The following is a 55,841-nucleotide window of genomic DNA, read 5'->3' as shown; positions in this document are numbered from 1 at the left end:
GCTTTGATGGAAGGCGTACGCAAGGAGGCGCGTCTGCGCCACTGGATGGCCAGGGATATTCTTGCGGGGAGGTACAGCGGCACTGGAGACGGCCTGCATGTATGGCTCGAGTTGCCAGGGTATTGGAACTCCTCACAGCTTGCGCGTGCGGCCGACAACGAGGGCATCGCCGTCACGCCGGCGGAGGCATTCGCAACCAGCGCCACCGGCAGCGGCTCCGTCAATGCCATTCGCATCTCGCTGGGCAGCATCAAGGACCGTGGACGCTTGCAGACGGGCCTTCAAAGGCTGTCGCATCTGCTTGCACGAAGGCCAGAGCCGTTCAGCGCTGCGGTGGTTTAAGTACCCGGGAAAGACGGCGCACCATTCAGGAGCACCCTCAATGCGTTCGCATCCAGGCCGGCTCAACCCTCGACTGCGCCGGCTTTTTTCGCAAAGGGCTCATACGGCCGCGACATATGGTCGTTCTAGGTTGAGCGGATGGACTGCAGCTTTCCGTTTGTAACAAGCACTCTGGCAATCCGGTGCTGCCGACATTGCCCTATTACACCATCATCACAAGGCCGGCCAGCCTTGATCAGACTGGGAAGGAGAGCCATGCACGACAGGCGCTGCATGTGATGAGTTCGCGATTCTGCACATTTGCTTTGCAAGTGCACGCCGCCGACTTCGCCCGACCCGCGTTGACGGAAATCCCTCATTGCCACAGGTTTCTTGCCGCCGCATTGTTGTGCCCTCCGCAAACTACCCAAGAGGTGCCCCATGGCTGAACCATCGACTTCCACCAAGCAACCGCAACCCGATCCGGCCGAACTCAATGCGTTCTTCCCCTCCCCCTACTCGCTCAGTCAGTTCACGTCGCCCAAGTCCGACCTGAGCGGGGCCGACTACGCGAAAACCTATCAAGGCAGCAAGAAGATCCTGATGATCGGCGCAGACGAGCGCTACCTGCTGACCGATAACGGCAGCTTTTTCTCCACCGGCAACCACCCGGTCGAGACGCTTCTGCCCATGTACCACCTGGACAAGGCGGGCTTCGCATTCGATGTGGCAACGGTGTCGGGAAATCCCGTCAAGTTCGAGTTCTGGGCAATGCCTTCCGAAGACGAGACGGTCAAGGGCTTCTTCAACAAGTACCACTCGCAATTCAAGGAGCCGCTGCGCCTGTCGACGGTGCTTGAGCAGGGGCTGGAGCAGTACGCCGCCATCTTCGTTCCCGGCGGGCATGGCGCGCTGATCGGCATCCCCGACAGCCGTGACGTAGGTGCGGTACTGGAATGGGCTGCGGCCAACAACCGGTTCGTCATCTCCCTGTGCCACGGACCTGCTGCCTTCCTAGCGGTTGGCGACAGCGACATCTACCGAGGCTACAAGATCTGCGCCTTCCCCGACGCACTTGATGCGCAGACCCCGGCCATCGGCTACATGCCGGGTCACCTGACCTGGAAGTTCGGCGAAAGGCTCAAGACCCTGGGTTTCGAGATCGTCAACGACGGCATCTCGGGTGCCGTGCACCGGGACCGCCAGCTGATCACCGGCGACAGCCCTCTGGCTGGCAATGCGCTTGGCAAGCTCGCGGCCGAAACCTTGCTCAAGGAAGTCACGGCCTGAGATGAGCACTGCAATCGCGCAGGCGGCATTGCACGGAGCCCTCGCCATCGAGGGCGCCCGCAGCCTTGCCGCAATCCAGGATACGGTGCGTGCTGTCGGCGCGCCGCTGGGGTACGACCGTTTTGTGCTGTTTTCGGCTTCCAGCGCTCGGGACAATGCGGTGGAGCGCATCTACTGGATCGAAGGCGACTGGTTCGGCACGGGCGCGCCTGTCGATGCTGAAACCTACGTGCGGCACTGCCCGGTGACGCGCCATATCCTGGAGACGAACCAGCCCTTCTTCTGGACCAAGACGAACGGCGCTCAGGGCGAGCGTTACAGCGTCGTCCGCGCGCCGCAGGGCCCGGGTATCCACGGTCTGCAAGTGCCTGTATTCGGCCTCCTGGGGCTGGAAGGCGCGATGAGCCTGGGCGGCGAGCGCATCGATGCCTCGCCGCAGGCCCGGCTGGCGCTGGAGCTGATCGCCCAAACCGCATTCCGCACGGCGCGCAGGCTGCTGGAGTTGCCCGCGCAAGAAGAGCTCGGCCCCCTATCCGATCGCGAACGTGAGGTGCTCGCATGGACTGCCGCCGGCCGGCGGCAGACGGAGATTGCCGCAACCCTCGGCCTGTCCGAACGCACTGTGGAAAACCACCTGCGCCGCATCCGCAAGCGCCTGGGCGTTGCCACGACGGCGCAGGCCATTCGCGTGGCGATCCGCAACGGAGAGATCGTCGCCTGACTATCCATGTCGGCTCACATCTCAAGTATCCCTTTGGAGCATGTAAACGGGGGGCAGGAACCGGCCGCAGGAGCTCTTCAAGACATGGCTCTGCCGGCTTCTGCTCCCGGTTCAGGTCTATGCTGAAGTGGGTAGCGCTTTAATGGAGCGCAGAACATTGCGTGTGATGCTTTGCCGTTTGGCAAGGTCGGCAAGTCTGTTGGGCGTGTCCATGTTCAAGGCGAAGAAGACGGGGCCGCTGGGCCACTCTACCCAGCCCACCCACCAGCCGATTTTTCCGGTCCAGCCCGTTTTTGCACGCAGTATCCAGTCAGGCCCTGCTTCATTGACCATCACGTCCTTCACAAGCCGCTGGTGCTCGACCTGGAAAGGCAGTTGATTGCGGTAAAGCCGTTGCAAGAAAGCAATCTGCTCGAAGGATGAGATGGCGAGGTCGCCCTCAACCCAGAATGGCTTGTCGCCAGTGGCGACCGCATTGCCATACCCAATCTTTCGCATATAGGCGCTCTCGCGTGCATCGCCGAGTTCCTTGGCAAAGCGCTCATACACCCAGACGGTGGAGTTCCTCATCGCGGAGCGCAGATTCTGGTCCACGTTCCAGGCCTGCACAGGTCGTTTCACACCATCCCATTGAATAAGCTGAAATTCGTCACGCAGCAGCCCTGCATCAAGCGCAAACAGGCTGTGCGGAATCTTGAAGGTAGAGGCTGGCGAGTAACGCCGAGCGGAACGCGACACGTTGTAGACGTGGGTAGTTTCAGAGCTATCGCGTGCATCGAGAACAACGATGCTGCCTTGCGCATCGGCTTCTGTGAAAAACCGAGACCACTCGGCCATTTCTTGAGGCTGGGGGCCTGCCGCCGTCACTTGAGCAAACCCTGCGGCCAGGGCGGATAAGACCAGACTACGTCGATTCATGCGGCTAGTTTAAGAGTCAAACGAACCCGTCCTGAGTTGACAGGGACAGGAGCGGTGACACCTTGCCGCGATGGGCAGCGTCTCTTGCGGGCCGGACGGCGACAGCCGCAATCGCTTGAATCCACAGCCAGAGGCTGTCTTTCGAGCAACCAGGTCGGGCATAGCGAGCACTCCAGGGGTACGGACAGCCGCATGAGTTGTCAATCGGCGCTCGCGGGCCCTTTAAGTTCAAGCTGATTGCCGTCCGGGTCTTTGCAGTAGATGGACAGGCCCATGCCGTCAGCACCAAAGCGCCGCACCGCCCCATCCGCCTCAAGACCATGGCCAGCCAAATGGGCGAGGATGGCTTGCTCATCAAAAGGCTCGATACGCAGGCAGAAATGATCGACATTTCTGCGCTCGCTTGAAGCCGCAGGTCCGCCCGCACGGCCTAAGGGGCCCTCAACATCCACCAGGTCAATCATGGATGCACCAGCTCGCAGGTGAACCATACCCAAATCCTCACGACGCTTCACCAAGGTACAGCCCAGGACCGTTTGGTAGAAGCGGATGCTGCGCTCCAGGTCAGTGACGCGCAACACGATGTGATCAATGTGCTGAATACTGAATTTGCTCATGGCGATCTCCTGCTCCAGGCATGCACACTCCTAATCGTATGCACTTGGTGTGACGGAACCCCAGACGTTCGACGAGCGTCAGGGACATTCTTCTTGATCGGAAGGCCTGTGGTTGCTTGATCTTGTCAAACGCAGTTACGGCATGAGGCCGTCAATGTCCAACCAAAGGCTCGCATTGAGTATTTCGGCGTGAGGCGCTGATGTCCATTTCCTTTCGAGAAGTGTTCAGCGCACTGGCGCCGCGCCAGTGGGGCCGTCACTATTTTTGTGCTCAAGCCAAGCCCACGCTGGAGGTGGCGGGGATCGCAGCGGCGGCAGGCCTGGCTGCTCCCGCTCCCTGGATCAGGAACACCCCGCCAAGAATCAGGAGCACACCCAGCACACGCATGACGTTGATGGGCTTGGGCTCCAGCCCCATGACACCGAAGTGATCGATCAATACCGCCACGACCATCTGTCCTGCGACCACGGCAACCAGAAATCCGCCAGCACCCAGTTTGGGTATCAGGGCTGCAGCACTGGCGACGTAAACAGCCCCCAGGACACCGCCGATCCACAACCACCAGGGTCCTTGAAACGCATTGCTGAAATTCGGCATGGGGGCTTTGACCAGAATCAGCATGGGCACCATCACGGCCAGGCTGATCACCAGCGATGTGGCAGCCCCCCAGAAAGGGTGACCAAGAGCACGGCCTACGTTGGCATTTGCAGCGGCCTGAAAAGGCAGGATGGCCCCCGCCAGCAAGGCCATGCCCAGTGAGGCGACCGTCATCAATGCCATCTTGCTGTTCATATCTGCCACTCCTTCAAACGTCTAAGCAATGTCTGAATGGTCTCGCATACGGATTAATTATGGAAATCGTTTATACGCACGTGTACTATTCTTCGCATGGATGATCTGCGCCGTATCGACCTCAATCTGCTGCTGGCACTTCACGCGTTGCTGACCGAGAAGCACGTGACCAGGGCTGCCATGCGCCTGCACAAGAGCCAACCGGCAGTGAGTCATTCGCTAGCTCAGCTGCGCGAGCATTTCAATGACCCATTGCTGGTGCGCAAGCAGGGAAAGCTGGAGCTGACGGCCCGAGGCAATGCGCTGCTGCAACCACTCTCGGAGGCTTTGGGCAGCCTCAATACTCTGCTGGGAACACCTCAGTTCGATCCACTGCAGGCACAACGACGATTCAGGCTGTCACTGTCCGACTATGCGGCTCGTCTGGTACTTCCGGACTTGATGCGATATGTCCGCAAACATGCGCCCGGCTTTGACTTCGCCATCAGTCAGGCCAGCCGGGATGCCATGCTGGTACAGCTAGCCGATGGTGAACTGGATCTGGCTCTGGGGATCTTTCCCGATCTTGCACAAGACATCCAGGTCGAAACACTGTTTGAAGAGGATTTCATCTGTCTCGCAGACAAGGCCGTCAGTCCGGAAAAAGGAGGACTGTCGCTAGAGGAATGGCTGACGCGCCCTCATGTCATGCTGGCATTGAGGCCGGATGCGAACGACGAGATCGAGCGCGCACTCGCCGCCAAGGGACTCAAAAGGAGGATTGCGGTGGCCTTGCCACACTGGAGCGCTGCGGTTGAATTGCTGCCAGGTACCGATCTGGTTCTGACGATTGCCCGTCGTGCTGTCGGACCGCTACGCTCATTCAAGAATCTGCGGCAGTTTGCGCCTCCACGCCAATTGCAACTACCGAAAATGGCATACCAACAGGCCTGGCATGCGCGAAAGCACAATGATCCTGCGCTGGCCTGGCTCAGGCTTGCTGTGATGAACAGCTGCAAACCGAATGCTGGCCAGCAGTGAGTTGCCACAAGTCGCGACTTTTGCGGTAATTTTTCTTCAGTCTCCAGGACTCTGCCGATGACTGCGCATGTAACGATGAACGCCAAACAATTTGTTGAAAACTGGGTCAAGCTCAGGTCAGAACTTCTTTTGTCTTTCATGAATGCTCATGAGGAGTCGGAGGTCGCAACGCGGATCGCAGCCCTAGAGCTCACGCCCAAGCAGCACGAGCAACTTCGAGCGATTCTGGATTCGGTACTGAGAGACACCATGTATACCTTGCTGCTGGGACTTGATGGCGCCGCGAGCATTGGAGGTGAGCAACAAACGTATACGCTTCATGACGAGAGCGGCAATCTCATCTCTGATTGCGGTGAGCTGGAAGCAGCTGCATGGGAAGCCTTTCACGGGCAGGATCAGGCACCTGAGGGCGATTGACAAACCATGCCCAGCAGCTGGTCTGCGTCGTTTGCAGTCCTGAATTCATTAGGGAAGTAGGCGTAACTACGCGCTCTTGGTGCTTGCATCTCTTCAATGCGCTCGACTATGCTGGTTACATTGAGTCACGCAGCGCTAGGAGGGAACTTTGCCAAGCATTGAAGTTTTTGAAAAGCTCACTGGTCGCAAATTTTCGGATGCAGAGCTCTTGCATACAAAGGTGCTCGCCTTCCCCGAAGAGGGAAAAAAGAGAGTTGTCTATGGACTGCTGGCCGAGGCTATCGACATTGACTACTCTCAAAAGTCACTTTCTGAGCTTGGCGAGCAAATAAGGCTGGCCCTGTCCCACATTGAGCGCCTTGCACCCAAAGCCTTCGTTGGTCAGAACATTCGTCTGTACGAGGGCGGCAACCACCTGGACATCATCAATGATGGGGTTGGGAGCATGGGCTGGTTGATTGTGGAAGACCACCTGACTTGATTGGACCTCAACGCCCCGGAATTCAGAAGCGCAGCAATCCCTTGTCCGGCTTCTGATGCCTGTTGGCTGTCTGCGCAAACATCGCCGTGCTATCCGCTGCGCCGGTCTGGAGGTCGTTGCTTGCGAAAGAAGCTTTTAACTTAGCGCATCCAACTGATCTGAACTGGCTGAATCAGAAAGGCTCCTCCGGGAGCCTCCTTGCTTAGACAGAAGAGCTGTTTAATCCACAGCGACCATTACCGACGACGCTTTAATGACGGCATATGCGTTGTCGCCCTCTTTCAACCCCAGGGACTGGGCCGACGTCGAGGTGATAGAGGACGTGACTCTCACACCAGGGGCAACTTCCAGTGTCAATTCCGTGCTGACTGGGCCCGTGACAATCGAGATAACCTTGCCTTGCAAGACATTGCGAGCACTGATTTTCATAGTATCTGTATCTGAAGAAATGACGACGGACAAGAGCATATATTCAGCGACTTGATGGCTGTAGAATCTCTGCCATATAGAGGTCCTATCAGCCGCTGTATGACTGCAATGGGCCGAGCAACGACGGCCGCAATCGCTTGTCGGCTGCGGACATTCGCCAGCATGGTGTGAATAAAGGAATGTGGTCGGTCAAACAGCTTGTCGATCTCGTGCAAAGTATCGCCAGCTTTCCAGCAATCACACATCAGGACCTTCTGAAATTCCGTGTAGTAAATCCGCGATCTTTGCACTCCTTGCACCAGAGGCCGTCATTGTGTTGAATTGACCAGTTGAACCACAACCTAAAGTCGACATTGGAACAGGCGACAGAATCCAGTCATCAGTCGTCTCAACGTTACGTCTGGGTTCCGAGCGAAGCTCGCCCGAAACGGGTTTATGCCACAGCATCTATATTTTCCGTATCTACTTTCTAAGTTCTTGCAGTCTTGAAATAGTGCTACTCTGAATCAAGTTCCAGCTACGAAGAAATTCCTTTTTATAGTTAAGAGTGATTCTTGATTGGAATTGTTCTATCTCAAAGAAATGCGTGCATATAGCTTGGTCACCGCGAGAATTTCCACAACGGATAAGTGCACTAACCTTACCATCTTTATCATTTTTAACGTAAATATCAAAATCTCGCATCAGCGATTTTTTTACCACAGAAGAATCAATAGTCAATGAGAAGTGCCGCAGTTCATAGATGGAATCAACCTCCCTATAAGAATAATTAGGATCTCTATTAATTTCCTGAAAGCTTCTCTTAAGAAAATGGCCATCTCCATAATATTCACCAGCTGTTAACGTAACTCTAATTACAGAATTTAGTGACTCTGAATTTTTCAATAAAGTAAAATTAGGATGGCTTATCCCAAAGCCGAGACTACGAAAATTCGAGCCCCAACTCCTAACCCTCTCTCCTTTTTTTCCATAGCCCCAACCAGGATCACCGTTATACTCAACATTCCTTACATAATTATGGGGAAACTCAAATTTCACATTATTTAAGCTACCAATAAAATTCTTTGAATTTTCATTTTTATCTAACGCAAAAGTCAGCCCATGTGACGTCAATATTAGAAATATAGTGGCAGCAGTACATATAAGTATATTATTCATAAGTAAATATTTATGATGCAACTCATCAAGCAGAAGACCTAAACATCATTTCAAAATGATGAGCGCATTGATGATGATTTCCAATATGCAACCATATATTAATATTGGTCTCATATAACGATCTTGAAATCGTCTAGGCGCGGCCAATACTGCAAAGAATGCGGCGATCAATGCAAACATGCTAATCAAAATAGCGCCAAGAAAATCCTGAAGTGTTGCAAACGAGCGCAGAGCGTTAATCATCAAAGCAGCGGAGACTGCACTTACTACTAGGAAAATGATTCGCATCCACCATTGATGTTCTTTCGCGACGATTCGATCGTCATCAGCCATGGCAGATCGCGCTCGTTCTACAGGTGCAGGAGGAATTCTGGGCATGACTCGCGGTCTTCACATCTCGGAGCTGTGTGAACTCTGGTGCTCCCACAAAAGGCCTACTACTCCCGATAGAAACACGACCAGCACAGCTGGCCATAACGGAGGCTCACTTGGCAATGCGAATAGGTAGATCAACGCGACGCTACAAAATCCGCCGATTACGCTGACATACATGCGCCCATGGCTCCAATCGTTGAGGAAAACGAAGGCAGCAGCGAGCATCGTTTGCAAGAATTTCCACATTTGGTCATGCTAACAGCGAAGGCCTCTTCTTGGCCAACTCCAAAGACTCTGCTCGATTCACCGCTGCCGCTCAAGGCCATACCCTTTGCCTGTCTCTCAGCACCAAGTAGCCCACTAAAGCCAAGCATGAGCCTACTAGCAAGTAAATCGCTCCCGCAGCCAAGGCCCCAAATGCCGGGGTAAAAAGCTCGGCAAGCAAGAGTGAGATTCCACATATTGCCTTGCAGCTGGCTCCTTCGACATGGATCGCACTGCGAATCAAAATGGCGCTTCCATTCGCAATACCGAACACACCAAGAATCAAGATAAACCAACCAAAGACCATAGCCTCACGACGCATTTCTGACCTTCAAAGAGTGTGCTGGATGACCTATCGCGTCCAAGTGTAACTGCTCAGCCTGATTGAAAGAATTCTGACCGACAACTGTGGCAGCGCACGATCCCAAAGGGGCACTGGCCAGTTAAAGTAGAGCCCACTTATTGAGAGCTCTGCCCAATTTCGTAGGGATTGAGGCAATAATTACGCTACCGCTATAACAACTGAGGCTTCGGATGTCGCCATTCTGGCTCTTTGCGCTCGCCGTGTTTTTTGGCTACTTGGCCTACGACGCATTTCAGTTTCACCGTTCGGCGAATCATCGGGTTTGGGCAGCTCCTCCAGCGTCAGGCAGAGCTGTTGGCGCCGACCCTTTGTCGGTACGAGAACAAGGGACTTCGCGCTCTCATAAGTACACCGGGACTGAAGGCATTCCAGGATTGCACTGGGTGTTCCTGGCGATGGCTTTGGCATGTGCCGCAGCGGGCGTATATTTTTTGATATTCAATTAAGTCCATTGCATTTCTTGACCGAAAATTTAAATTGGTCGATTTAAATATGCGTACAGTGCGTAGGTCGCCATTAACAAAAACAACAGCATCAATGCCTCCAATGCAATTATCCCCACCCAAAATCGTACAGGCTCATCTGCTCTGTAGGTGGTAGACGTCCGCGTCCGTATAACGCCGTTCCTAATCGAAAAAATCGGATAAATGATTGCAATGGCCAAAAAACATATCCAGCCAAGCGCAGCGACACAAGTCGCAAGGGTTCCTCGGCCAAGGAAACCAACGAAGACAGGTGAAAGCAGTCCAAACGTAAGACACGCTGCGAGTGGAGTAAAGTTTTTTTTGAACGTCAGTGCGCATACACCTCACCAGATTTGGACGAAAAATCAAACGCGCTTGTCACCCGAATCGAAAGACTCTAGCAATGGCAATGATAGCGAACGAACATGCAAAAGCTGCACTGTTTATCCAAACAACGATCATGGCGATGAATTCAACTCGCAACCCCGCCCATATTGCCGCTGACACCACGTTGCGTTAGCCTGCGGGCTCCACTATTGCTCAGGAGCCTGCCATGTCCCGTCGTTTGGTTCTTTCTGCCAGCACCGCCCTTGCGGCTGCCGCACTGATTGTTGGTTGCGGCGCCATGGGGTCGTCGGGCGGCAACCCCATGAGCTTCTTCATCACCAGCACCAACCCCGGCAAGGGCGGCGACCTGGGCGGGCTGGCCGGGGCCGACCGCTACTGCCAGTCGCTGGCCGCAAACGTGGGCGCAGGCAACAAGGCCTGGCGCGCCTACCTGAGCAATGTAGCGCTGAACGGACAACCGGCCGTCAATGCGCGCGACCGCATCGGCAACGGCCCGTGGCGCAACGCCAAGGGCGTGGTCATTGCCACCAGCGTGGCCGACCTCCACAGTGCCAATGCCAAGGTTGGCAAGGAAACCTCGCTGACCGAGAAGGGCGAAGTCGTCTCGGGCTTTGGCGACGAGGTCAACCGCCACGACATCCTCACCGGCTCGCGCCCTGACGGCACCCTGGCCGTGCCCGAGCCCGGCAAGGACACCACCTGCGGCAACTGGACCAAGAGCGACGGCGGCTCTGCCATCGTGGGCCACCACGACCACAAGGGCACCAATCCCGACCCTGTGGCCAATGCCTCGTGGAACTCGTCGCACGGCACGCGCGGCTGCAGCGTCGAGCAGCTCCAACAAAGCGGCAGCGCCGGTCTGATGTACTGCTTTGCCACCAACTAACCCGGATGAAAGTGCGGGCTTCGTCGGCCCGCGCCAGTTGATGACAAGCAAGCGCTGCCCCTGAACGGCCCTGACGGTTCAATACCCTACTCTGCTTGGCCATTGAATCGGCGCTCAGCTAGGCCAAGATCTGCAATCGACAAGCCGGCATCTGATGAGCTGGTGCTCGGTCCACTATTCATGAAGTGATCTTGCTCATATAATTAGCCACCATATTATATTTTGGCTAACTAATGAAGCTTGAACAGAAGTACCAGGCGCTAATAGAAGAAGCACAACGACGCAAACTTCCCGATGTGGATGGCATCCAGCTGTGCTTTCAAGTGCTGTCGATGGCTGCAAACATCGACCGCGACTGCGCTGCTTTGCTGGCCCCTCATGGTTTGTCTGAGGGGCGCTTTGTGCTGTTGTTCCTTCTCGATGTGGCGCCTGACGGACTCGCACCCAACGCGCTGGCCGAACAGGCTGGCGTGACCCGCGCCACGGTGACCGGCCTCTTAGACGGACTGGAGCGTGAAGGTCTGATTGAACGACACGCCAACGCCGAAGACCGCCGTGCTCTTTGCATTCGACTGACATCAAAAGGAAAACAACTAGCCGGTACCGTTATCGACCAGCATGGTCGGTGGATTGCAGGCTTGTTTGGCAACCTGTCTGTAGATGAGCGAAAGCAGTTGGCAGCGTTGCTGGAGAAAGTACGAGGCCCTGAATCGGACGTTGAATCATGAGTGATCAAGTCCGCAAGGGTGCGACGCGCACCGCTGACATTCCTCGGGACGTTCTTCATGCGCTATCGCGCGGGGAGTTGCAATGTGCGACGCTGGCTGAGTGCCTAGCAGTCGACCAGGCCGTACTGGCACGAACACTCTTTCCGGCACTTACGGCTCACGCACTGAGCACGATCGATGAAGCCTGCCAACTGGGTGTGCTCAAACGCATGGCCCGTATCGGCGCAGTCTTGCTGGAGGACCTGGGTACAAAGGGCATCGCACAGTGCCAAACGCACCGCGCCGATATGGCACGAGGCTGGGCGTGTTTCATGATCGGTGCTCAGCCTAACCTGGATCTCAGTGCACGGCTGGTCGCAATGCGCCCGTTGGCAGACGATGCCCATTTTGGTGTGCGTGAATGGGCTTGGATGGCGATGCGGCCGCACCTGGTGCAAGACCTGGCTGCGGCTATCGCTCAGCTGATGCCATGGACACAAGATCCTTCCGAACGTGTCCGACGATTCGCGTGCGAGGTTTTGCGTCCCCGCGGTGTGTGGAGCACGCATATCTCACAGCTCAAACGCTCGCCCGAGCAAGCACTGCCTTTGCTCTCAGCTCTGAGTAACGACCCTTCGGTCTACGTGCAGGACTCGGTCGCCAATTGGCTCAATGATGCCGCCAAGGACCAGCCAAACTGGGTGCGTGACATCTGTGCCCAATGGCTTCAAAGCACCCAAGCCGCCGCCACACAACGTATATGTCAACGCGCACTGCGCAATCTCAAGTGAAAGTGGAACCATGTCTCATTACCTTGTAGAGCTCTACACCCCCAATTCGGCTTGGCTCGCACTGTCCGCCGAACAAAGGCAACACTTTCTTGGCGGCATCGGACTCGCATTGAATCAACTCTCCAGCCTCGGTGTCGAAGTCCTCTCCCTGGCAGAAACGGACTCCAGCATTGACCAGGGAACCGCGCATACATTCCTTGGTATTTGGCGCTTTCCTGATCAGGCCGCTCGTGACGCTCTGCTGGCAGGCATCAAAGCCAGCGGCTGGTACGACTACTTTGACCATGTGAATGCGGCCAGCACTCAAGGGGCCGCGGATATTCACTTGGCTGCTCTAGCTGCCGCGTAGCGCAGTAATTCCGGTAATGCCGTTATGCATCTGCAATGCATGCGGCTAGTCATTTTCCAGCCCGCTAATGCCCGCTTAATGGCCACCCGCCACAGTCGCCACTGCGGGCTGGCCAGCTTTCGGCATAGCATATGCAACTCAACATGGATCCCCGGATTCGCACAGAACCGGGTGCAAGATCGAGTGGAAAGCATGCGACATCAGCGTGGGTTCACAACACCTGAGTTGCATCAACCGCTACACTGTACATATGCACAGTCATCGTCTCATGAGTGGTATGCCCGTTCAACTGATCGCGTCCCCGGTTACTTTGCCGCTGGCTGATCGCAGCGCACGCGCAGGCTCGCCCGCCAATGACTTCGCTGGCAAGCGGCTGGATATTACTGACCTGCTGGTCACGCACCCCAAAGCCACGTTCCTGCTGCGCGTGGCAGGCCCATCCATGCAGGAACACGGCATCGATGACGGCGATATCGTCGTGGTGGACAGGGAGCTGCGCGCCCGCGATGGGAGCATCGTCGTGGCAGTTGTCGAGCGCGAGCTCGTCATCAGAGTGCTGGAGAGCGATGGCAACACCTGCAAGCTCAAGGCAGGCGCCCCCACCTACCCCGATATCCTGCCTCAGGAAGGACAGACGCTGGAAATCTGGGGTGTCGTCACCAGCTGCATCAAGCGCTTTGCAAGATGAACACAAGTGCACGCCAGCCCAACACGGGCGGCCCTTGAAATCTGATTAGCCCCCAGAAAAGTGCCTGCTAACGAACAAAGGCAATGTAGCTCTTTACATTGCCTTTTTCTTTGGTCAAAAGATAAAAGCGGATTGCACCTTACCTAAGGCACAGATTGGGCTGCCTCAGCTTTATTTATCCTTTGGTATCTTTTGGATCGTTCCCATAGCTGTGCTTTGCACGTATCTGACTATTGTCTCCACGATGAATAGAGACTTCCGCCCCAGATTTTTTGGCTAGTTCGCGTGTGGCCTCAAAAACTGCTTTCTGTGTATCGCCCACAACGCTTGCCCTAGAAGCGTCATGACGTTCGCCGCGCCACTTCCCGTCGGCGCCTTGATAGACGTTGTAATCTTTTTTTGACATGAGCTCCTCCATTCAAAGGTCAAGTAAAAAAAACACTTTGTGCAATTGGCAAGTCCTGTGTTCACGCCTGAACCCATAACTTCAGATGTTCCCATCAGTTCCTCCTCGCCAAGCACTGCGCGATCTTATACTTTTCACGTGGCTAATAGGGATACGTCGAGCTTAGAATCATCCACTCTTCCTTCTACAAATATTTTTCTCCGAGCTTTAAAAACATGGACAGCATCACGATTTCTGACTGGCTCATCGTTACTGCGACTCTACTAAACCCACTGATAGCGGTTCAAGTGACCCGTTTTCTTGATAGTCGCAATGAAGCTCGAGCGCGAAAAATAAGTGTTTTCAAAACTCTAATATCAACGCGCGCCTATGCACTCTCTTGGACGCACGTCGAGGCACTAAATAGGATTGATCTTGAGTTCGGAAAGGGAAGCAAGAAAGAGCGCAGTGTCATTGAGGCATGGAAGGCATATCATGACATACTTAGCAACAATCAAATGTCTCCAGAGCAATGGGGAAGCAAACGTATTGATCTGCTCGTGGATCTTCTTCACAAGATGGCTATTGTTCTTGATTACGACTTTGATAAAACACACATCAAAAATTCTTCATACGCTCCACGCATTCATTCAGAGACAGATGCTCAGCAAGAAGCTATACGTAAAGGGGTTGTCGAAGTCTTGAGTGGTGATCGAGAGCTTCGTCTTCATGTGACAAACTTCCCTGAATAAAACCTCTGCATAGCAAATCAATCAAGCCCGTTTGACACGGGCTTTTTGCATTAGGACACTTACAGGCATCGCCTCGCAAGAAGAGGAGCATAAGAACTCCTAAGGTCAAGCGGAAGAACCTCATCCGATAACTGGCGGTTTTTTTGTGCCCTGACATTGCACGCCAGCACTCTTGCAGACGATTGATTTATAGCCGGGAGGGCGACGAATACAAGACCCGCAAGGGGAAGAAGTCCGCAGGGCAATACCGACGCATCGCAGCACAGCTGCTATCTGCTGAACCTGAACTACGACAGCCAGGGCCGCCCTACCCAGCCCCATGCCCAACCGATTGCCCTGTCCATACAAAAGCCTCTGACAGGGGCTTTTGTTCAGGCCTCTGGCTTGGAGGGCCAGAACATCTCTCGCACTTCGGGTGCGTAGTACGGCAAGGCAAGCACTGCGCCAAATAGTGCAAAGCCCAAGCCCGATGTCGCGTTCCCCAGGCCGGACAGCACAATCGGCGGACTGAAACAGGCGACAACCCACGTAGCAGCAGAAGACCACAAGGTAAACCGGGGTGCCCATGCTCTGAACCGCAGCAGGCCGTAAAAGGAAATGAGGCCGAGCACCACCAGCACCGAGAGCGCCAGCAAGAAGATCCAGTCCGTGGGGCCGACTTCCGACTGCATCAAAAGGCTCTGGGAAAGATCGGTCAGCTCATGGGGCACCAGATCGAAGCCATATTCCGCCAGCATTCCGAATAATGGGATGCCCAGCGAAGCAATCACCAATGCGCGATAAGTCGATTTGCCCATACCCTCTCCAAGTTGCTATGGGTGAATCGTACTACCGCCCTTCCCGCCCTACCTGTTCTTAGCAATCTGCACCGCGGATGCAGCAGCCCATGTGGCACCGGCGAGGCGCTGGCAAGCACCTCAGGCTACGCAAAACCTGCACAGTTAAACGGACCGCAGGCCGTCCGCCAGCCGGCGCAGCAGCTGGAGCTGTTCGCTCTGGATGGTGATGAGCTCGCTCCACTGCGTTTTCTGCAGCTCGTCGATTTTTTTGGTGCAGCAGCATGATTTCCAGCTCGGCCTTGAGGTTGACTTCGTAGTCGTGCTCGCCGCGAATGCGGTCCTTGTCTGCCTGGCGGTTCTGCGACATGAGAATGATGGGCGCCTGTATGGCCGCCAGCATGGACAGGAACAGGTTCAGCAGAATGTAGGGATACGGGTCGAACGTGGAGCCGCGCGCCCAAAGCAGAAAGGCGTTGAGGCCCACCCAGACCAGCATGGTTGCGCAAAACAGCGCCACAAAGGCCCAGGAGCCGCCAAAGGTGGCGACGGCATCGGCTGCGCGCTGGCCGAAGGTGGGCGGTGTTTGATCTAGCTCCTGGTCCACATTGCGTGAAATGTGTTTGCGCCGGGCAATGTGCTGGGCGACCTTGAGCGCTCTGGCATCCAAGGTATCTGCGGAGGCACCAAACAGCCTCTTCGCAACGGTATCCGTATTGAGCATGGGACTTCCTTGTCATCCGAGAGATGAGGACATTGTCAGCATGCTACCCAAGCCTGGCGCTTGCCTTGCGCCCTGTCGCGCCGCCGCCACCGTCATGCGGCAACAAGCACAAGTGGGGGAATGCTTGAATATTGACGCCAGGTGTTGCAATGGCTGCCTTCGAGTGTGAGTATGGGTAGGCAATCGTTCGGATTGCGTAGCTACCGCTGATGCCCAAGGAGGCTGAAAATGTTCAAGCACATTCTGATTCCGACAGACGGCTCGAAACTCTCCGAAGCCGCGCTGCGCGCGGGCATGCAGTTGGCCAAGGAGCAAGGCTCCGAGGTGACGGTGCTTTATGTGATGCCGGACTATTCGGCCTTGATGTATAGCGGCGAGGGGATGGTGGCCTACAACCCCAGCGAGATGCGCCGGGACGCCGAACTAACGGCCGACACAGTGCTAAAGGCGGTGCAGGACATTGCCAAGGCCGAGGGAGTGGATTGCAAGTTGGAGCGGACGATGAACTTTTCGGTGCACCAGGCCATCATCCAACAGGCCAAGGACAGCCACTGCGACCTGATCTGCATGGCGTCCCACGGTCGCAAGGGCCTTGCCGGCATTTTGCTGGGCAGCGAGACCCAGCGCGTGCTGGTGAACAGCGGCATTCCGGTGCTGGTGCATAGGCCTGTGGTCAAAGAGGTCCGAGCCGATTCCCACTGAATTTCAGGCCTTTTCTTGCCCATCAAAAAAACCGCTTGAATACCTACTTCTGGGTGTTGCATCAGCTGCCCCGGAGTGTGAGTATGGGTTTGGCAATCGTTCGGATTGCGTGGCAACCCCACAGGCGCTGGCGCGCAAGGAGGCTGAAAATGTTCATGCACATTCTGATTCCTACGGACGGCTCGAAACTCTCCGAAGCCGCGCTGCGCGCGGGCATGCAGCTGGCCAAGGAGCAAGACTCCCAGGTGACGGTGCTGTATGTGATGCCGGACTATGCCGCCTTGATGTACAGCGGCGAGGCGATGATGACCTACAACACCAGCGACCTGAACAAGGACGCCGAGAGAACGGCCGACAGGGTGCTGCAGGAGGTGCAGGACATTGCCAGGGCCGAGGGGGTGTATTGCAAGACTGCGCGAGCCATGAACGCCTCGGTGCACAAGGCCATCATCCGGCAGGCCGAGGAAAGCCACTGCGACCTGATCTGCATGGCATCGCACGGCCGCAAGGGCATTGCCGGCATTTTGCTGGGCAGCGAAACCCAGCGCGTGCTGGTGAACAGCCATATTCCGGTGCTGGTGCACAGGCCTGTGGTCAAAGAGTAAAGCTACTCACAACCCGCGAATGGAGGCGATCAAGCCGCCCAAGCCTGCGGCAGTGATGCCCGATCCGGCCAGCACATAGGCCACGGCAATGCGGCGGACATGGCGGTCTGCGGCGGCGGCATTCAATGGTGTGGTGACGGTCACTTTGGAAAGCATCATCAGCGCTCCGATCCTTGGGCTTTCAAGGGTTGGGAACGAAAGCCTCAGTCGGTCTGAACGCCTGGGGCTTTCACCTTCTCTGCGGGCTTGGTCAGTGGGTCGCCAGCAGTTGCCTGTCCACCTACACCTGCCCTATCAAGGCATTGACCTGGGCATCTCGGCGTTCGACCAGGCTGACCAGCACTCCAACCACGCCCGCGCTTGAAGCAGCAAGGGCTGGCACCACTCCCAAGCCATGTTGCAGTACGAGTTGGGCACTTGTGCGGGCATTCAAACGGAGCGCCATCGTGCAGACGCCGGGCAGGAAGGCGCACGAAAAGGTCTTGGTAAAAAAAATGCCAAATGCCAAATGCCAAATGGGGGGGGGCGAATAACGTTCTGTTGGTTGGTGGTGGCCTTGATGGGAATCTCGTCTCAGGCGAAGGCGCGGTGTGATGTGACTGGGGGCTCCCAAACGTTGACCTTCGATGGCCCGGGGGAAATCATGGTGCCTCGTGATATCTCGGATGAGACTGTGGTCTTTACTGACATTAAGCCACTCTCTAGGGACATCCGCTTCACCTGCTACACCGGAACTTCGTTTGGGATTCACGCCGCTCCTGCGCGAGGACCTAATCCAGTAGATTCGTTTTACTTTCCTACCGGCACACCTGGACTGTCGTTTCGAATAAAGGGGCGAAACGATGACATCATACCTCCTCCGATAATAGAGCAATCAGCTGGCCAATGGATGCTGGTCGGCAACATGACACTGGAACTTCTCAAGACTTCGGCATTTGAGCCTAGCGGCCAGATCAAAGCAGGCGATATAGGAACCCTAAAGATTGGACCCGATATCCTCGTCACGTATAGACTGGCTCGACCCATAAACTTTATCGCGGGCTCCTGCGAGAGTCCGGACGTGAACGTTGCCATGGGGGATGACTATATTTCATCTGATTTTGGTGGACCAGGTACCCGTACCATACCGGTCTCCTTCAGCCTGAATCTAAACCGATGTCCGCCTGGAATTGGCAAAGTCAACTACACGTTTTTTGCGTTGACAAAGGTCATTGACGCCAGTCAGGGAATCGTCGGGCTTAATAATGGATCAGATGCCATTGGAGTCGGGCTTCAAATCAGAGACGGCAATGACGTACCTCTTGCATTGGATACTCCCCATAAATTTACAGGCTACGACTCCCGCCAAGGTGGTAGTTTTCAGATACCGCTGAAGGCGAACTATTACCGATTAACAAACGAGCCTAGATACAAGCCTGGAACAGCAAATTCAGAGCTGATATTCATCATGAGCTACTTGTAGGCTACCGGCTCCAAGATTTGAAGTCCTTCAGGACTTGAGCCGGCGGCCGAGCTCCACCTGGGCGAAAAACGCGCTGACCAGCTTCAATATCTCGCTGGGCCGGCGCAGTTCCTTGACCCGCGCTCCGGTTCCTTCCTGCGCCGAAGTTCGCCGGTCGTGGTGCCTTCGTGTACGCCGGCATCGACCTCGGCACGCTTGACCCATTCGTTCAAGGTCTGCGACACGCAGTCAATCCTGGAAGCGACGGATTCGATGCTTGCCCACAGTGATGGGCCCTCCCCCATGTGACTCCTGCACCAGCCTCACCGCGCCCTCGACCTCTTCATGGCTTCATCTTCCCAGGTGCTGAGGCCTCCTTGCTAACTCGAACGCAGCAGCGTTGCCAGCCGTTGCTCGATCCACAAGGCCGTAGCGCCCAGCTCTGCACCCTGCAAATTGAGCATACGCACGGCTAACGGCGGAAGCTGCAGTTCCGCGCAGTCCAGTGCCACGATGCGGGGCTCAATATCGGGTGCTTGGGCGATATTGCGCGGCAGAATTCCCCAGCCTATGCCGTCAGCCAGCATGTCGGCAAGCACGTAGAAGCTCTCCGAGCGCCAGATGCTCGGACTGATCACGAGGTCTTCAACACCCTCGATGTGCATCACCAACTGCCGGTGAGAGGCCAGGTCCTCGCGCTTGATTCCATTGCACTTGGCCAGCTCGTGGTCGCGCGATACGAACACCATCTGAGGTACGCCAGCCACATAAGTTTGAGCAAACTGAGCGCCTGCCGGGCCCCGGTCAAACTGAAAGGCAAGCTCAGCTCGACCTGATTGCACCTGGCGTGCGACTTCGGCCGCCGTGCCATTGAGCAGGGTCAACTCCAAAGCCGGGAACTGGTGCGCCAGCTCCTGCAGCAGTCTGGCAATCGGCGGATAGGGCAAAGCTTCGTCGATAGCCACGCAAAGCTTGGCTGTCTGGCCATGTGACAGCTTGCGCGCGCGCAGGTCTAGCGCCTGGGCCTGATTGAGCAGGGCCCGTGCCTCCAGCAAGATGACTTCGCCAGCCTGCGTGAGTCGCACCGACCGGCCTACACGATGAAACAACTCCAGCCCGAGATCCGCCTCCAGCAGTCCCATGGCCATGCTCACTGAAGATTGAGTTCGGCCCTGGCGCCGAGCGGCCTGGGTCATCGAGCCACAGTCCGCCACGGCGACGAATTGGCTCAAACGTTCTAGTGTCCATTCCATAAATCAATTTTACTGATTGATCTGAACTTTTCTCAGACAAAAAATTGATTGATCATTGGCAACATGGTCGCTTCAAGCGGCCTCTCCAACCATTGAACGAAAGAATCCATGACGACATCCATTCAGCTAAGACCATTGGAGCGCGACGATTTGCGCTTTGTGCACCACCTGGATAACAACGCCAGCATCATGCGGTACTGGTTTGAAGAGCCTTATGCGACCTTTGATGAACTGACCAGCCTCTACGACTCACACGTTCACGACCAAACTGAACGTCGCTTTGTAGTCGAGCATGAAGGGGCCCGAGGGGGGTTGGTTGAGTTGGTGGAAATCGACCTGGTACACCGCCGAGCGGAGTTCCAGATCATTGTTGCCCCTGATCAGCAGGGCAAGGGGATTGCCACTCGTGCTACTCGTCTGGCGCTTGACTATGGCTTCAAGGTTCTCAATCTGCACAAGATCTTTTTGCATGTGGACAAGGAGAATGCCAAGGCTATCCATGTCTATACGAAGCTTGGCTTTCAGCCGGAAGGTGAACTGGTCGATGAATTCTTTGCCAACGGCCAATATCGAAGCGTGTTGCGCATGTATTTGCTGCAGAAAAGTTACCTCAACAAGGAATGAATCATTGAGGAGCCTCTGGGCTCAGTAGTTCATTGCGCCAGTAGTTCATTGCGCCTGTTGTACTGGCGTCTTGCGGCATATGCCAACGTCGTTGGCAATGGCTTGACCATGGCTTTGCCGCGCCGGGCCACCTAGGCTTGAGGATCTCCTGCCGATGCACCCGATAGACACCGTGCTGCACGGGCTGCAGCACCGTGATCGCCAACGCAACCGCCAGCCACGCGCTATCAAAAGCAAAGCAGCTACTGCCAGCCCAGCAAAGCTATCGGCAGCAAACTGCTTTTAAATCCAGTTAGAGCAAGCGCAACTTGCTCACAAATTCATATGTAGAAAGCACAAAATATTCATAGATGAATTAAAAATAGATATTTAAATACATCTATGTATCAAACAAGCACGCAGACAACAATGAAGTCGCCTGCTGTCGCATGCAAGCAATGCTTTAGAGACAAAAATAATTCATAGATTTGCATGTTTTTGCCAAAACACTAATATCTATGCATGCCACGCCAGAACACATCGCCCGCAAACTACCCGCAAGCCGTACTCCAGCAGATCGAGCAGCTTGCGCAGAACATCGTCATCGCCCGTAAACGGCGCGGCGAGTCGCAGGCGCAGTGGGCCAAGAAGCTGGGCATATCGCAGCCCACCATGGCGCGCATAGAGCGCGGCGACCCGTCCGTCGCCATGGCCTCGTATGTGATGTGCATGTGGCTGATCAATCACGCCGGCGGCCTGGCCGACCTGATTGCGCCGCAGAACGACCATGCGGCGCTGGAGAAGGAGGTCGCGAAGATTGGCAGCAGGCGCAAGAGCAGCGCTCCCAAAAAGAACAAGCCGTCAACGGCGGCAACGAAAGCTGCATCGCCTCAGCCATCGACTTCAGAAACGAAAGGCTTGGCTGGACTGGTTGAGCAGATGGCCAAGTACGCTTTAGAGCAAGAGATGCAAGCTCAGGGCGACAAAAAGACAGCTGCAGCAGCAGGACTAGCCGCTCTCATGAACAAATCAACGCCTCAAAAGCTATGAGCCTGCCCATCAACGCCGTCTCGCCACGCACCTACGCGCCGCAAGACCAGCTTTATGTGTGGGCCATGGTCAACCCTGCGGCGCCCACACTGGTGGGCGAGCTCAGCCTCTCGCAGCTGGTGGCAGACTGCGCCACTTTTACCTACACACAGGACTGGTGGAACTTTGCGCTCAGCGAGGACATGCCCATCGTCCAAGGGCAGATCTTCAGCACGGGCGAGAGGAACACGGCCCCCGGCGCAATCGACGACGCCCGCCCCGACCGCTGGGGCGAGCGCATCATTCGTTACATCGACCGGCCTGCCCGCCTGTCCATTCTGGAAATGCTGCTCTTCGCGGGTGACGACCGCTTTGGCGCGCTGGGCGTGTCGACCTCGGCAGAGCAATATATTCCCCGCTACCTCGGGCCCTATCCGCAGTTGAAGGATCTGGCCCAGCTCGCCGCCGCGGTGGAAGACGTACAGACCCAGGCCCCGATCACCGCAGAGATACAGCGCCTCATCCAGCCCGGCGTCACCCTCGGCGGCGCGCGGCCCAAGGCATTGCTGCAGACGGATAACGGCCCCTGCGTCATCAAGTTCAGCGAGCTCGACGACCCCGTGGACACCCCGCTCATCGAGCACGCCACCATGACGCTGGCCGCACAGGCCGGCATGTATGTGGCCGACACCGCCGTGCTGCCACTGCTGCCACGCTACGGCAAGGCTCGGCACGCTCTCACCATCGAGCGCTTCGACCGCCTGGGCCCCTACCGCGTGCACTGCCAGTCCGCCCACACCGCCCTGCGCGCTGCGGGGCTGGAGCAAAGTTACAGCAATCTGGCCACCATCGTGCTGCGCCTGGGCCACCCGGACCGGCAGACCGCCATGCGCGAGGAACTGTTCAAACGCATGCTCTTCAACATCCTCATGGACAACACCGACGACCACGAGCGCAACCACAGCATCAGCCTCAATCTGGCAGACGGCTACTACGACCTCACGCCCGCCTATGACGTGGTGCCCAGCCTGCAAAACCTTGGCTATCAGGCACTCGTCGTGGGTACCGCAGGCTCCGAATCCAGCCTGGAAAACGCACTCACCCAGATCAACGAGTACGGCATCAAAATGCCCCGCGCCGTCGAACTGATACGGCAGGTGGCCGCCGCCGTCGATCGCTGGGCCGCGCACTTTACTGCGCTGGGGGTCAGCAAGTCCGACATGGAGTTGCTCGCCGCCAGCATCGACCGCGATGCGCTCAGATCGCAGAGACAGGCCTTTCTGTAAAAGCTAAGCACCTCTCACCCCAACAAAAGCCCGCAAGGTTCCAGACTTGGCGGGCTTTCTTGATTCCCAAGGAATCTTGATGACCGACACCTCAGACCGCGAACAATTGCTTCGCAGCTAAGCAGAGGCATCAGAGATAAGAAAAATCCTCAAAAAGACAAAGAAAGTAATTTTTTCTTCAGTGAAGTCGGAAAAATTTTGTTTAGCATTTGCCAAATAACTTTTTTCCTCGAGGAGCAGATGGCACATCACCGTAAAGTTGGTTATGCACATCTACGTGAGCGCCTGAGCACAGGGGCATTCGAGCCGTCACAACCTGCCAAAGTCTACCCTGTCCAGAAATTTGTGCGACTGTCTGACTGCGTGCAAGTGCCTGAACACGCCGCTCCTGCCTCCGATGCCAGTGCATTGGAGCATCTGCTCTTCGCCCTCAAGCATGAAGAGCTGGATCTGCAAGCCGCGATACTAGCCCTCAAAAAAAATCGACCCAGTACCACTGGTGGAGCAGTTTTCACAGGCCACCAGCAGCAGCTATCTCCAGCAAGCCTGCTTCCTCTGGGAAATAGCCAACCAGCAAACTTTGAATGCACCACCAGCCAAAGGTGCGACCAAGCCGCTATTTGACCCCAATCTATTTCTCACCGGCCCATCGAGCAAATACACCCGATGGCGCGTGGACTTCAACGGCATAGGTTCCATACAGTACAGCCCCACCGTCAGACTCACCCCTGAAATCAAGGCTCTGCTGGCCGAAGATATCCTTGGCCAGGCCCGCGAGTTCATCCAATCCATGGACCCCGACATGGTCGAGCGCGCGGTGCGCTGGGCGTATCTCAGCGAGACCGAAGGTTCATACGCGATTGAGCGCGAAGCGCCTACAGGCAACCGCACAGAAGCATTTGCCAAGCTTCTTGCTCGCGCTCATGAAGAGATCCTTCTCACTGAAGAATATCTGGTCGAGCTTCAAAATCTCACCGTGCAATCGGCCATGGATCAGGCAGTGGAGTACCGCAACCAGCAAAACTGGCTGCGACGCGACAGCAGCATCACCTACGTACCGCCAGCACCTGAGCACCTCCTCCCCGTAATGGAAGGCCTGCTCACACTGGCCAACCAAAAAGACAACGGCATCCATCCACTGGTTCTGGGATCACTGGTCAGCTTTGGATTTGTATTCGCCCACCCCTTCATGGACGGAAACGGTCGCCTATCGCGTTTCTTGTTCCACAAAATTGCCTGCCGCAATGCCAATTTACCCAACGGTCTGGTACTCCCCATCTCTACAGCGATGGCACGCCATGAAGGCCACTACCTGAGGGCCCTCAAGTCCTTCTCTGCCCCCGCGCGCGACCTATGGACAGTGGCCAAAGTCTCAGACCTGGAGTACGACTGCGCCTTTGAGGGCTCACCCGAGATCTACCATTTCTGGGACGCCACACAGTGCGTGCAGTTTGGCCTGGAGATGGCCAAAGAGGCACTCCAGCGTGACCTGCATGAAGAAGTTCATTTCCTCGGCCGATTTGATCGTGTGTATTCACGGCTCAATAAAGCCATTGACATGAACAACAACCTCATGAACCTGATCGCAAGACTACTCGTGCAAAACGATGGCGCTTTGTCAATCAGCAAGCGAAAAATGTTCATAGCCAAAGGCTGCACAGAGGAGCTACTGAACGAAGCCGAACAGATTGCTCAAGAAGCGTTAAACGAAGAAAGCCCAGATTAAGGATGCAATCAATGGAACAGCCCGCACACGCGGGCTTTTTTAATCACCAAGAAGTCTTGCCTCAGACCGCGGCGAACTGGTGCGACTGGCGGGCGAGCAGACCATCAACAACTATGTGTCGGCCCCCAGGTCCGCTATGGACCTGGCCGTGCTCGACAAGCTGCTGAGCGAGAACCGCCCGACCCGTTCGACTGTGAGGAAGTGGAGAAGATCATTGACCACGCGCACACCAACTTTGCGCCCACGGTCGCCAACTTGATCGCGTTTCGATTCTTCTCAGGTCTGCGCATCCTGTTGGTATTGACTGCACAAGCAGCTTGCCCATGGTGGGGAAGGATGGCTAAGCGCTTCTTGACACGAGGTTCTGACGGCACGGTCATTCACTATGGCGATGCCGGCCGATGGAGGCCGAGCAATGGCCAGTGCCCCAACGGTTCCGTGTGGTTCGGTCGGACTCCAGGAAGCGGACTGCCCAGAGCTAATGAGCATTCGCTTGGCCTACCCAAAACGTTAACTCTTGATGCAAAACGTCAAAGTAGGCAGAAATCTGCTCAAGAACTCTAACGGAGGCCGATTTTGTTAGCGATCTAAAGTGTAAATATTCTGTCTCTTTTTTCATCAAAAGCATGGAATATTATCACTCACAGCCTTGCTGGGACATGATACAGCAACACCTCATGTTGGGATCCAGCCTTCAAAGTGCTATTATTTTGGCTGTTTTTGGTTAAAAGAGATGAAATATTAGCTATGGCCAAGAAGACAGCCCCACTCTTGCCGGCGACAAACAAGCTTCTCATCGAATTCGGCGAGCGGCTCAGGCTTGCGCGTCTGCGCCGAAAGTTGACAGCCAAACAAGTCGCCGAACGCGCGGGGATGTCTCCCATGACTCTGCGTTCGCTGGAGAGTGGCGGATCCGGCGTCACGATTGGTGCATACCTGTCTGTCATGCAAGTTCTTGGATTGGCCGGCGACCTAGCGAAACTTGCAGTTGCGGATGACCTTGGCCGACAGCTCCAGGACGCTCGCTTGATAAGGAATGACGTTGTACGTAACCGCCAAGGGGCTGCCTCGAAGACCGTTCGCGGTCCGGAGCCGATAGCCCGTGCGCCGCGCAGTTCCTCTCCAACTCAGGCGAAGAGAGTGGAAACGAATGGCGACAAGCCGGTGGCTGAAGGCACTTGGAAGAAAGTCGAAGGAGAAACGGTGGCGTTCATCGACGCCGCGAGCACGCACAGTTTGGCCTCTTTGCTTCGGAAGCCGAAGCGTAAAGGGAACGCACCGTCATGAGCATGATCGCTGTATATGCGGACTGGGATGGACTGCCTAGCCCCCGACGACTTGGCTTCTTGCACAGCCGTAGGACCAGAGCGACTGAGCGATTCGAGTTCGAATACGACGATGCCGCGCTCGCCGATCCTCTCCTGGCCGGGCTGCAGTTGGACCCGAGCATTCAGCCCTTTGGCGGTCCGCAGTACCCCGCCCCACCCAGGGAAAAATTCGGGGTTTTCGATGACTCCAGCCCTGACCGTTGGGGGCGCCTCCTGATGGGGCGAAAATTCGAGCGTGACAAGCGGGCAGGCTTGGTGCCTGCGGGAGCTCGTCTCTACGAATCGGATTTCCTGCTCGGGGTGCATGACCTCTATCGAGTGGGCGCGCTGCGGTACCGCCTCGAGGATGCAGGAGACTTTCTCGATGACCGAGTCAACGTCGCAGCCCCGCCTTTTACTGAAATTCGCGCCCTGGAGCAGGCCAGTCGCGCGCTTGAGCTGGACCCCGACAACGTCGCTGCCCAGGGCCAGGACTGGTTGCGCATGCTCATCGCGCCAGGGGGCTCGCTCGGCGGTGCCAGGCCCAAGGCGAGCGTTGCGGACGATGCGGGGCATCTTTACATCGCCAAGTTCCCAAGCACGCGGGATACCTACGATGTCGGTGGATGGGAGATGGTGGTCAATGCCTTGGCCAACGGCTGCGGCCTCAACGTCGCTCCGGCGCAAGCTCGGAAGTTTGCCAGCGACTACCACTGTTTCATGGTGCGCCGCTTTGATCGTACCGATGCGGGGCGCCGGCTACATTTTGCCTCGGCGATGACCATGACTGGACACAGCGATGGCGACGATGCCTCGACAGGGGTGAGCTACCTGGAGCTCGCGGAGGTACTGATGAATCAGGGCTCGCAGCCCAATGAGGATCTGCGCGAACTATGGTCGCGAATCGTCTTCAACATCCTGGTCTCCAACACTGACGACCACCTTCGCAACCATGGCTTCATCCTGGTGCCGGGCGCTGGTTGGAAGCTTTCACAAGCCTACGACATGAACCCCGTCTCTCATGCAGACGGCCTCAAGCTCAACATTACCGAAGCGGATAACGCTCTCGATCTTGAATTGGCTCGGGAGGTTGCCGGTTACTTCCGGCTGAACCTTCATGAGGCAAACGAGATCATTGAGGATTTTCGAGACATCGTCGGTCAATGGCGAGCCCTGGCTCAGGGCCTAGGCCTATCAGCGTGGGAGCAGGACCGAATGGCAGATGCCTTCCGGCTTGCCGGGTGACGTTCCATTTATGGAGGCATCACGCACCGCCCAATCGGCAGGCCGGCCGACGCATGGCTGACTCAAGATGCACTGTGGCTTGTAAGCAAGACTGTGGCCGACAAACTGCGCGCGCATCTGCTGTCACAGGGTGTCGATGGCATGAACCGCTGGCCCTGGTCCAGGCTGAACTGGTCGGGGGTGGCTTGGCGCAGCTCACCGGTGCGCACGCCGGTCAGCATCAGCAACCGCAGTCCCAATGCGTTTGCAGCCGGCGACGGTACCTGCGCACGCGCTGCAGGTACTTCGGCAGTTCGGCCATGCGCAGGAACGGGTTGCGGTTGACTGGCGGCAGCGGCACGGCCACCACATCCAGATCGGAGGCGGGGTTGTGTCCAAGGCCGGCACGACCACCAGGGCATAGCGGAACATCTGGTTGAACCAGATCCGGACTTTCTCGGCGACCGAAAGCGCCTTGCGTCGCTCGATGTTGCCGATGACCTCAAGCAGGTCCACACGCCTGATTTCGTAGATGGACCGCTTTCCCTGGAGGGGTAGCACGTCGTTGGCGAAGATGCGCGGGATCAGGGACTGGCTGGTCTGGCGCCCCTCGTCGCAGGACAGGCCCCGGTGGACGAGCCATTTTAGGAAGACCGCCTTGAAGTTGGTCAGTCAGGCAGTGGCACGCTTGTGCTTGCGATGAGCGTGAGGGTTGGTGCTTTTGGCCAACAGGGCGCGGGCTTCATCCCGAAGGATCCGGGCGTCTCGCAGAGAGACCTCTGGGTAGCACCCCAGCGACATCCGCCTTTGCCTGCCGAACCACTGATAGCGGAAATGCCAGGATTTGCCCCCGCCAGGGGCTACGGCCAGTGAGAGTCCATCCAAATCGGAAAGGGTGTATGCCTTGCCGGTGGCTTTGGCTTTGCGGACGGCGAGATCGGACAGTGCCATGTTCCAGTTCCTGAACCTGGGTCTGGAACCAGTGCTGATCACGATCAATCCGCTCTCCCAGCAACAATCCGAAAGTCGCGCCGTCCTAAAGATGGACTAAATAATGGACTAAAAAGTCTTGGCTTGGCTTGGATTTCGGTGGAGTCACTGGATTGAGTCAGAAGAAAAACAGTTTGTTTTCAATGACTTGCAGTGATCCACGGACGTTAGCGGAAATCCCTGGAAGGCTGGAGTGGAGCGGGTGATGGGAATCGAACCCGGTTCAGCATGCTTATTTTTTAGCCATAGGCCTAAGCTCTCCTCTGAAGCACCCTTTACATGCAACGTGTCAATGCCCCTGCTTCCCCCTTATTCCCCCTTTTTTTGCCCAAAAATTTGCCCAAACTATGAAACGAGCAGCCTAATTACGCAAAAAACCGCAGCAACTGACTCATTGGTAACGTTCAAGCACCGCAGATCAACGGCAGCTTTGCAGGGCGGATTCAACCGGTCGTTGCAACACACTAACCACCGCATAGGCGGTAGGAGTGTTGCAAATGAAGCAGCGACCCAGAATCTACTATTCGGATAGCCAGAAGGCGCTGATGTGGGAGCGCTGGAAGCAAGGCTGGACGTTGCAGGAGATCGGCAAGCTCTTTGATCGCGCCCACTCTTCGATCCATCGAATCCTGGCCGAGACAGGTGGAATCCGTCCAGTCCAACGATCACGGGCCGCAACCGCATTGACGCTGGCCGAACGAGAAGAGATTTCGCGGTCAATGGTGACGGGCGCATCGATTCGCGCCATTGCCACTCGACTCGGACGAGCACCATCGACGATCAGTCGAGAGATCAAGCGCAATGGAGGCTGCAACAGCTACCGTGCCAACCAGGCAGATGAAGCAGCCTGGGATCGAGCGCGGCGCCCCAAGCGCTGCAAACTCGTTGCGAACTGCGCATTGGCCCGAGTCGTGGCCCGCAAGTTACGGGTGCTGTGGTCGCCAGAGCAGATTGCTGGTTGGCTCAAGCAGACTTATCCTTGTGACGAGGGGCACCGCGTGTCACACGAGACTATCTACCGCAGTCTGTTCATTCAAGCGCGTGGCGCCTTGAAGAAGGAACTGTTGGAACACCTCAGACGTACTCGCGGAATGCGTCGCTCACGGCACTACACGCAGAAGACGGCAATCCATGGCCAGATCGCCGATGCAGTCACGATCCGTGAACGTCCGGCGTGCGTTGAAGACCGAGCTGTGCCTGGGCATTGGGAAGGTGATCTGGTCTTTGGCAGTGGCAACAGCCAGATCGCGACGTTGGTCGAGCGTCAAACGCGCTACGTGATGTTGGTGAAGCTCGATGGCAAAGACACGCAGACGGTCGTCAACGCGCTCATCAAGCATGCCCGCAAGCTGCCACAGGAGCTCTACCAATCTCTGACCTGGGACCGGGGCACCGAGATGCATGCCCACAAGCAATTCACCTTGGCCACGGATATTCAGGTCTACTTCTGCGATCCGCAAAGCCCATGGCAGCGGGGAAGTAACGAGAACACGAATGGGTTGCTCAGGCAGTACATGCCCAAGGGCATGAACCTGTCAGGGCTGTCACAGCATCAACTCAACGCGATAGCGAGACAATTGAATGAGAGGCCACGCAAGACGCTCGGCTTCCATACACCCGCTGAGATGTTCAGCGCATGTGTTGCATCGACCGGTTGAATTCACCAGCGGTTGCTGCCATTGGCCGGTGAAGGCAGTATGCGCACGGATTGGCTCCAAGCGGTCATTTGGCTCCACGACGGACTACTGATCGAATGGCTGTTTGCGATTGCGCTGCTGTCGGCCGAGAAAGCAGCCAAGCACACGCATCGAGGCGCATTTTCTGCGAAGCGGGGGCAGAATGTTGGCCTATACAAGCAGTATCAACTGCGTAACCTAGGGAGAGGGCCAGCGAGGATGTCAGAGCTTCATGATTGGCAGAGTGTGCAGGCGCCACTGCGCGTGTTGACGCTGGATGGTGGCGGGGCCAAGGGCTTTTACACCTTGGGCGTGCTGAAGGAAATCGAGGCAATGATTGGTTGCCCGTTGCACCAAAGGTTCGATCTGGTCTTCGGCACGAGTACGGGCGCCATCATCGCATCATTGATAGCGCTTGGCCATGGCATCGATTCCATCTTGGAGCTTTACCGCGAATACGTACCTGCCGTAATGTCGCAGACGACAGCACATGCTCGTTCGGCAGCGTTGAAGAAATTAGCGAGTGAGGTCTTCGGTGACGCGACGTTCGGCGACGTGAAGACCGGCATAGGCGTGGTCACCGCCAAGTGGCTTACAGAGCGACCGATGATCTTCAAGGGGAGCGTCACCCAAGCCCATGGGCGTGTCGGCACCTTCCTCCCCGGCTTCGGGGTAAGCATCGCTGACGCCGTCAAGGCATCCTGCTCGGCCTACCCCTTCTTCGAACGCACGGTGGTCAGGACCTCATCGGGCGAGGACATCGAGCTGATCGACGGCGGCTACTGCGCGAACAACCCTACGCTGTATGCGATCGCAGATGCTGTGCGTGCGCTCAAGCGTGACCTCAAGGAAATCCGGTTGGTCAGCGTCGGCGTGGGCGTCTACCCTGACCCGAAGCCGAGTCTGCTGATGTGGCTGGCGAAGAAGTACCTCGTCAGCGTCCAACTGCTGCAAAAGACCCTTGAGATCAACACGCAGTCGATGGATCAACTGCGCCAGATTCTGTTTCATGACGTGCCGACCATCCGGATCAGCGACACCTACGTCACACCCGAGATGGCCACCGATTTGCTGGAGCACGACCTCAAGAAGTTGAGCATCTTGTTCCAGCGCGGGAGGGAGTCGTTCGCCTCGCGCGAGAAACAGCTCCGAGAGTACTTGATGTAACAGGGGTGCAGATGCCAATACCAGAATCACAGCTCGACACTTGGTCGCACCAGGGCTCAATCACCCAGTCGAGTAACACTTACAACTCGATCAAGAGCGTACTGGAAGCCAGTACGACGCCATATTCTGGCAAGAACTTCAAGGTGTTCCTGCAAGGTTCCTACGGCAACGACACGAACATCTACGCTGAGAGCGATGTGGATATCATCATCCGGCTCGACGACTGCTTCTTCAGCGATCTCGATTCGCTGCCCGAAGAGGAGAAGGCAGCATACAAGCAAGCCTTCAGTGACGCGGTGTACACGCACGCGGATTTCAAGCGCGACGTGTTATCGGTGTTGACGGGCCAATACGGTTCGGCAGTCAAAGCTGGGGACAAAGCCATCGCTATCGACGCCAGCGGCTCGCGCAGGAAGGCCGACGTAATTGTGGCCACGCAGTTCCGGCGGTACTTCAAGTTTCGATCGTCATCGGACTCAGAGTACGCCGAAGGCATCTGCTTCTTCAACGCTGTTGGCGAGCGGATCGCTAACTACCCCAAGCAGCACTCTGCAAACCTGACAACGAAACATCAGGCATCGGCCAAGTGGCTGAAACCGATGGCACGGGTGTTCAAGAACATGCGCAGCCGAATGGTTGACGATGGCCTGATTGAGGCGGGCATAGCTCCCTCGTACTACCTCGAAGGCCTGCTCTACAACGTGCCGAACGAAAAGCTAACGTCAAGCTACCAAGACTGCGTCGTCAACATACTGAACTGGTATCGGCAGGAGGCAAAGAAAGTCGATCTGGTGTGCGCAAATGAGCAGTATTACCTGCTGCGCGACGGATCTAACACCTGCTGGCCGCAGGCACACTGCGATGCCTTCGTTGAGGCGGCGGTGAAGCTTTGGAACGAGTGGTAGGCCCAGGAGCACATGTATGAACCGCCTAGGTTGTCCGCCATGGTGCAAACCCAGCATCTGAAGGAGGAGAAATTTTGTCCCGTCAGACGATTTCACTATTCATGTGGGGCTACCAGCCGCACTTCCGGCACAGTATCGAATACCTTGCCAGGAATGTGTTGAAGGAGCTGGGTGTTCCAGTAGATGCGATGGCCCTACTCGTCGGCGTACGCAGACCCGGGTATGCGAATCGGAATCCCGTTTGTGTAGAGCCCGAGGATGGGCAGTGGCCACTGGCGCTCTTTGATGGGCTTGTCGGCTCTGTCGACGACATCTATTCGAGGCATCACCTCCAGAACATGTTTTTCGGCGACGAACAGAGCATGCGTGACAAGCCAGAGTGGATGCGCTGGGACTCCGTGACGACAGCGGTACACCGCGCATTAAAGCCCTATGACGAAGGGCAAAGTGTCCGTTCGTTCGTCGGCCAAGCTAGGCCGATCGGCGACTTTTACGTCGCTCCGGTAATCCAGGTTCCGGAGGCGTTGTTCCGAAAGTTTCCTCCGCTCAAAAAACGTGCGTTGAGGGATAAATTCGACCGTGGTGGCGGATATCCCAGTTTGATCCATGCCGCGCTCGCCACGGTGTTAGATGAGGCGACCAATGCCCTACAACGCCCAGAGCCCGGACGTAACATAGGCGAAGAGATGCGAAGGGCGGACGAGATCGTACGTCTCGCGGCGAAAGCTTTCATGCATACACCTGGATTAGCAATCTCTGACCGGTACGTGCATTCAGATTTATTTAATCGCTTGAATGTCATCTCATCTCTGCTGTACGAAGGAACAAGGGGTGTAGGTCGTCTCCTGCTCGCAAATCCAAAGCACCCCGGAGTTGAGTACCTATTGCGCTTCCGAACACCAGTTCGGATAAATGACCCTCGATGGACAAGGAAGGTGCTGCAACTCGCTGGTCCCTCCGCAGCGCTCATTGCTGACATTGAGCACGTCTACGGCCTGGGGCGACTCCTGCCATCTCATGATCCGGAAGATCAAAGTGTCTTCGTGGTTGATTTCCTGGATCACTACAACTGGGAGCTACGGTGCGGAGAGCTTGTGTTGCTGCGAAGCCTCTACGGAGAGCCGACACTTCCTAGTGAAATCATCGAAGCGGATGCATTCAAAAGCAATTTGGCTCGCATGTTTCCTGCCTCCACGGAAACGACGCGTGAGCGCTTCTGGCAACTCTTCAATGCCGCTGCGCATCAGAAGATGGGAAGCATGATTGTGATCGCAGAAGACGCGGAGTTAGAAGCTTTACGGCTAGAAGCTCAGGGCACGACCATTCAGCCTGTGGAACTGTCGGTCGAACTCCTACGACAGGCGAGCGCTATTGACGGTTCAATTTTGATGGACCCGCAAGGCTACTGCCACGCGATTGGTGTCATCCTTGATGGTGTGGCAAATGAGCGGTGCACGCCTTCAAGAGGCTCTCGCTTCAACTCGGCAGTTCGCTATATCAGCTCCGGGACCCTGCGTAGGCTAGCAATTGTCGTGTCAGAGGACAGGACGGTCGATATATTTCCACCGTTGAGGCCTCGCCAAAGCCGCAAGGAGCTTGATGACTATGTACGGGCTTTCACTGCATCATCGGTCCACGACTATCACGCATCAATGAACTGGCTTCACTTGCGCCGGTTTTACCTTAGCGCCCAACAGTGCACCGACATCAACGCCGCTCTCGCCCGACTCGAAGCGCTTCCGAAGGATGTGGGTGAGATTCGATTCTTGTACAGCCCCTTCAGGGCTGATCCAGAGTTCGAGGACAGCTACCTGATCGACTGAACTGAGCCCCGCATACAGAGACTCAAAGAGCCTATCCCACAGCGCGAGAGGAGTCCTCGACATGGCGAAAAACATGTCGCTCGAATGACCGGTGTTGAGGTCGCGGCGGTCAGAAGATCTTCAATTGTCTAGTGACTGATGCTGGAAATCTCCGCCATTCTGGACGCCTGCCTCGAAAGGCTCAGTTCAGCCTGAAGCTGTAGTTCGGAGGTGCACTATGGGAGTCTGCTCATGGCCGATCTGAGACTGTCGCTGATCGACCGAGGCTGTGTGAAAACTCCAGCGTGTGCAGGCAAGTTGAAGACTCGACCTCTCAGATCGACCCAGGATCGACGATCACGCTGTCGGTAATGGTTTTGCTACTCCTGAAAACGTGACTTTTTCGAGTTTTCACACAGCCTCGACCCAAGCCGACATCAGAATTGCTTATTTGGCTGTCTGATGAAGTAGGTTTCAGATTCCCATCGCCATGACCCAGCCCGACAGCCCGGCCAGCAGAACCACTAGTGCTGGAGGAACACGCCCCACAGTCAATAGTCCGAATGACAGCAATGCCAGCCCAAAATCCGCCTTGCTATGGATGGCGCTTGTCCACACCGGGTCATACAGTGCAGACACCAGAATGCCGACCACGCCGGCGTTGATACCCGCCATGGCTGTTTGAATGCCAGCGCGATGACGCAGCCCTTCCCAGAATGGCAGCGCGCCTATCAGCATGAAAAAGGCGGGGAGAAAGATAGTGGCCAGCAGCGCTAGACCACCAATGCAGCCGTGCAGCGGGCCTTGGGCGACTGCACCAAGGTAGGCCGAGAACGTGAACAGTGGTCCTGGCACGGCCTGCGCTGCACCGTAGCCAGCCAAGAAGTCGGCATTGCTCACAATGCCGCTAGGCACGACAGCGGCTTGCAGCAGTGGCAAGACAACGTGTCCACCGCCGAAGACCAGTGCGCCGGAACGATATACCCCTTCCAGCAGCGCTATCGTGGATGAGCCCGTGACTGCCGCCGACAGTGGCAATCCAACAAGCGGTGCAGCGAACAACAGTAATGCAACGATGCCTAGCTTGCGCGAAACCGGGTAGCTATGAGCCTGACCACCGCCAGGTTGAGCTATCTTTAATTGCCACCACCCCAGCAACCCTGCCACAGCGATGGCTGCAACCTGTCCCAGCGCCGAGGGCAAGATCATGGTCAGCAGTGCTGCCAGTATTGCGAGTGCAGCACGGGGGCGATCTGGGCATAGTGACTTAGCCATACCCCATACAGCCTGCGCCACGATGGCCACGGCGACAACCTTGAGTCCATGTACCCAGCCAGACTGCGCCAGACCCTGGTATTCGGCGATGCCGAAGGCAAACAGGATCAATGCAATAGCGGACGGTAAAGTAAATCCCGCCCAGGCTGCCAGCAATCCAGACCAGCCTGCGCGGCCTAGCCCCAACGCCATGCCGACTTGGCTGCTGGCCGGTCCCGGTAGAAACTGGCACAGCGCTACCAGATCGGAGTAGCTGCGGTCATCCAGCCAGCGGCGGCGCTCGACAAACTCCGATCGGAAATAGCCCAGGTGAGCGATGGGTCCACCAAAGGAGGTCAGGCCTAGTTTGAGAAAGGCGCTAAAGACTTCGGCAGTCGTACCCCGCGCGGGAGGGGTTTCGTGCGACAAGGTGTTGGTGGAATCGGTCATTTGTGCATTGCCTCCCCGGTGAACTCCCGGATGCGCTCCTTGGCCAGCGCCAAGCCTTCTTTGCCCTTGGTCGTGATCGTGTAGAGCTTGCGCACCGTGCGGCCTTCGCGCTCCTGCCGCGAGACGAGGTAGCCGTCTCGCTCCATCCTGTGCAGCATCGGGTAGATGCGTTCCAGGAGACAGGCGGTAGCCGTGATGAGCCAGCTCGTCGATCATCCATTGCCCATAAATTTCCTGTTCGGCTGCATGGTGCAGCACATGCAGGCAAATAAACCCGGACAGAAGGTCGTGGTGCTCTAGTGTGTTTGATGTTGTTTTTTTGTCATATCGAAATTCGATGATAACTCTTGCATGAGCACTTAGTGTGTTTGGCCGATGCCCCTTCTTCCGATAGATCACGCAGGCCTTAAGGCTGGCAGTTGGAGCTGGATCGGTCGGATGTAACTAGGACAGTACGGCAAGGGTCTTCTGCCCAGTGGCCCTACCTTGAAAGACTGCTAATGGCCGGTAGCACCAGTTCGCGGACCTCGCTGACAGCTGACCTTTCCGAACTGGCTCGCGTATCGGGGTGTCTGCTTCCTGGCGCATACGTGTGCTACGTCATGTTGGCGGCCATCCTGATTTTCATCTTCACCCTGACGCTGGTTATCTGGCAGCCACGCGGCCTTGGTATTGGTTGGAGCGCCTCGATTGGGGCCGGTATCGCGCTGCTGATGGGAGTCGTGCACTTGGCTGATATTCCGGTGGTCTGGCATATCGTCTGGAATGCCACGGCGACCTTTGTCGCCGTCTCAGACTATCGGCCATGAGCCGCCGCTGGTGGGATCAAGAAGCAGACATTCAACGTTTGACACGAGAGGCTAGGCCCGGCTTGCCGGGCCTAGCCTCTCGATGGAAGGGTTATGCATCACTTTCAGCTATGCGAAATGCACCAATCTCACGCAAAGCAGGCACTACATCTTCTGCCGCTCTGGCCAGAACATCAGCGTCAATGTCCTTAACGCTGTGCGCGATCAGATTCCGGCAGCTTCGAATGCGTTCGATTCTGGCAAGTAGCTCAGGGGATAGGTCAGGTAGCTCTCGAGCTATCTGAACGATGTTCTGAGAGGCATCAAACTTCTTGCCGAGTGACGATGAGGCTCGCTCAAGAATTGCTGCTGACAACAAGGACCATCCATCAAGAACGGCAAGTCGCGGCGAAATGCGCTTCAACGCATCAACTCGTTTGCGAAGGGAATCCGCATCAGTTGCCTCCGGCACCTCAATTGTTGTCTTACCTTGAACCTCAAACTTCAGGGATTCGTGCCGGTCATGCTGCTTTGCCAGTAAAAACTTGATATGGGTCGCCAGTAAATTTGCTGCGACACCGCCAAGAGCAGAAAGTACCGCTGGAAGAAGGAAGTCGATCATGCCGCCTCCTTCAGTTCAGCTACCACGATCGATATCAAATAGCAGAGCAAACCGATAAACACTGGACGGTCGAAGTACAGAATCGTTACTGTGTCTCTTCGCTCAGCAAGCAAGAGAGCCCATACCCAAGCAGCGATGAAGGAGAGAAGTAGGAGCAGCGAAAACGCGGCGAGGCGCTCGTCGGTGGTAGAACGAACTGTTGCGTTCAGCGCCTCAAGTTCCCTCTGGAATTCCGGCGACAGAGTAGATGTCTTGGACTTCAGCGCAAGAGCGGGTACCAAAAGCCCTGCGGCAGCTGTTGCTAGCGTTGGGCCTACGAAACCCGCCGTATCAGTTTTCAGGGCAAGACGAAGGCCATACTCAATTGCAATGAGTATGAAAGGAAAGAGGTACGCGAGAATTCTGTACACGGCAGGTCAGATAGACGAACTTGAAGCGGAGGATAGCGCGATTGAAGTGACAGCCTTGAATGACTCGCAGCTAGGCTTGTGATGCCTAACGAACAAGCTAAGCCGACCGCCGAAGGCGGGGCGGCTTGAGCGCAGGGTTAGAAAAGTTAACCTTCAAGAACAACACAGCCTTTACCCGCAGCGCCAATGCGCACAAGGTCGTCAGTAGTTTTGTGGTTTAGGCCTGTGAGAGTGACTTTCGCGCCAGACATCTTTGCTGCAGCGGCAATACGTACCAAATCGTCAGTTGTTTTATGGCTCGCTGTGAGAATAAATCCACCGCCAGCGGCGGCAATTCGAACCAGATCGTCGGTTGTTTTGTGTGCCAAACTCATATGAATATTCACTTTCTAACGTAATGTAGACCGCACCAAGCAGCAGGCCATATCTGGTGCTTGTGGTCTAAATTTGCTCGGCAAAATTGCTGCGAGTGTCTTGCAGCCTAGTTCTGCAGCGCAGGCGCTGTATGCAATTGCATTACTAAATTCAGCCATAAAACCCGCCGCCCCCTGCTGTGCTGCACGCTACACGGTCGATGGATCAGATCCGTGAGCAAATTCGTTTCAAACACTATAGCCTGCGCACTGAGTTGGGCCATGCCCCATGGGCTTCGCACATCATCAGATGACAGCTTTGCGAGTCTCGTCTGAAGGACAGCTCCGGGTCGACACGAGCCTGCCGGGGCACGCTGAAGCGGTCCTTCGAGCCAGTGCGTGGCAAACCGCGCAATCGAGCGGCCGGTCCCGAGGGTGCAGCGGCCGTTCAGGACAAGCAGCCTTCAACGGCTGGTGTTGGCCATTGCTGCCGCTCAAGCAACGAACCGTGAATGGCTCAGATCAGCCTGAAGCCGACTTCTAGCTCCTAGCTCGACTCTAGAGCAACTGCTGCTCCAGAACATCTCACAGCGCTGCAAAGATGCCGCTCTCCCAGTCATCCACCTTCGAGTGGCCAACACTACGTGGTCAGAGCCCCCCGCAAAGCAGTTATGCGCGCTGCCCTCATGACACGACGGCCCGTAAGCAAGGAACTGTGGCGACAGCTACAACCCCTGATCCCAGCCTTCGTGCCTTATCGCGCAAGCTCGCAGTCAGCGACAAAGCTGCCCTCAACGGTCCTGTTCGTTCTGCAAACAAGTATCCCATGGGAAGAGCTTCCCCAATCCCTTTGTTACGACAGCGGCATGACTTGCTTGCGGAGCTTGCGCGACTGGAATATCGCTGGCGTCTGGGAACAGTTGCACCAGGCCTTGCTGACTCGCTTGCGTGAACATGAACAGATCGATTGAAGCCGGGCCAGCATTGATGGCTCCTCAGTATCAAGCCCCCGGAGGCCTGGATACGGGCCCTAATCCCACAGACAGAGGCAAGCTCGGCTCCAAGAGGCATCCCGTTGGTGATCTTGGTCAGCGGGGCAAGCCGGCACGACTCAAAAATGTTCGAGAAGTGCGTGGACGCGATTCCTGCGATTGCAGGCTTACAAGGACGTCCCCGTAAAAGACCATAGAAACTGCACGCTGACAAAGGCTACGACTTCAAGCGATGCCGAGACCACCTAAGGCAGCGGGGCATCATCGGCCGATTTGCTAGGCGAGGCGTTGAGAGGAGCGAGCGACTGGGCAAGCATCGCTGGGTGGTGGAGCGGACACACGGATGGTTTGCAGGCTTTGGCAAGCTGCGAATCTGCTTTGAAAAAAGACTGCATATCCACGAAATAAAACGCATCTAAATCAGCGTGGAATCTCCATTTAATTTATGGAACATCTAATATTAACCCATGGGCCAAGTAACTAGCGCAAACCAACCAGGAGTAAAAATGATCAAGAAATACAAACTGAGTTTCCAGCATCCCCTGCGGAAGCGTGAAAAAATCATCAGTTTCTATTACACGGGTGAGCTGAGCAACTGGCAGGGATTCACGTACCACAGCAAAATTGAAGACATCATCAGACAAGCTATTCATGAGCATGTCGGTAAAAATTATGGCTACAACAGCCAGCGAGGTAGCTCAAGCTCGACCGGGCACCGTGGTTACCTCATGAAGTAGACCAACCGGTACGGTTACTGTGTTAGCGCCATTTTGATTGACGTCGACATCGAAATTCTGGACGACGACGATACTTTCGCAGTCGGAATCAGCGAATACTCTGCTGAATCTTATTATGACGATTTGATTATGCGTTTGAATATTTAGGAGCAATCATGATTAACGAAAACGAAAAACACGCAGACGAAAAACCAAACGTCAACGAACAACTAGCTCACAGCAGAGAGAATTTCGCTCGCGCAGCAAGAGCAGCAAAACCAATCTCGCCGACAACGCTCACTGGTGGAGTGAGCCTGGCCAAGCTCAAGGCACAGCTTGAGCAAAACCTTGACGGCCGTGAATTTTTAACCCACTTTGATATCAGGAGATATACGATGAATACCACAAAATTCAATGCATGGGCCGCTCACTTTGCGGTGACGAAGCCCGACATCGGACACCCCGATGTCGTTGGGAGTATCTTGAAGAAAGCTCGTGATACGGGCGCTGCAGGCCTCCTGATCACGCCCATCGCTGACGAAGGACTCGCTGTGAGAGCAGCAGAGTGCCCTGATCACATCCCTGCGTCTCTTATCACGCTGCCGGGCGGTCCATCTCTGCTGCTGAGCACAGACACTGACGCAACAGATGCTGCAGGTCTGCTCATCTATCTCCAGATGCTCGGTGCAGAGCTACCCGTACCTCCATTTTTCATAATCTCACTTGCCATGAGCGCAGTTGCTGCAATCCGACTTGATACAGGACTCTCAGCGCTGACATACCTGATCAAGCTGTCAGTTGCTGCACGCAGCGCTACTGCAGCGAACGACAGACTTTGGAGGAAATCAGCATGAACACCGCGCCACAAAATGAAGGAACGCTTGAAGATGAATTCAAGCGCATTGCAGAGAAGTACGGCTATGACAACCTCTCTGATATCAGCCAGGCCCTGGATGCAGGAGAGATCCACCGGAAGGATGCTCGAAAGCTACTTGTAGACCTCGGAAAGCCAATCTCTCAGCTAAACACTCGTGACGAAATGCGCGCCCGCGGTGTCGGTGAGAAGCCGACACCGCGCACTGCCGAAGAAGCAAGTGTTCAAGCAGCAATCGAAATCGTAATGAAGATCTTGAAAGGACTTTTCGGCATCAGAACTGCAGAAGAGATTGAGCAAGATTGTGAACGTCTAGAGCAGGCACGTCGCACTCTCAACATTGAACGCAATCATGCTGAGGCAGTGCGAACGCTCAACGACGTCAGCAAAGCTGCCAACGATGACGAATTCAGAGTTTCGTCAACGAGCAGGCACCGGAGATTATGAAATGGCCCGCAAACCATCCCCGCGCCGAACTCTGACCGGCATGACCAAAGCCAAGGCAGCGCGGTTCATCAATCGCCTGTCCGAGGTCTGCAACCTCGGTTATACAAAGCTCTATATCACATGTGGATGGGATAACAGACGTTTCGTCATCGAATCCTGCAACGTCATCACACCTGAATTCGCAAACGAAAACATAATCGCTATCGATACTAATATCGAAATCGAAAGATTCGTCAATGAAATAATTAAATTTGGAGCGAAGCGAGAATATGAATATCGGAATAAAAAAGAAATAGAAAATGTATTTTCTGCAGATAATGGGTTAATTCATCTGGTACCTGCATATAACCATATATCATTATGTCGTCACAAGTCAAGTGCTTGGGGGCCTGCCTTGAAATACACTCCAGATCCTGAAATTTGGTGCAGAGAATGCTGGCAATTATATCGATATCGCGCGCGAGACGAGTAGCAATGACGAAACCTGACTGCAAGAGCCCCGAAATTCCGGGCTCTTTTCGTTCTCGAAGCCTGTTTTGTTGACTATCGGTTGTGTTGCCGGAATGTGCGTTTACGCCGGTTCGGGGCCCAAAGCAACTGGGGAAAAAAGTGCTTCTGGTTACGTTACTGTAAGGTTTTTTGAGGGGGTGTACTAATGCGAAAACATAGGGTGTACCTTGTATCTAAACCACCACATCTGCATTTTTAGAATACGTAGAACAGGCGTAGAGTTGAACCCATCACAAAGCTGTTTTGAAAGGCTCTGTCCACACAGAGATCACTATGTCGTTTATTAATTCAGCTCAAATTCTTGATATGCATCCAAATTCCTTAGGCGGCGCATATTCATCAATTATTAACATCCTTGAGCACGATAAAATAAAGATCGATATTAAAAAAGAGGTTCATCAATATAATGAACTCGTGAATAAATATAACGAACTGCATTATAATGCCACCAACGCAGTTAATATTCTTCGACACGAAAACATGCTTCTTGAGATTGAAAATGCAAGACTTAAGAAGAAGCTAGGCATACTTTCTTAATAAGCATAATGAGGGACAGTTATGATTATTTTTGTCTACAGAGGATGACTCATCCTGAACACGACCATGCTCACAGCATACGCAATCTCAGGGATTTCCTCCAATATCTCACATGATTTTTTTGGCAAAAGCATTAGCTCTATTCAGCTCTAGCTACCTAGATAATTTCTGTCGTACTCACTGTGCATTTTTTCGGCAGGGTCGAGTCAAAATTGGGTATATTGGCCTCTATATTTAAAGGCGTACGAAAACGCACGGAACGATAAATTCTATGCAAGTATAATAATATTTTTAAGTGCTGGCGCTTTTTATTCAGTATCTAGTGCAAGCAACATTACTCTAACTGAAATAAATAAAAATGCAATAGCGATTAGAGAATCAATAGAGAAAAAGAGTCAAACCACTAAATAAACCCTATAAAAATCAAGCCAATAAATTCTACCTGCAGAGGCACTCGTCAAGATTTTGTTCTCCAAAAAGTACGAGGATTTCTGTAGAGCCATAGCAGAAAAAAACACAAAGGCACTCTCACTTCTCGAAAAGTATCTGATAAAAATGGCGTTATTGCATAAATCCGGTTTGAGACGGGCTCCCCTAACCCCACCTGAACATTCAGATCGAGTTGCCGCCGGCACAGCGCACCGAAGTCTGACACCGACCATGCAAGCCAACTCAGTTGCAGCACCGCCCGTGGTTTGCCTGAGCGCCAAACCAAGACATGCGCTTGTCCAGCCAAACCGTTAACGAGCCACGAGCTTTAAACGCGGCGTTGTACTGCTTTCAGTTTGTAGTGCGGCAGGGCAGAGTCATGCAGCAAGCCTACTACTAGCGGCGAAGCGTTTTATGCAACAACGCCCCGCGCTCACTGCAGCCCCACTAACACTTGCCTGTAATACCGGAAAGCCCGCGCAATGGGAACGAGCGGTCCCACCATCGCGTTTCATTTTGATGAGCACACTCCCCCGCCCCAGCCTATACAGATTTTTAAGTAATAAAAAACCAAATTAACAATCCTTTTAAAACACTCAATGTCTTTTTACGATGCTGACATTGACATTCCAGATCCGTTGCACGCTATGACTGCCGCTCCCCTCACTGCCGCCTCTGTTGACACTGCCGCATCCGACGCCGCCCAGCCTTTTATCGTGCGCCCTTCGGGTTCGGTGCTACAGGCCGACATTGAGGGGCTGAACCTGTCGCAGCCACTGAACGCAGCCACCGTACAGGCTCTACAAACGGCCTGGGATGCGCACCTGGTGCTGCGCTTTCGCGGCCAGCAACACCTGAGCGTGCAAGAGCACATCCGCTTTTCCAGCTACTTTGGCCCCCTCGACAAACGTCCCCAGGCTGCCACCCAGTGGCATGCCAGCACGGCCGAGCTGCCGCTGGAAGTGGCCGTCATCTCCAACCTCAAGCAAGAAGGCAAACCGATTGGCGCGCTGGGTGATGGCGAGGCGGTGTGGCATGCCGACATGACCTACCAGCCCTTGCCGCCTAAGGCCGCATTGCTACTGGGCCGCGAAGTCCCCCCCCAGCGGTGGCGATACGCATTTCGCCAACATGTACGCCGCCTATGAGACCCTGCCAGCGGCGCTGCAAGCGCGCATTGCCGATCTCCAGTGCGTGCACGATGCCAGCCGCAACAGCGCCGGTGAGTTGCGCTTGGGCTTCACAGCCAACACCGACCCTCGCGACACCGTGGGTGCCTTGCACCCACTGGTGAGCGTGGATGCGGTCACAGGCCGCAAGAGCCTGTACCTGGGCCGCCGCCGCAACGCTTACATCCAAGGCCTGAGCCTGGAGGACAGCGAAGCCCTGCTCGACACCCTGTGGGCGCACGCCAGCCAGGCGCACTTGACGTGGGTGCAGCAGTGGCAGCCGGGCGATCTGGTGTGCTGGAACAACCACGTCACGATGCACCGCCGCGATGCGTTTGACCCCACCGCACGCCGTTACATGCACCGCACCCAGGTCAGCAGCGCCGCCTAAGGCTTGCACGGGCTGGGCCCTACCCGGTCCGCTTTCCCCACGAACATTTGTGACGCCCACCACCACACCCTGGCGCAGGGTGTGCGGGATGGCTGCGTCCATCGCCAAACCCGATTGATTGAACTTTCCGCACCATGACACATTCCACCGCTTCCACTTCTGTCTCCCGCCGCCAATGGCTGCAATGGTCGCTGGCCGCAGCAGCTACGTCGGGTGCTCCCTGGCTGGCTGGTACCAGCCAGGCCGCACCCAGTAACACACTGCCCAGCCTGCCAGTGGTAGCCGGCAAGACCATGAGCATCATCGTCGGTGGCCCGGCCGGCGGCGCCACCGATGGCGTGGCCCGCGTCCTGGCCCAGGCGCTGGGCGAGACATTGCAGCGCGAAGTGATTGTGGAAAACAAGCCTGGTGCCGGGGGCACCGTGGGCTCCAAACTGGTATCGCTGTCGAAAAACGATGGCTACACATTGCTGCTGGGCCAGATTGCGCCAAATGTACTTTCGCCCCTGCTGCAAACCCCCCGTCCCTATGACCCGGTCAAGGGCTTCACGCCCATTGGCCAAATTGGCAACACCGCCTCGGTGCTGATCGTGCCGGCCAATGGACCCAAGACGCTGGCCGAGGCTAGGGCGCTATGGAAGAAAAAAGGCAGCTTCAGCTACGCCTCAACCGGCGTCGGCTCGGGCGCGCACCTACTGGGCCACCTGCTGGCCACATCGCAGGGGGTGGAAGGATTGCACGTGCCGTACCGCGGCAGCCCGTTTGCGCTGCAGGACATCGCCGGAGGCCGCGTGGATGCGTTCTTAGTCACCGCAGGCGCTTTGGGCAGCTTTATCGAATCGGGCAAGGTGGTGGCGCTGGCCACGGCCTCGCGCAGCCGCAGCCACTTTTTCCCGCAGTTGCCCACGCTGCGAGAAAGCGGCTTGCCCGATGTCACCAACGAAGGCTGGTTTGGCCTGTTTGCCGCGCCCAACACGCCCGATGCCATTGCCCGCACCCTGCACCAGCACCTGAACGTCGCACTGCGCACCCACGCCGCAGAGCAGCAACTGGCCAACCTGGTTGTGGACATTGCTCCCAGCCCCAGCCACCAGGCCTATGCCCAGTTCATTCAGCAAGAAGTGACCCATTGGGGCGGCGTGCTGACCCGCTTGGGCCAAGGCTTTCAAGCCACCGCCTAAATACAGTACCCAAAGGCTGAAGCTTCATTCTGCGGGCAGTCGAACAAAGTCCACGCTCACAAACATCGGGTCAGAGACCAAATGTTTCAAAATGATGCAAAACGAATCGCTTTGTGTATTATTTGGAGCACGCGTTTGCCGGATGAACGCAACATGCGGCTCTACGCGTAAAAAACCACTCTAACAAACCGAGAGAGAGCCATTTCATGAGACAGCCTCGACTTCTAGCCATCTCCCTATCCACGTCCGTGCTTTTAGGCTTAAGTGCCTGTGGGGGCGGAGGCAGCTCTGACGCCTCCGCGCCCGCAACCACGAACACGACCACTTTCTCGGGCACCGCCGCTACTGGCGCCGCCATGAGTGGAGCAGCCATCAGCATCAGCTGTATGAAAGGTACAGGTTCGGCCACGACTGCAGCCAACGGAAGTTACAGCGCCAACCTGACGGACATTACTCTGCCTTGTGCACTGAAAGCCACCAGCGCCGACGGCAACACCGTGCTGTACTCACTCACCTCACCCTCAGTCACAGCCAGCACCAACCAGACAGCCAACATCACCCCGCTGACTCAGCTATTGGTAGCGAAACTCGCTGGAACAGATCCTGCGTCATTTTTTGCCAACCTCAACACGGCAGCCAGCAGTGTGACCGCCGCTAACGTGAGCTCGGCACAGGCTGCGGTGCTGGATATCTTGAGCAATGCAGGCGTTAATGTCAGCAACGTAGGCGACCTGCTCGTGGGGGCCCTGGTGCCCGCCACGTCTAGCGCTAGCGGCAATGCCTACGACGTGGCTTTGGATGCCTTGGCAGCTGCGCTAGTCAAATCGGGAACCAGCCTGAAAGAGCTAGCTACCGCGGTGGCTAGCAGCGACGCAACTCCCGCCTCCATCGCCACCCAACTGGCTCCGGCAGCAAGCACCTGCGCCGGTCTCAAAAGTGGTCAATACCATGCACTGGACAAAAGCCTGCCCACGATCACCGAAGCAGCTCAGTTGGTGACCGTGGATGCTTCGAAGCTGACCATCGCCTTGAATTCGGGAACGGTCGCACTCACGGATGCCGGCAACTGCCACTTCACGTCGAGCGTCGCGGACTTCTACTTCGCGAAGTCTGGTGTCGGCGTGGCCGTCCCCATGGACAATAAAGCACCTGTCGTACTGGTACCCGCCCAAAAGACAGCCATCAGTGAGTTCGCAGGAACCTGGAACATCCTTTGGTACGGCAACAATGATGTGAATTCATCCACTCAAGGCGTAGGCTATGCGTTGCAAACCCGCAATGCTGGCGGTGCCGTGACCTACGGTGCCGACTGTGCCGCACTGGATGCCTGCGTGCCTTGGATAGATGGCATCAACGACCAGGATTGGACTGATGGCAATGGCGGCAGTCACCATGGGCGTGACACTGTCATAGCTGGTGATGCGAGCGGCACATGGTGGCTCGACGGCTACGGAACAAGGCTGTTCCCGTTCAAGAACGGCGAAGGCAAGTTGGTCGTGTTTGTGCTTGGCAAGAATAGCGACTCCAATGGGCTGGGGGCCATGGCCAAGCAATCAGCCACGAACCTGCCCACCGTGAATCAGGTGGAAAAGTTCTGGGACTTCACCGTGGTTGGCGGCGTGGTCAACGGTACCCCCGCTGACACGACAATGACCATCCAGTCCGTGGACACAGCCACCAATAGCTTCACGCGCAAGCGCAGCTCCGATGGCCGCGTGGATGGATTCACCATCAACAAGCCCCGTGATGGCCTGCGCTACAGGCCGGCAGGTAGCAGCGTATTGAACGATGGCGTCACCACGGTCAACTACCGCGCCGCTATCGTTCTGCCCCTCGGCATCGGCATCTCTGTCTCTGGCGCTCCGGATGGCCGCGACAGCCTCAGCATCAGCGTGACCCACCCCTGACGTGACGACACAGTATCCGGCCCTGGTTCCTTCGCGGTGCCAGGGCTGGTACTGAAGCTGAGTTGAGGCCCAGAGAATCGGAGATCTTTCAGGAAGCGAGCAGGCGCAAAGCGTGCTGCGGCGCTTCGTACACGGGTCTTTTGGCGTCCCTTAGATGTTCTGGGCGCTGTTGCATAAATCTGTTTTAGGTCGAGTTAGCCTATACCCAAGAAGCAGCTATGCCACAGCGAGCATCTGCGGGCGACCCAGTTCAATGAACCGATTGAGAATGGCTGCACGAATGTGCAGCTCATTGACATGGCGCTTAAAAGTTCTGGACATGACCCGCTCGCCCAGTCGTTTGATGCAGTTCATTTTTGTCTCCACCAAGCTTCGCCGCTGGTAATGACTCTACACTTTCCACATCCTTCGGCCCAAACGCCGGCATGCGGCGACAGCTGCATTGCAGTACACAAAGGCTTCGCCGTTGCATATTCGGGCATTCTTTCAGACAGGAATGATAGGGACAGCGCCCCATTACCGCCTCATACACGGTCTGGGTGTCATCGGCACCATCACCAGTCAAGCTGAGCACAGCTTCGTTGCGGGGGACTGGCTAGAGCAGATCAACGATGACGCCGCATCACTTACTTCATTGCTGGTCACGCAAATTGCCCGTATTTGCAGCGTCTGTGCATCAATGCCGATGTGCAGTTTACGCCACTGACGACGGCGATCACGGCCGTGTTTTTTGCATTTCCACTCGCCTTCGCCCAAAAACTTGATGCCCGTTGAATCCACCAGCAAATGCAGCCCTGCTTGACTGCGCCTATGCGGGACTTGAACATCCAGACTCAACTGCCACATGCACAGGTACTGAAGTCTGGCACCGGCCAAACAAGGCCGGATAGCTCGAGTACTGACTGGACAAGTCCAGTGGCTTGTCGAAGGGCCAAACCAAATAGGTTTTTGAGCGTCAAACAGAACTGGATCGCTGCATCGGAGAACTTCGGACTACGCCCGCATTTGTCGCTTGCTGGGGCAAACCAAGACATCTTCTCACCCAACCAAATCGTCAGGGAGCCACGAGCCATTAGGGAGGAGTTGTACTGCTTCCAGTTGGTAGTGCGATAACGATTCTTGGGTGTGGGCAGGCTCATGCACCGAGCCTGCAGAGCACAGGCTCGGTGTTTATGCAACAACGCCCTTTACGAGAAGTCTCTGTAGTGCAACAGCGCCAAGTAAGAAAGAAAAAGGCAGCTTGAAGCTGCCTTTCTTGCATCTGAGCTCCGTCTACCGAGTACTAGCCAACTTTTGCACACGTTGCTCGTAAGCCTGGATGACTTTACGCTGATCCTCAGTTGCCGCACGCATAGCACGCACCAACAAACTTTGGCGTTCAGCGTGGGAAGCGCTACGCGTAAAATGAGCAAAGCGCGTTTCAGACACGGTTGTTGCGGGGAGAGCATGTTGTTTCATGATTGCTCCTGTTGGCATCTCTCGTAAATTTCCTCTCGGGTCATGCTGATTCTAAGGACTTGATCCAAATCCTTCACGTCAGAATGAAGCACATGACGCCCATTGTCAATCGGCTTGACAAGAATTTGTACCCGCACATTGTCGCCAAATTGTTGCAATGCTGCCTTCACCGCTTCGTGTGCCCTGAAGAAGATATCAACAAAGCGTTCAAAAGGCACCATCCGCCCTTCCTGGGCTTCACGAGCTTGAACAAAGTGCCATGCCTGCTCCGGTGGCTGGTAAACATACAAAATCTCAACATCCCGGCCACGGCCTAGACAGCGCGAAATGTTGCTGCATGACTTCGGCCAGTCAGCGAACGTCCCATCAAGCAAAAAAGACTGCTTCTGCTCCAATGCGAGATCAAAAACTTTCTCTGTAATGATGGTCGCTGCGCCTTGCACCAACCAAGAGTTGCTGCCCGTATAACCAGGAATTCGTGACCTGTAGTCGTCGGGATCAATCCGTAGAATTTCATAGCCTGAGCTCTCTTGCAATAATCTCAAGTACCATTTTGAGAACTCTGTTTTGCCCGCGCCGGGCGAACCAGCCATGAAGACGGAGACTGGGCTACTCTCACTCAGGTAGCGCTGCCTGTCTGTGATCTCTCTAGCAATCTTTTTTTTTGTTTGCACGCGCAAACGCAAGAGCTGCTTGCTCAAGCTCTCTTTCTTGCTCACTCATTGATAGCAGCCCTTAAGATTTAACACAGCAAATGCCCTTCCCTTATGCATGCGTTGTAGCTACTTCACTCAACACAAAAGTCGCCCATGCATTCATCAACTCTCGGCGCTGCTCTAGCAATTCTGTGCGATGGTAGGCGACCTCAACCCTATCCTTGATAGTGTGCCAATGAGCGTTCAGCGAAGTCCCTGGAATAGCCTTGCTCACTGCACCAGTCACGGAAGCTAGAGCGAAAGCCATGGGCAGTAGCCACTCGCCCTGATACATCACTTTCAGCGTTCAGTCGACGAAGCAACGCAGTAATCGTCATGTCTGAAAGCGCTACCTGTGCTCTTACAGGCGGGAACACCAAACTTTCATGCTGATTTTTTGCCCTTCGAGAAGCAGCAGAGCTCTCGGAGACAACAGAACACGGTGAGGCAATTTCGCTTTCATCCGCTCAGCAGGAACTGTCCAAACCGCATTTTTCCAGTCCACTTCGGACCATGTCATACCGCGTGCTTCACCTGAGCGGCAAGCCGTCAAAATCACGAATTCAAGCAGCTTGCGAGTTATATCTACACGCTCCTCCAAGCGCAGATTTGCCCGTACAAAAGCAGGAACTTTTCTCCAAGGCATTGCCGGGTGGTGCTGCGTCCGCACTGCCTTCCCTTGGTGCTGCGGCAATAGGTGAGTTGCTACATCGACTGGATTGGATTGGCTGTGACCATGCGCCCAGCCCCAAGCCATCACCGTATGAATTCTTTGCTTGAACCGGCTCGCAGTCTCAACTTTCTCAAGCCAGATAGGCTTGAGAGCATCCGCGACATCGGCAGGCTGGATATCTCCCAGCAGCTTTGCACCCAGCTTGGGAAAGACGTATTCAGCAAGGGTATTGATCCATTGCTGTCCATGTTTGGGATTTTTCCATCCTGGTAGCAGTCCTTGTGCAAGATTTCAGAGGCTTCTTTAAAGGTCGGCTCCTCCCCCTGAGCTTTCTCCATCAAAGGATCTTTCCCCTCGGACAAAGTCACCCTCATGGCGGTTGCCCGCTTCGCAACCTCAGCGATACCGACCTCAGGATACGAGCCCAAGCCTGCATTTCTACGTTTGTTGGTAACAGGACTGACATAGCGCAGCACCCATTTGCCCCTGCCTTTTGTTTTTGATGGATGAAGTGCCAGGCCGGTCACTCCTCCATGCGGGATAGCCACATCTTCGGGTTTGATATTTCTTGCTTTTGCGTCAGTGATCACAGCCATTGGAGACGCCTATTGGTAGGCCATGAGACGTTAGATGCCCTTAAACCACGCTGAACAACAAAACATTAAATTTTCATTTAATACAATGGCTTATAGTTAAAACTAAACACACCTGGATTCCTTTGAATCGATATTTGGCAGACAAGAAGGACTGCTGAAGGGTGCCCTCGGTGTGTCGCACTGCCCCACCAAAGCTGCCATCAGGCGACAGACCGCTTATACAGCCAGAAGCAGTCGCTTGCAGGAACACCGCCATGGACTGCTGCTGGCCGATTGCGGATGTCGCCGACCGATCCTAAGCAGCCATCAGCTAAGTCGCAAAAACTATAGCTCTACGCATAGCACAGGCTATAGTGTTTCTAACGAATTCGCCCTTGGACCAGGTCCAGCAACCGTGTAGCGCGCAGCAGAGGAGAGGCAGCAGGTTTAGGGGCTGAAATTAGTACTGTGCTTTCATGGTGCATACAATCGCAAGCCAAGGCGACAAGCCCCTTCCTGCATTTTTTTTCGTGCCAATTTAGACCGCAAATGCCAGATACGGACCGCATCATCGTGCGGACCACGTTACGTTAGGTGCCATGAAAAACACAATCCCAGACGTTTACATCATTGAGAGCCTTGATCCTGACGACGAAGGCAATGGTCGCTTTGAAGGCATTTTCCTCAGTCATGTCCTGCGACTTCACGGAAAGCACCCGAAGTATCAATACGTGCACACTCGAGAGGAGTTTGAGGAAGCGGTTGAGGCATTCGGCGACAGCAACTATCGCTACCTACACTTGTCTTGCCACGGTGACCCTGTAGGGTTATCCACCACGAATCAAGAAGAGATTGATTACGACGAACTTGCTGACATGCTTAAGCCGCATATGAAGGGAAGGCGGCTCTTTGTGTCAGCTTGCAAGATGGTTCACTCAGATCTAGCGAAAGCCGTTATCCCCGCTAGCGGTTGCTACTCCGTCGTAGGCCCCACCCACAACATTGCGTTCACAGACTCAGCTGTAGTCTGGGCAGCGGTATATCACCTCGCCTTCTCGGAAGACTCGGGTCGAATGATCAGAAGCCGCCTCCAGTCAAAGCTCAAGGATGCATGCCAACTCTTTGATGTCTCTTTCGCTTACTTCGCCAAAACGAGCAAGCTGAAAAGGGGTTACACGCGCGACCTACTCAGAGAATGATGCCTAACCCATCCATTGAGAGGAGCAGTCCCGGCAAGTCGGGCCAAGCCTCTCATGTCAAACGTTAGATTCCTCATGGACATTGACCCTCAAACAGAGCCTCTTCGTGAATGGAACCGTCTTTCTCGGGAGAATGCGGAGAACGCAATTGTTGATTTCCACCCAGAAGTGACCCACTGGGGATGCGGACAAGAACTTGGACTACCAGGAGGTAGTTCATGTGCTCATACGAAGACAGGATTCGTGCAGTTGAGCTTTACATCAAGCTTGGCTTGCGTGTCAGAGCCACGATTCGCCAGTTGGGATACCCAACCAAGAACGCATTGAAAGGCTGGTATCAGCACTACCTGAAGCATCAGGATTTACCAGCAAGCCAAGCTCCAAGAGCACCGAAATATTCGCTGCAGCAAAGGCAGGTGGCGGTTGCTCATTACCTCGCCCATGATCGCTGTATTGCTGCAACGATGAGAGCTTTGGGTTATCCGGGTCGAGGAACGTTGACTGCGTGGGTTCGGCAAGACTGCCCTGACACTTGCAAATCGATAGTAGGCAGATCTTGGCCGGCTACAAAGCCTGATGCCTTGATGTGTGAGGGCGTGGTGCAACTGTGTGCCCGCCAATCAAGTGCACAGGAGATTGCGGACAAGTTAGGGATATGTCGGGGAACCTTGTACAACTGGAAAAATCAGTTGCTTGGCCCTTGTGCCCCCACTTCGATGAAAAACAGTCCAAAGCGATCGCCTGTGTTGGATGCAGCAGCGCTCAGGCGCCAAGTTGAATCATTGCGCCAGGATGTGCGGCGGCTGAAGATAGAGCGTGAGCTTCTCAAGCAGGCCCATGAAATCTTAAAAAATGGGTCCGACATTGACCTGCATAGGCTGGCAAACAAAGATAAGGCTGTGCTGGTTGAAGCGTTGCACGGGCAGTATGAATTGCCAGAACTGCTTTCTCTTGTTGGCCTTGCTAGAAGCTCGTATTTTTACCATCGTGCCCGGCTGAAGCTGGCTGACAAATACTTGGATGTACGCCGAAGCATCACAGAGATCTTCGACAACAACTACCGTTGCTATGGATATCGCAGGGTGCAAGCATCCCTGCTCAAGGAGTGCACGGGCATCTCAGAGAAAGTGGTTCGCCGGCTGATGAAGCAGGAGGGGTTGATCGTGGCCAAGCCCAAACGCCGCAGATATAACTCATACCTTGGAGAGATAGGTGCTGCCCCGCAAAACCTCATCAATCGAGACTTCCATGCCACTGCGCCCAATCAGAAGTGACTCACCGACATTACTGAATTCCAGATTCCTGCTGGCAAGGTTTACCTGTCGCCAGTCATTGATTGCTTTGACGGGCTGGTGGTGAGTTGGTCGATTGGGACTCATCCCAACGCAAATCTCGTCAACACAATGCTGGATGCGGCCATTGATGCTGTTCAAGGCAGCAAGAGCCGCCCTGTGATTCATTCTGATCGTGGAGCTCACTACCGCTGGCCTGGCTGGCTCTCGAAGGTCCATGATGCAAAGTTGGTTCGCTCGATGTCTCGCAAAGGGTGCTCACCAGACAACGCTGCGTGCGAAGGCTTCTTTGGAAGGCTGAAAATGGAGCTGTTCTATCCCAGCAACTGGCAATCAACAACGATTGAGCAGTTCATTGAAGCTGTCGATACTTACTTCGTTGGTACAACGAAAAACGTATCAAGGTATCTCTGGGACGCTTAAGTCCTGTGGAATATCGGCACAAACTTGGCCTAGCCGCATAAAACCAGTCCAATTTTTTATCCGCACCTCCACTTAGCCCCCGGCGGGTCAGTTTTGCGTGGAAATTAACAATCTGGAAACGTTGGAGTGGCTACCACCGCAGAAGCTTGGTGAAAAGCCAAGATGCATTGCTTCAAAGGCTAGGTGAGAAAGTAATGGCCCGGACGTTTGAGCGGCAGGTGGCCGAGCTCAATATTCGTGCATCCATCCTCAGTCGATTTACCGAGCTGGGTACGCCCCAGACGGTGGTCGTGGCATAACTACGTGTGGGACTGAGAGAAGTTAGGTCTCAGATGGAGTTGTACAAAAAAGCCCCCTTGACATAAACAAGGAAATCTCTGAATGTCGCTATGGTGCAGGTTCTGCAAACTTCTAGAAGTTGAGCGATCAAAGGCTCGTCGTGTAGAATTTTTATTAGCTTCTTCTTCTCAATTTTTGCCAAGGTCATTTTTATTTGTGTAATTCCAACCTTAAAATAACTTGCGATGAAGTAGTAGCTGACATCATGGAAGAATCCAATAATTGCATTATTCAAAGGCATCCTTGAAACAAGGTAAAGAAAAATACCTGTTTCACCGAATTCTGAATTTAGGAGTTAAATTTCTTGTGAATCTATTGGGAAAGAAATTTCTTTTGATTGTTCTTCTGTCTTGATAATTTATTTTCTGATAATTAAATTACTATTTTTATAAAATTCCTATTTTATTTTTTATTTGACGATTTTTATTAAAACAGTAAATGATAAAAAATAAAGGCTAGCCCTCTTCTTTTTATTGCCTGTTTTATAGGTGCTATGGACCAAGGAGTAGGCTTCTTGATGTTGTTCAGCAACAGCTTGAAGGGGCAGGCATGAAGGGGGGCACCAAATTTTCAGTTTGGCATGCATCGTGCTATACTTGTTATGTTAAGCATATGTTGTTTTAGATTAATCTAAATCTTGCTTGCAAGATGAATAATTCATCAATGTATGTTTTTTCATGGTGAAAAATTTCAACACGGAGTGACTCGATGTGGAGTAAAGAAAAATTTCGGGCAGCTCGCTGGTTGATTACACTAGTAGTTTTTTTTTCTTGTTGTGTTGCAATGTGTATTGCATTCCTATTTGCTCTTAAAAGATCGGGAGATCAGTGAGCAGGAAGCAATGCGTGATATGCGTAATCTTACCAAGGCAGTTGGAGAGCAGGCTAATGGGAGCTTTTGGGCCGCAGAGAGTTTATTGTTTGGAGCCGAAAATATCGTCCGTCAACTTGGTCATCCAGCAAAGCTTTCTGATTCTGGTAAGCTAAAATCTGAAATGGAGGAAATGCAAAGGCCACATGGATTATCCCATTCAAATTTTATAGTTAGTAAAGATGGACATATTGTGTCTGTCTCAGGGCTGAATTTGCCCTCATCTCCAATAAATGTGGCAGATCGTCTCTATTTTCAAATACACCGTGATCGGACTGAAGTTGCCACATTTATTGATGATCCTTTCATTTCTCGTGCAAGTGGGAAGTGGTCTATCACCATGACTCGCGGTGTCTATGACAATCAACATCAATTCATTGGTCTTGTTGGTGCGGCATTGCGGATTCCATCTTTTGTTGATTTCTACTCAAATCTTGATTTGGGTCCAAATAGTTCAGTCGCTCTTGTTCGTGCCGATGGTCAGATACTAGCCCGTTACCCCTTTATTCAGGAAGCGATGACCACTAAGGTCACTGACCTTGCTAAAGAAATGGCAAAGGTGAAAGACGGGGATATAGGAATGTTCAAGACCGTCAGCCCATTTCATGGTGGTAATAGAGTGCTTAGTTTCAAGAGGCTTGAGGGCTATCCTGTGGCTGCTGTTATTTCTATTCCAGAGGATAGAATATTAGAGCGCTGGCATCTATCTTTTGTATGGCACATTGTCTTGCTGTGTGCTGGAATTTTGACAACCTTAGTTGCGGGAGCATTGCTTTGGCGGCAACTCATAGCGATTGAACAGAGAACATTGCAGTCTTTGTGCGATGAGCTAACAAAACTCCCCAATCGTCGTGCTTTTGACGAGCATCTTGCTCAAGAGGCTAGAAGAGCAATTCGGACAGGCAAACCGCTGTGTTTGCTTATGATGGATTTGGACAAATTCAAGCGATACAACGATGTCAATGGGCATGGAGCAGGTGATCAATGCCTTTGTGCTGTTGCCTCTGCACTTGCAGAAAAAATTAACCGTCCCGGTGATATGGTAAGTAGATGGGGTGGTGAAGAATTCTGTTGTATTCTGCCTGAATGTGATGAAGCCGGTGCGGTTTCAATGGCAAATACAATGCTTAATGCTGTTCGGGATCGGAATATCCCTCATCCTGATGCTGCTCGTGTCACTATTAGTGTTGGCTGTGTTTCAATGAAATTGGAATCACTTGAAGTGATTGAGAGCTTGAAAGAACGTGCTGATGAGGCTCTATATGAAGCCAAGAGATTAGGACGTGATCGATATGCTGTTTCGCATGCATCTGTTGAAAATGCCGCATGAAAAAAGCCAGCTTAATTGCTGGCTTTTTTATTGGCGTTTTAGTTAGTTAGATGTTCAGTCCCACAGTGAGATGGTGCGGATGAAGTCTAAAGCGGCTTAGATCTTTTTCCCACGCCTCGCACATCGCACGGAATGGTGTCTTCCACCTGAGCGCTTTCAAGTGCTTGCCGAAGTTGTAGCTTTGAACAATGCCTGGACATGCT

53 protein-coding genes and 13 pseudogenes (1 of these 66 running past the window's edge) are annotated in these 55,841 nt (G+C 54.7%); 41 read left to right on the top strand and 25 right to left on the bottom strand.

Annotated features, from left to right (window positions below; all coding sequences use genetic code 11):
* The 3 genes from V8Z78_RS19840 to V8Z78_RS19830 all read left to right on the top strand — a co-directional run.
* Positions 1–342, top strand: the 3' end of a protein-coding gene (locus V8Z78_RS19840; RefSeq protein ID WP_314353655.1) for an aminotransferase-like domain-containing protein. It extends 1,059 nt beyond the left edge of the window; 342 of the gene's 1,401 nt are visible here — the last part of the coding sequence; its start codon lies beyond the left edge, outside the window; it ends in the stop codon at positions 340–342.
* A gap of 420 nt (positions 343–762) precedes the next feature.
* A complete protein-coding gene (gene hchA, locus V8Z78_RS19835; protein ID WP_046462344.1) occupies positions 763–1,611 on the top strand; it encodes a glyoxalase III HchA in 849 nt (282 codons plus the stop codon).
* 1 nt (position 1,612) lies between these two features.
* The gene (locus tag V8Z78_RS19830) at positions 1,613–2,332 is read left to right on the top strand and encodes a PA1136 family autoinducer-binding transcriptional regulator (protein ID WP_314353652.1); all 720 of its coding nucleotides are present in this window, start codon (positions 1,613–1,615) and stop codon (positions 2,330–2,332) included.
* 117 nt (positions 2,333–2,449) lie between these two features.
* Here the strand turns inward: V8Z78_RS19830 and blaOXA are convergent, their stop codons facing one another.
* From blaOXA to V8Z78_RS19815, 3 genes are all read right to left on the bottom strand, one after another.
* Positions 2,450–3,250 carry a class D beta-lactamase gene (blaOXA, locus tag V8Z78_RS19825; protein WP_279088412.1) on the bottom strand — a complete coding sequence of 267 codons (801 nt, stop codon included), beginning with the start codon at positions 3,248–3,250 and terminating at the stop codon, positions 2,450–2,452.
* 200 nt (positions 3,251–3,450) lie between these two features.
* On the bottom strand, positions 3,451–3,867 hold the full coding sequence (locus V8Z78_RS19820; RefSeq protein ID WP_003062290.1) for a VOC family protein: 417 nt from the start codon (positions 3,865–3,867) through the stop codon (positions 3,451–3,453).
* 271 nt (positions 3,868–4,138) lie between these two features.
* Positions 4,139–4,660, bottom strand: a complete 522-nt coding sequence (locus tag V8Z78_RS19815; RefSeq protein WP_349731950.1) for a DMT family transporter — start codon at positions 4,658–4,660, stop codon at positions 4,139–4,141.
* 96 nt (positions 4,661–4,756) lie between these two features.
* Here V8Z78_RS19815 and V8Z78_RS19810 point away from each other — a divergent pair, with 96 nt between their 5' ends.
* The 3 genes from V8Z78_RS19810 to V8Z78_RS19800 all read left to right on the top strand — a co-directional run bounded on the left by V8Z78_RS19810 (position 4,757) and on the right by V8Z78_RS19800 (position 6,578).
* Positions 4,757–5,680, top strand: coding sequence for a LysR family transcriptional regulator (locus V8Z78_RS19810; RefSeq protein ID WP_034354058.1), 924 nt, complete (start codon positions 4,757–4,759; stop codon positions 5,678–5,680).
* Positions 5,681–5,755: 75 nt separating this feature from the next.
* Positions 5,756–6,097 (top strand): hypothetical protein, encoded by a 342-nt coding sequence (locus V8Z78_RS19805; RefSeq protein WP_224648269.1) that lies wholly within the window; start codon positions 5,756–5,758, stop codon positions 6,095–6,097.
* A gap of 148 nt (positions 6,098–6,245) precedes the next feature.
* The gene (locus V8Z78_RS19800) at positions 6,246–6,578 is read left to right on the top strand and encodes a hypothetical protein (RefSeq protein WP_057092418.1); all 333 of its coding nucleotides are present in this window, start codon (positions 6,246–6,248) and stop codon (positions 6,576–6,578) included.
* Between the two features lie 219 nt (positions 6,579–6,797).
* Here the strand turns inward: V8Z78_RS19800 and V8Z78_RS19795 are convergent, their stop codons facing one another.
* From V8Z78_RS19795 to V8Z78_RS19785, 3 genes are all read right to left on the bottom strand, one after another.
* Positions 6,798–7,007 (bottom strand): TOBE domain-containing protein, encoded by a 210-nt coding sequence (locus tag V8Z78_RS19795; protein ID WP_003062306.1) that lies wholly within the window; start codon positions 7,005–7,007, stop codon positions 6,798–6,800.
* Positions 7,008–7,469: 462 nt separating this feature from the next.
* Positions 7,470–8,165, bottom strand: coding sequence for a hypothetical protein (locus tag V8Z78_RS19790; protein ID WP_349731949.1), 696 nt, complete (start codon positions 8,163–8,165; stop codon positions 7,470–7,472).
* 45 nt (positions 8,166–8,210) lie between these two features.
* Positions 8,211–8,498 (bottom strand): hypothetical protein, encoded by a 288-nt coding sequence (locus V8Z78_RS19785; RefSeq protein WP_314353642.1) that lies wholly within the window; start codon positions 8,496–8,498, stop codon positions 8,211–8,213.
* A 1,687-nt stretch (positions 8,499–10,185) separates the two neighbouring features.
* Between V8Z78_RS19785 and V8Z78_RS19780 the strand changes: the two genes are divergently transcribed.
* From V8Z78_RS19780 to V8Z78_RS19760, 5 genes are all read left to right on the top strand, one after another.
* Complete coding sequence (locus V8Z78_RS19780; RefSeq protein WP_314353640.1) at positions 10,186–10,866, top strand: hypothetical protein; 681 nt, start codon at positions 10,186–10,188, stop codon at positions 10,864–10,866.
* A gap of 233 nt (positions 10,867–11,099) precedes the next feature.
* Entirely contained in the window at positions 11,100–11,594 is a 495-nt protein-coding gene (locus tag V8Z78_RS19775; protein WP_046462351.1) for a MarR family winged helix-turn-helix transcriptional regulator, read from the top strand.
* Entirely contained in the window at positions 11,591–12,364 is a 774-nt protein-coding gene (locus tag V8Z78_RS19770) for a DNA alkylation repair protein (RefSeq protein WP_057092422.1), read from the top strand. The genes V8Z78_RS19775 and V8Z78_RS19770 overlap by 4 nt, the downstream gene beginning before the upstream one ends.
* Before the next feature lie 10 nt (positions 12,365–12,374).
* Entirely contained in the window at positions 12,375–12,713 is a 339-nt protein-coding gene (locus V8Z78_RS19765; protein WP_003062340.1) for a DUF6616 family protein, read from the top strand.
* 277 nt (positions 12,714–12,990) lie between these two features.
* A complete protein-coding gene (locus tag V8Z78_RS19760; protein WP_081033978.1) occupies positions 12,991–13,401 on the top strand; it encodes a LexA family protein in 411 nt (136 codons plus the stop codon).
* A 175-nt stretch (positions 13,402–13,576) separates the two neighbouring features.
* On the opposite strand, the gene V8Z78_RS19755 is transcribed toward V8Z78_RS19760, so the two are convergent.
* Positions 13,577–13,807 carry a DUF2188 domain-containing protein gene (locus V8Z78_RS19755; RefSeq protein WP_280031869.1) on the bottom strand — a complete coding sequence of 77 codons (231 nt, stop codon included), beginning with the start codon at positions 13,805–13,807 and terminating at the stop codon, positions 13,577–13,579.
* Between the two features lie 215 nt (positions 13,808–14,022).
* Between V8Z78_RS19755 and V8Z78_RS19750 the strand changes: the two genes are divergently transcribed.
* Positions 14,023–14,538: a DUF6680 family protein gene (locus tag V8Z78_RS19750; RefSeq protein WP_314353634.1), complete on the top strand. Its 516-nt coding sequence runs from the start codon at positions 14,023–14,025 to the stop codon at positions 14,536–14,538.
* Between the two features lie 371 nt (positions 14,539–14,909).
* Here V8Z78_RS19750 and V8Z78_RS19745 read toward each other — a convergent pair whose 3' ends face one another.
* The gene (locus V8Z78_RS19745; RefSeq protein ID WP_003062349.1) at positions 14,910–15,335 is read right to left on the bottom strand and encodes a hypothetical protein; all 426 of its coding nucleotides are present in this window, start codon (positions 15,333–15,335) and stop codon (positions 14,910–14,912) included.
* A gap of 144 nt (positions 15,336–15,479) precedes the next feature.
* Positions 15,480–16,038: pseudogene (locus tag V8Z78_RS19740) on the bottom strand (DUF1003 domain-containing protein).
* Positions 16,039–16,266: 228 nt separating this feature from the next.
* Here V8Z78_RS19740 and V8Z78_RS19735 point away from each other — a divergent pair.
* Together V8Z78_RS19735 and V8Z78_RS19730 are read left to right on the top strand one after the other, a co-directional pair.
* Complete coding sequence (locus V8Z78_RS19735; RefSeq protein WP_012838626.1) at positions 16,267–16,740, top strand: universal stress protein; 474 nt, start codon at positions 16,267–16,269, stop codon at positions 16,738–16,740.
* Positions 16,741–16,889: 149 nt separating this feature from the next.
* Positions 16,890–17,345, top strand: a complete 456-nt coding sequence (locus V8Z78_RS19730) for a universal stress protein (RefSeq protein WP_003062356.1) — start codon at positions 16,890–16,892, stop codon at positions 17,343–17,345.
* 6 nt (positions 17,346–17,351) lie between these two features.
* Here V8Z78_RS19730 and V8Z78_RS19725 read toward each other — a convergent pair whose 3' ends face one another.
* Positions 17,352–17,504, bottom strand: a complete 153-nt coding sequence (locus tag V8Z78_RS19725; protein ID WP_224648291.1) for a hypothetical protein — start codon at positions 17,502–17,504, stop codon at positions 17,352–17,354.
* A gap of 235 nt (positions 17,505–17,739) precedes the next feature.
* Between V8Z78_RS19725 and V8Z78_RS19720 the strand changes: the two genes are divergently transcribed.
* A complete protein-coding gene (locus V8Z78_RS19720; RefSeq protein ID WP_349731948.1) occupies positions 17,740–18,807 on the top strand; it encodes a fimbrial protein in 1,068 nt (355 codons plus the stop codon).
* Between the two features lie 19 nt (positions 18,808–18,826).
* On the opposite strand, the pseudogene V8Z78_RS19715 reads toward V8Z78_RS19720, so the two are convergent.
* Both V8Z78_RS19715 and V8Z78_RS19710 read right to left on the bottom strand, forming a co-directional pair.
* Positions 18,827–19,113 (bottom strand): annotated as a pseudogene (locus V8Z78_RS19715) (IS3 family transposase); the annotation flags it as partial.
* Positions 19,114–19,166: 53 nt separating this feature from the next.
* Complete coding sequence (locus tag V8Z78_RS19710) at positions 19,167–20,039, bottom strand: LysR family transcriptional regulator (protein ID WP_034354101.1); 873 nt, start codon at positions 20,037–20,039, stop codon at positions 19,167–19,169.
* Positions 20,040–20,147: 108 nt separating this feature from the next.
* Between V8Z78_RS19710 and speG the strand changes: the two genes are divergently transcribed.
* The 7 genes and pseudogenes from speG to V8Z78_RS19675 all read left to right on the top strand — a co-directional run.
* Entirely contained in the window at positions 20,148–20,663 is a 516-nt protein-coding gene (gene speG / locus V8Z78_RS19705) for a spermidine N1-acetyltransferase (protein ID WP_034354104.1), read from the top strand.
* A 501-nt stretch (positions 20,664–21,164) separates the two neighbouring features.
* On the top strand, positions 21,165–21,692 hold the full coding sequence (locus tag V8Z78_RS19700) for a helix-turn-helix transcriptional regulator (RefSeq protein WP_280031873.1): 528 nt from the start codon (positions 21,165–21,167) through the stop codon (positions 21,690–21,692).
* The gene (locus tag V8Z78_RS19695; RefSeq protein ID WP_280031874.1) at positions 21,689–22,957 is read left to right on the top strand and encodes a type II toxin-antitoxin system HipA family toxin; all 1,269 of its coding nucleotides are present in this window, start codon (positions 21,689–21,691) and stop codon (positions 22,955–22,957) included. The genes V8Z78_RS19700 and V8Z78_RS19695 overlap by 4 nt, the downstream gene beginning before the upstream one ends.
* 499 nt (positions 22,958–23,456) lie before the next feature.
* Positions 23,457–24,683, top strand: a complete 1,227-nt coding sequence (locus tag V8Z78_RS19690) for a Fic family protein (protein WP_349731947.1) — start codon at positions 23,457–23,459, stop codon at positions 24,681–24,683.
* 747 nt (positions 24,684–25,430) lie between these two features.
* Complete coding sequence (locus V8Z78_RS19685; protein ID WP_046460277.1) at positions 25,431–25,970, top strand: helix-turn-helix domain-containing protein; 540 nt, start codon at positions 25,431–25,433, stop codon at positions 25,968–25,970.
* Positions 25,967–27,235 (top strand): type II toxin-antitoxin system HipA family toxin, encoded by a 1,269-nt coding sequence (locus V8Z78_RS19680; protein ID WP_332295358.1) that lies wholly within the window; start codon positions 25,967–25,969, stop codon positions 27,233–27,235. The genes V8Z78_RS19685 and V8Z78_RS19680 overlap by 4 nt, the downstream gene beginning before the upstream one ends.
* A gap of 45 nt (positions 27,236–27,280) precedes the next feature.
* Positions 27,281–27,379, top strand: a pseudogene (locus tag V8Z78_RS19675) (TraI domain-containing protein); the annotation flags it as partial.
* Here V8Z78_RS19675 and V8Z78_RS19670 read toward each other — a convergent pair.
* A pseudogene (locus tag V8Z78_RS19670) lies at positions 27,373–28,165 on the bottom strand (tyrosine-type recombinase/integrase); the annotation flags it as partial. The pseudogenes V8Z78_RS19675 and V8Z78_RS19670 sit on opposite strands and share 7 nt — an antisense overlap.
* Positions 28,166–28,701: 536 nt before the next feature.
* Here V8Z78_RS19670 and V8Z78_RS19665 point away from each other — a divergent pair.
* From V8Z78_RS19665 to V8Z78_RS19650, 4 genes are all read left to right on the top strand, one after another.
* Positions 28,702–29,862 carry an IS30 family transposase gene (locus V8Z78_RS19665; RefSeq protein WP_256630546.1) on the top strand — a complete coding sequence of 387 codons (1,161 nt, stop codon included), beginning with the start codon at positions 28,702–28,704 and terminating at the stop codon, positions 29,860–29,862.
* A 39-nt stretch (positions 29,863–29,901) separates the two neighbouring features.
* Positions 29,902–31,047 carry an anti-phage phospholipase gene (locus V8Z78_RS19660; protein ID WP_349731946.1) on the top strand — a complete coding sequence of 382 codons (1,146 nt, stop codon included), beginning with the start codon at positions 29,902–29,904 and terminating at the stop codon, positions 31,045–31,047.
* Positions 31,048–31,058: 11 nt separating this feature from the next.
* Positions 31,059–31,952, top strand: a complete 894-nt coding sequence (locus V8Z78_RS19655; RefSeq protein ID WP_349731945.1) for an anti-phage nucleotidyltransferase — start codon at positions 31,059–31,061, stop codon at positions 31,950–31,952.
* Positions 31,953–32,026: 74 nt separating this feature from the next.
* Entirely contained in the window at positions 32,027–33,775 is a 1,749-nt protein-coding gene (locus tag V8Z78_RS19650) for an anti-phage protein (protein WP_349731944.1), read from the top strand.
* Between the two features lie 453 nt (positions 33,776–34,228).
* Here V8Z78_RS19650 and chrA read toward each other — a convergent pair whose 3' ends face one another.
* Both chrA and V8Z78_RS19640 read right to left on the bottom strand, forming a co-directional pair.
* Entirely contained in the window at positions 34,229–35,458 is a 1,230-nt protein-coding gene (gene chrA, locus V8Z78_RS19645) for a chromate efflux transporter (protein ID WP_349731943.1), read from the bottom strand.
* Positions 35,455–35,616 carry a helix-turn-helix transcriptional regulator gene (locus V8Z78_RS19640; RefSeq protein ID WP_349731942.1) on the bottom strand — a complete coding sequence of 54 codons (162 nt, stop codon included), beginning with the start codon at positions 35,614–35,616 and terminating at the stop codon, positions 35,455–35,457. Before V8Z78_RS19640 ends, chrA begins: the two co-directional genes overlap by 4 nt.
* 444 nt (positions 35,617–36,060) lie before the next feature.
* Here V8Z78_RS19640 and V8Z78_RS19635 point away from each other — a divergent pair.
* Positions 36,061–36,249 (top strand): annotated as a pseudogene (locus V8Z78_RS19635) (ArsB/NhaD family transporter); the annotation flags it as partial.
* Between the two features lie 109 nt (positions 36,250–36,358).
* On the opposite strand, the gene V8Z78_RS19630 reads toward V8Z78_RS19635, so the two are convergent.
* From V8Z78_RS19630 to V8Z78_RS19620, 3 genes are all read right to left on the bottom strand, one after another.
* Positions 36,359–36,868: a hypothetical protein gene (locus tag V8Z78_RS19630; RefSeq protein ID WP_349731941.1), complete on the bottom strand. Its 510-nt coding sequence runs from the start codon at positions 36,866–36,868 to the stop codon at positions 36,359–36,361.
* A complete protein-coding gene (locus V8Z78_RS19625) occupies positions 36,865–37,278 on the bottom strand; it encodes a hypothetical protein (protein ID WP_349731940.1) in 414 nt (137 codons plus the stop codon). The genes V8Z78_RS19630 and V8Z78_RS19625 overlap by 4 nt, the downstream gene beginning before the upstream one ends.
* 146 nt (positions 37,279–37,424) lie before the next feature.
* Complete coding sequence (locus V8Z78_RS19620) at positions 37,425–37,652, bottom strand: hypothetical protein (protein ID WP_349731939.1); 228 nt, start codon at positions 37,650–37,652, stop codon at positions 37,425–37,427.
* Between the two features lie 665 nt (positions 37,653–38,317).
* Here V8Z78_RS19620 and V8Z78_RS19615 point away from each other — a divergent pair.
* The 6 genes and pseudogenes from V8Z78_RS19615 to V8Z78_RS19590 all read left to right on the top strand — a co-directional run bounded on the left by V8Z78_RS19615 (position 38,318) and on the right by V8Z78_RS19590 (position 41,707).
* Positions 38,318–39,042, top strand: a pseudogene (locus V8Z78_RS19615) (IS5 family transposase).
* Positions 39,043–39,129: 87 nt separating this feature from the next.
* Positions 39,130–39,360: a hypothetical protein gene (locus V8Z78_RS19610; protein ID WP_349731938.1), complete on the top strand. Its 231-nt coding sequence runs from the start codon at positions 39,130–39,132 to the stop codon at positions 39,358–39,360.
* A gap of 155 nt (positions 39,361–39,515) precedes the next feature.
* Positions 39,516–40,193: a hypothetical protein gene (locus V8Z78_RS19605; protein ID WP_349731937.1), complete on the top strand. Its 678-nt coding sequence runs from the start codon at positions 39,516–39,518 to the stop codon at positions 40,191–40,193.
* Positions 40,190–40,660, top strand: a complete 471-nt coding sequence (locus tag V8Z78_RS19600; protein WP_349731936.1) for a hypothetical protein — start codon at positions 40,190–40,192, stop codon at positions 40,658–40,660. Before V8Z78_RS19605 ends, V8Z78_RS19600 begins: the two co-directional genes overlap by 4 nt.
* A gap of 1 nt (position 40,661) precedes the next feature.
* Entirely contained in the window at positions 40,662–41,132 is a 471-nt protein-coding gene (locus V8Z78_RS19595; RefSeq protein ID WP_349731935.1) for a hypothetical protein, read from the top strand.
* Between the two features lie 311 nt (positions 41,133–41,443).
* A complete protein-coding gene (locus V8Z78_RS19590; protein ID WP_349731934.1) occupies positions 41,444–41,707 on the top strand; it encodes a hypothetical protein in 264 nt (87 codons plus the stop codon).
* 705 nt (positions 41,708–42,412) lie between these two features.
* Here the strand turns inward: V8Z78_RS19590 and V8Z78_RS27185 are convergent.
* A pseudogene (locus tag V8Z78_RS27185) lies at positions 42,413–42,517 on the bottom strand (IS5/IS1182 family transposase); the annotation flags it as partial.
* A gap of 266 nt (positions 42,518–42,783) precedes the next feature.
* On the opposite strand from V8Z78_RS27185, the gene V8Z78_RS19585 reads away from it, so the two are divergent.
* The 4 genes from V8Z78_RS19585 to V8Z78_RS19570 all read left to right on the top strand — a co-directional run bounded on the left by V8Z78_RS19585 (position 42,784) and on the right by V8Z78_RS19570 (position 46,784).
* Entirely contained in the window at positions 42,784–43,284 is a 501-nt protein-coding gene (locus V8Z78_RS19585; RefSeq protein WP_349731933.1) for a TauD/TfdA dioxygenase family protein, read from the top strand.
* The gene (locus V8Z78_RS19580; protein ID WP_349731932.1) at positions 43,268–43,696 is read left to right on the top strand and encodes a TauD/TfdA dioxygenase family protein; all 429 of its coding nucleotides are present in this window, start codon (positions 43,268–43,270) and stop codon (positions 43,694–43,696) included. Before V8Z78_RS19585 ends, V8Z78_RS19580 begins: the two co-directional genes overlap by 17 nt.
* A gap of 134 nt (positions 43,697–43,830) precedes the next feature.
* Entirely contained in the window at positions 43,831–44,877 is a 1,047-nt protein-coding gene (locus V8Z78_RS19575) for a Bug family tripartite tricarboxylate transporter substrate binding protein (RefSeq protein WP_349731931.1), read from the top strand.
* Positions 44,878–45,263: 386 nt separating this feature from the next.
* On the top strand, positions 45,264–46,784 hold the full coding sequence (locus V8Z78_RS19570) for a hypothetical protein (RefSeq protein ID WP_349731930.1): 1,521 nt from the start codon (positions 45,264–45,266) through the stop codon (positions 46,782–46,784).
* A 216-nt stretch (positions 46,785–47,000) separates the two neighbouring features.
* Here the strand turns inward: V8Z78_RS19570 and V8Z78_RS19565 are convergent.
* From V8Z78_RS19565 to V8Z78_RS27175, 5 genes and pseudogenes are all read right to left on the bottom strand, one after another.
* Positions 47,001–47,923 (bottom strand): annotated as a pseudogene (locus V8Z78_RS19565) (IS5 family transposase).
* Positions 47,924–48,238: 315 nt separating this feature from the next.
* On the bottom strand, positions 48,239–48,943 hold the full coding sequence (locus V8Z78_RS19560; RefSeq protein ID WP_349731929.1) for a zeta toxin family protein: 705 nt from the start codon (positions 48,941–48,943) through the stop codon (positions 48,239–48,241).
* 355 nt (positions 48,944–49,298) lie between these two features.
* Positions 49,299–49,694, bottom strand: a complete 396-nt coding sequence (locus tag V8Z78_RS19555) for a tyrosine-type recombinase/integrase (RefSeq protein WP_349731928.1) — start codon at positions 49,692–49,694, stop codon at positions 49,299–49,301.
* Positions 49,695–49,709: 15 nt separating this feature from the next.
* Positions 49,710–49,844: pseudogene (locus V8Z78_RS27180) on the bottom strand (phage integrase central domain-containing protein); the annotation flags it as partial.
* Between the two features lie 149 nt (positions 49,845–49,993).
* A pseudogene (locus tag V8Z78_RS27175) lies at positions 49,994–50,206 on the bottom strand (integrase arm-type DNA-binding domain-containing protein); the annotation flags it as partial.
* 578 nt (positions 50,207–50,784) lie between these two features.
* Here V8Z78_RS27175 and V8Z78_RS19545 point away from each other — a divergent pair.
* The 4 genes and pseudogenes from V8Z78_RS19545 (at position 50,785) to V8Z78_RS19530 (ending at position 55,638) form a co-directional block, all read left to right on the top strand.
* Positions 50,785–51,384, top strand: coding sequence for a hypothetical protein (locus V8Z78_RS19545; RefSeq protein ID WP_349731926.1), 600 nt, complete (start codon positions 50,785–50,787; stop codon positions 51,382–51,384).
* 218 nt (positions 51,385–51,602) lie between these two features.
* Positions 51,603–53,140: pseudogene (locus V8Z78_RS19540) on the top strand (IS3 family transposase).
* 69 nt (positions 53,141–53,209) lie between these two features.
* Positions 53,210–53,398, top strand: a pseudogene (locus tag V8Z78_RS19535) (IS5/IS1182 family transposase); the annotation flags it as partial.
* Positions 53,399–54,213: 815 nt separating this feature from the next.
* A complete protein-coding gene (locus V8Z78_RS19530) occupies positions 54,214–55,638 on the top strand; it encodes a diguanylate cyclase domain-containing protein (RefSeq protein WP_502878864.1) in 1,425 nt (474 codons plus the stop codon).
* Positions 55,639–55,684: 46 nt separating this feature from the next.
* Here the strand turns inward: V8Z78_RS19530 and V8Z78_RS19525 are convergent.
* Positions 55,685–55,841, bottom strand: a pseudogene (locus V8Z78_RS19525) (integrase core domain-containing protein); the annotation flags it as partial.

It is taken from the genome of Comamonas sp. wu1-DMT, from assembly GCF_040187805.1.
In the GTDB taxonomy this organism is placed as follows: Bacteria; Pseudomonadota; Gammaproteobacteria; order Burkholderiales; family Burkholderiaceae_C; genus Comamonas; species Comamonas thiooxydans.
The sequence above is the reverse complement of the archived record's forward strand: the minus strand, read 5'-3'. Positions and strand labels throughout refer to the sequence as shown.

Excerpts from the sequence above, each read along its gene's own strand:
- V8Z78_RS19810 (WP_034354058.1), top strand. The coding sequence starts at position 4,757 with ATGGATGATCTGCGCCGTATCGACCTCAATCTGCTGCTGGCACTTCAC.
- hchA (WP_046462344.1), top strand. The coding sequence starts at position 763 with ATGGCTGAACCATCGACTTCCACCAAGCAACCGCAACCCGATCCGGCC.
- V8Z78_RS19555 (WP_349731928.1), bottom strand. The coding sequence starts at position 49,694 with ATGGCTTGGGGCTGGGCGCATGGTCACAGCCAATCCAATCCAGTCGAT.
- V8Z78_RS19575 (WP_349731931.1), top strand. The coding sequence starts at position 43,831 with ATGACACATTCCACCGCTTCCACTTCTGTCTCCCGCCGCCAATGGCTG.
- V8Z78_RS19735 (WP_012838626.1), top strand. The coding sequence starts at position 16,267 with ATGTTCAAGCACATTCTGATTCCGACAGACGGCTCGAAACTCTCCGAA.
- V8Z78_RS19805 (WP_224648269.1), top strand. The coding sequence starts at position 5,756 with ATGAACGCCAAACAATTTGTTGAAAACTGGGTCAAGCTCAGGTCAGAA.
- V8Z78_RS19660 (WP_349731946.1), top strand. The coding sequence starts at position 29,902 with ATGCGCACGGATTGGCTCCAAGCGGTCATTTGGCTCCACGACGGACTA.
- V8Z78_RS19630 (WP_349731941.1), bottom strand. The coding sequence starts at position 36,868 with ATGATCGACTTCCTTCTTCCAGCGGTACTTTCTGCTCTTGGCGGTGTC.
- V8Z78_RS19665 (WP_256630546.1), top strand. The coding sequence starts at position 28,702 with ATGAAGCAGCGACCCAGAATCTACTATTCGGATAGCCAGAAGGCGCTG.
- V8Z78_RS19790 (WP_349731949.1), bottom strand. The coding sequence starts at position 8,165 with ATGAATAATATACTTATATGTACTGCTGCCACTATATTTCTAATATTG.
- V8Z78_RS19640 (WP_349731942.1), bottom strand. The coding sequence starts at position 35,616 with ATGCTGCACAGGATGGAGCGAGACGGCTACCTCGTCTCGCGGCAGGAG.
- blaOXA (WP_279088412.1), bottom strand. The coding sequence starts at position 3,250 with ATGAATCGACGTAGTCTGGTCTTATCCGCCCTGGCCGCAGGGTTTGCT.
- V8Z78_RS19700 (WP_280031873.1), top strand. The coding sequence starts at position 21,165 with ATGCCACGCCAGAACACATCGCCCGCAAACTACCCGCAAGCCGTACTC.
- V8Z78_RS19780 (WP_314353640.1), top strand. The coding sequence starts at position 10,186 with ATGTCCCGTCGTTTGGTTCTTTCTGCCAGCACCGCCCTTGCGGCTGCC.
- V8Z78_RS19730 (WP_003062356.1), top strand. The coding sequence starts at position 16,890 with ATGTTCATGCACATTCTGATTCCTACGGACGGCTCGAAACTCTCCGAA.
- V8Z78_RS19610 (WP_349731938.1), top strand. The coding sequence starts at position 39,130 with ATGATCAAGAAATACAAACTGAGTTTCCAGCATCCCCTGCGGAAGCGT.
- V8Z78_RS19685 (WP_046460277.1), top strand. The coding sequence starts at position 25,431 with ATGGCCAAGAAGACAGCCCCACTCTTGCCGGCGACAAACAAGCTTCTC.
- V8Z78_RS19795 (WP_003062306.1), bottom strand. The coding sequence starts at position 7,007 with ATGAAAATCAGTGCTCGCAATGTCTTGCAAGGCAAGGTTATCTCGATT.
- V8Z78_RS19655 (WP_349731945.1), top strand. The coding sequence starts at position 31,059 with ATGCCAATACCAGAATCACAGCTCGACACTTGGTCGCACCAGGGCTCA.
- V8Z78_RS19695 (WP_280031874.1), top strand. The coding sequence starts at position 21,689 with ATGAGCCTGCCCATCAACGCCGTCTCGCCACGCACCTACGCGCCGCAA.
- V8Z78_RS19620 (WP_349731939.1), bottom strand. The coding sequence starts at position 37,652 with ATGAGTTTGGCACACAAAACAACCGACGATCTGGTTCGAATTGCCGCC.
- V8Z78_RS19770 (WP_057092422.1), top strand. The coding sequence starts at position 11,591 with ATGAGTGATCAAGTCCGCAAGGGTGCGACGCGCACCGCTGACATTCCT.
- V8Z78_RS19815 (WP_349731950.1), bottom strand. The coding sequence starts at position 4,660 with ATGAACAGCAAGATGGCATTGATGACGGTCGCCTCACTGGGCATGGCC.
- V8Z78_RS19600 (WP_349731936.1), top strand. The coding sequence starts at position 40,190 with ATGAACACCGCGCCACAAAATGAAGGAACGCTTGAAGATGAATTCAAG.
- V8Z78_RS19760 (WP_081033978.1), top strand. The coding sequence starts at position 12,991 with ATGCCCGTTCAACTGATCGCGTCCCCGGTTACTTTGCCGCTGGCTGAT.
- V8Z78_RS19785 (WP_314353642.1), bottom strand. The coding sequence starts at position 8,498 with ATGGCTGATGACGATCGAATCGTCGCGAAAGAACATCAATGGTGGATG.
- V8Z78_RS19680 (WP_332295358.1), top strand. The coding sequence starts at position 25,967 with ATGAGCATGATCGCTGTATATGCGGACTGGGATGGACTGCCTAGCCCC.
- V8Z78_RS19820 (WP_003062290.1), bottom strand. The coding sequence starts at position 3,867 with ATGAGCAAATTCAGTATTCAGCACATTGATCACATCGTGTTGCGCGTC.
- V8Z78_RS19830 (WP_314353652.1), top strand. The coding sequence starts at position 1,613 with ATGAGCACTGCAATCGCGCAGGCGGCATTGCACGGAGCCCTCGCCATC.
- V8Z78_RS19750 (WP_314353634.1), top strand. The coding sequence starts at position 14,023 with ATGGACAGCATCACGATTTCTGACTGGCTCATCGTTACTGCGACTCTA.
- V8Z78_RS19580 (WP_349731932.1), top strand. The coding sequence starts at position 43,268 with ATGTACGCCGCCTATGAGACCCTGCCAGCGGCGCTGCAAGCGCGCATT.
- V8Z78_RS19595 (WP_349731935.1), top strand. The coding sequence starts at position 40,662 with ATGGCCCGCAAACCATCCCCGCGCCGAACTCTGACCGGCATGACCAAA.
- V8Z78_RS19605 (WP_349731937.1), top strand. The coding sequence starts at position 39,516 with ATGATTAACGAAAACGAAAAACACGCAGACGAAAAACCAAACGTCAAC.
- V8Z78_RS19745 (WP_003062349.1), bottom strand. The coding sequence starts at position 15,335 with ATGGGCAAATCGACTTATCGCGCATTGGTGATTGCTTCGCTGGGCATC.
- V8Z78_RS19775 (WP_046462351.1), top strand. The coding sequence starts at position 11,100 with ATGAAGCTTGAACAGAAGTACCAGGCGCTAATAGAAGAAGCACAACGA.
- chrA (WP_349731943.1), bottom strand. The coding sequence starts at position 35,458 with ATGACCGATTCCACCAACACCTTGTCGCACGAAACCCCTCCCGCGCGG.
- V8Z78_RS19585 (WP_349731933.1), top strand. The coding sequence starts at position 42,784 with ATGACTGCCGCTCCCCTCACTGCCGCCTCTGTTGACACTGCCGCATCC.
- V8Z78_RS19590 (WP_349731934.1), top strand. The coding sequence starts at position 41,444 with ATGTCGTTTATTAATTCAGCTCAAATTCTTGATATGCATCCAAATTCC.
- V8Z78_RS19545 (WP_349731926.1), top strand. The coding sequence starts at position 50,785 with ATGAAAAACACAATCCCAGACGTTTACATCATTGAGAGCCTTGATCCT.
- V8Z78_RS19570 (WP_349731930.1), top strand. The coding sequence starts at position 45,264 with ATGAAAGGTACAGGTTCGGCCACGACTGCAGCCAACGGAAGTTACAGC.
- V8Z78_RS19725 (WP_224648291.1), bottom strand. The coding sequence starts at position 17,504 with ATGATGCTTTCCAAAGTGACCGTCACCACACCATTGAATGCCGCCGCC.
- V8Z78_RS19765 (WP_003062340.1), top strand. The coding sequence starts at position 12,375 with ATGTCTCATTACCTTGTAGAGCTCTACACCCCCAATTCGGCTTGGCTC.
- V8Z78_RS19755 (WP_280031869.1), bottom strand. The coding sequence starts at position 13,807 with ATGTCAAAAAAAGATTACAACGTCTATCAAGGCGCCGACGGGAAGTGG.
- speG (WP_034354104.1), top strand. The coding sequence starts at position 20,148 with ATGACGACATCCATTCAGCTAAGACCATTGGAGCGCGACGATTTGCGC.
- V8Z78_RS19720 (WP_349731948.1), top strand. The coding sequence starts at position 17,740 with ATGTTGCAGTACGAGTTGGGCACTTGTGCGGGCATTCAAACGGAGCGC.
- V8Z78_RS19710 (WP_034354101.1), bottom strand. The coding sequence starts at position 20,039 with ATGGAATGGACACTAGAACGTTTGAGCCAATTCGTCGCCGTGGCGGAC.